Consider the following 57671-nt stretch of genomic DNA (forward strand, 5'->3'; position numbering starts at 1 on the left):
CACCGGCAAAACGGCGGCCACACCCGCCCGCCCGGCCAGGCTCTATTCCTTCAACCCCGGGGACCGGGTACGCCACCGCAAATGGGGCCAGGGGACGGTGGTTGGGGTGCGGGGGCAGGGTGAAAACACCGAACTGCAGGTGGAATTCCCCGACCTGGGCACCAGGGTCCTGCTGGCCCGTTATGCGCCGCTGGAACGGCTTTAGCCGTGTCTCAATAGCGGTCTTTACGGCAATACTAATAACGAGGGGATGATTCGTGCCCGGGTCTGATTTATACTCCGTTATGACGGAAGATAATATAACCCGTCTGTTGATTGTGGCCGTCCTGACAGCCATCATCCACCTGATCAATACGCTCATTTATTCCGTGCGCCTGGCCGGGGTGCGTACCCAGCGGCTGGCCACGGCCCTGTCCCTTTTTCAGGTTATCTTTCTTATTGCCAGCACGGCCAACCTGATTCAGGCCCCGTTGATGTCCACCATTGTGGAACACGCCATCAACACCGGTCTAAAACAGGCCGGTGTTGCCGACGTGCTGTCCAACCCCTTTTACCAGGAACTGCTGGAGCAACTGAAATGGCAGATCCGTTTGGTGATCCTGTCGGCCACCATGGGCACGGTGCTGGGGGGGCTGCTCATCCCCACCTTTGTCCGGGTCTTCACCCGGGGGATCATGCTCCTGGAGGACATCGGCTCGGTGCCCCGCATGTTTTTAAAACTGGCCCTGTCCCCCCGGCAGGTGGTTTCCATGACCCGGCAGGTTCGTCTGCCCGGGGTGGGCCGCTTCCGGGACACCCTGCGGGAGCCCCTGCGCATACCCCGTTTTTTCCTGCTGGCCAACATACTGATCACCGGCATCTGGACCACCGGGGTGCTCTCGGCGCTGTACGCCGGCGCGATGCTGCCCCAGTTCCGCTCCACGGCCACCCTCACTTCGGGCATTGTCAACGGGGTGGCGTCGGTGCTGGCCGCCACCGTGGTGGATCCCACCGCTGCCATGATCACCGACCAGGCCATGCGGGGAGTGCGCCCGGAAGAGGACGTAAAGCAGATGTCCGTCTACCTGGCCCTGACCAGGCTGTTGGGGACGATGCTGGCCCAGGTTTTCTTTATCCCGGGGGCGATTATCATCCGCTTTGTAGCCGAGCTGATTATATAATCCGCGGCGGGGGTGTGCTTCTTTGACTCAAGACAGGGAACAGGCCAGGCGCAGGGTGATTGAGCTGCGCCGGGAGATCGAACACCACAACTACCGTTATTATGTGCTGGACGACCCGGAAATTTCCGACGCCCGCTACGACGCACTGATGCGGGAACTGCTCCAGCTGGAAAAACAGTATCCGGAGCTGGTCACTCCCGACTCACCCACCCGGCGGGTGGGCGGGCAACCCCGGGAGGGGTTCGTCACCGTCCGCCACCGGGTGCCCATGCTCAGCCTGGCCAACGCCTTTGACGAGGGGGAACTGCGGGATTTCGACCGCCGGGTGCGCGCCGCCCTGCCCGGTGAAACAGTGGAATACGTGGTGGAGCTGAAAATAGACGGCCTGGCCGTTTCCCTGCGCTACGAAAACGGCCTTTTCGTCACCGGCGCCACCCGGGGAGACGGGGAAACAGGCGAGGACATCACCGCCAACCTGATCACCGTTCGGGCCGTGCCTTTGCGCCTGCAACGGGAAATACCGGTGCTGGAGGTGCGGGGGGAAGTCTACATGTCCAAGGAAGCCTTCCTGCGCCTGAACGAAGCCCGGGAAGAGGCCGGTGAACCCCTGTTTGCCAACCCGCGCAATGCGGCCGCCGGCAGCCTGCGCCAGCTGGATCCGTCCGTAACCGCCTCCCGCCAGCTGAGCATCTTTCTTTATGGCATCGGCGAAGCGGCAGGGATCACTTTCCAGACCCACTTCCAAACCCTGTCCGTCTTGCGGGAACTGGGTTTCCCCGTCAACCGTCACCACCGCCTCTTTAACCACATGGACGATGTGGTGCAATATTGCCGCCGGTGGCAGCAGGAAAGGTTCGATCTGCCCTATGCCATTGACGGCCTGGTGATCAAGGTAAATTCCCTGGAACAGCAGGACCGTCTGGGCGCCACCATGAAAAGCCCCCGCTGGGCCATTGCCTATAAATTTCCGGCCGAACAGGCCAGAACCAGGGTGGTGGACATTATCCTGCGGGTGGGGCGCACGGGAGTGCTCACCCCCACGGCCATTCTGGAACCGGTGCGCCTGGCCGGCACCACCGTCAGCCGGGCCACCCTGCATAACGAAGACATCATCCGGGAGCGGGACATCCGGGTGGGGGACCGGGTGATTGTACAGAAGGCCGGGGACATCATCCCGGAGGTGGTGGCCTCCCTGCCGGAAGAACGCACCGGCGAGGAAAAACCCTTTGCCATGCCCGCCCGCTGCCCCGAATGCGGCGCAGCGGTGAACCGGCCGCCGGGGGAGGCGGCCGCCCGCTGTACCAACATGGCCTGCCCGGCCCGGCTGCGGGAGGGGCTGATCCACTTTGCCTCCCGCAATGCCATGGACATTACCGGATTAGGACCGGCGGTCATCGGACAGTTGCTGCGGGCGGGCCTGGTGGCCGACCCGGCGGACCTTTATACCCTGCGCCACGACGACCTGGCCCGCCTGGAACGGCTGGGGGACAAATCGGCCCGCAACCTGCTGCAGGCCCTGGAAAAAAGCAAGGCCAACCCCCTGCACCGGCTGATCTTCGCCCTGGGCATCCGCCACGTGGGGGAAAGGGCCGCCCGCCTGCTGGCGGAACATTTCGGCACCATGGACGGGCTTTCCCGGGCCACCTACGATGAGCTGGTAACCATCCCGGAGATCGGCCCGCGCATTGCCGAAAGTGTGGTCACCTTCTTTGCCCAGGATGAAAACCGGCGGGTGCTGGAAAAGCTGGCCGCCGCCGGGGTGAATATGGGGCGGCGGGAAGCCGCTCCGGAGGGGGAGAAGCCCCTGGCCGGCAAGGTATTTGTCCTCACCGGCACCCTGGAACACTACACCCGCCAGCAGGCCCAGGAGATAATCCAGCGCCTGGGGGGCCGGGTCAGTTCCAGCGTGAGCAAAAAGACCGACTACGTGGTGGTGGGGGAGGATCCGGGCGGCAAATACGACAAAGCCCTGGCCCTGGGCGTCCCCATCCTGCGCGAAGAAGACTTCCGCCGGCTGGTGGGGGAAGTGAAATAAAAGGGGCAAAAGTTGCAAGGCTTGATCAGTAGCGCTATAATGTTGTCAGTTTTTGATCTGAAGGAAGGTGCTGGCATGATTACCATCAAGGATGTGGAACACGTGGCCCTGCTGGCCAGGCTGGAACTGAGCGACGAAGAAAAGAAAATGTACACCGGGCAGCTCAACGCCATCCTGGAATACGCCCGCATGCTCAACGAACTGGATACCGACCACATACCGCCCACTGCCCACGTGCTGCCTTTGAAAAACGTCTGGCGGGAAGACCAGGTGGGCAAACACATGCCCCCGGAAGAAGTGCTGGCCAACGCCCCGGACCGGGAGGGCCAGTTTTTCAAAGTACCGCGGATTGTGTAAGGAGGGGAATTTTTTGGATCTGCACTACCTGACCGCCCATGAACTGGGTGATCTGCTGCGTAAAAAAGAGATCAGCGCCGAAGAAATAACCCGCGCCGTCTTTAACCGCATCGACCGGGTGGAAGAAAGGGTAAAAGCTTACGTAACCCTGACCCGGGAGCAGGCCCTGGAGCAGGCCCGGGCCGTGGACAAAAAAATGGCCGCCGGGGAGGAACTCCCCCCCCTGGCCGGCATACCGGTGGCCATCAAGGACAACATGTGCACCCGGGGCGTGCGCACCACCTGCTCTTCGAAAATACTTTACAACTTCATCCCCCCGTACAACGCCACGGTGGTGGACAAGCTGCAGGCCGCCGGCACCGTCATGGTGGGCAAGACCAACCTGGACGAATTTGCCATGGGCTCCTCCACGGAAAACTCGGGTTTATTCACCACCGCCAACCCCTGGGACCTGGAGCGGGTACCGGGCGGCTCCAGCGGCGGCTCGGCGGCCGCCGTGGCCGCCGGGGAAGCGGTGGTGGCCCTGGGTTCGGACACAGGGGGTTCCATCCGCCAGCCGGCCGCCCTCTGCGGCGTGGTGGGCATGAAACCCACCTACGGCGCCGTCTCCCGTTACGGGCTGGTGGCCTTTGCCTCATCCCTGGACCAGATCGGCCCCTTTTCCCGGGACGTTACCGATTGCGCCCTGATGCTAAACGCCATCTGCGGCCACGACCCCCTGGATTCCACCTCGGCCCCGGGGGAGGTCCCCGACTACACCACCTTTTTAAGAGACGACGTCAGGGGCCTGAAGATGGGAGTGCCCGCGGAATACCTGGGCGAGGGTATTGATCCCGCCGTCAAAGAGATCATCCGGCAGGCCATAAACCTGCTGGCCTCCCTGGGGGCGGAAATTGAGGAGACCACCCTGCCCCACAGCCGTTACGCCCTGCCCACCTATTACCTGATCGCCCCGGCGGAGGCCAGCTCCAACCTGGCCCGCTACGACGGGGTGCGCTACGGCTACCGGGCCTTTGAGGCGGAAGATGTGGTGGACATGTTTATGAAAACCCGCAGCCAGGGGTTCGGCCCGGAGGTGAAAAGGCGCATCATGCTGGGCACCTACGCCCTGTCCGCCGGTTACTACGACGCCTACTACCTGAAGGCCCTGAAGGTGCGCACATTGATCAAGCAGGACTTTGACCGGGCCTTTGAGCGTTTTGACGTGCTCCTGGCCCCCACGTCCCCGTCGCCGGCCTTCAAGCGGGGGGAAAAAACAGACGACCCGCTGCAGATGTATATGTCCGACATCTGCACCCTGGCCGTGAACCTGGCCGGCATCCCGGGCCTGTCCATTCCGGCCGGCTTTGTGGAGGGGCTGCCCGTGGGCCTGCAGTTGATGGGCAAGCCCTTCGGGGAGGGCACCCTGTTACAGGTGGCCTACACCTTTGAACAGCACACCGACCATCACCGGCGCCGGCCGTCTTTAGAAGGGGGTGAGCAATAGTGGCTGCATACGAAACCATCATCGGCCTGGAAGTGCATGTGGAATTAAAAACCAGAACCAAGATCTTCTGCCCCTCATCAACAGAATTCGGCGGCGACCCCAACTCCCACGTCTGCCCGGTCTGCCTGGGATTGCCCGGTGTACTGCCCGTGCTCAATAAAAAGGTGCTGGAATACGCCATCCGGGCTGCCCTGGCTTTAAATTGTGAGATCGCGGAATACTCCAAGTTCGACCGGAAAAATTATTACTACCCCGATCTACCGAAAAACTACCAGATATCCCAGTACGACCTGCCCCTGGCCAGAAACGGCCACCTGGACATTGAAGTGGACGGCCGGACCAAACGCATCGGCATCACCCGGGTACACATGGAAGAAGACGCGGGCAAGCTGGTGCACCAGGGCACCATCGCCACCACGCCCTATTCCCTGGTGGACTACAACCGTACCGGCGTACCCCTGATTGAAATAGTCTCCGAACCGGATATGCGCTCCCCGGAGGAGGCCCGGGCCTACCTGGAAAAGCTCAAAGCCATCATCCAGTACACCGGCGTCTCCGACTGCAGGATGGAAGAGGGTTCCCTGCGCTGCGACGCCAACGTTTCGGTACGTCCCGCCGGAAGCACGGCATTCGGCACCAAAACGGAAATCAAAAATATGAACTCCTTCAAGGCCCTGCAGCGGGCGCTGGCCTACGAGGTGGAGCGCCAGATTGCCGTGCTGGAGGAAGGGGGGCGGATCATCCAGGAAACCCGCACCTGGGATGAGAACAAGGGGGTCACCCTGTCCATGCGCAGCAAGGAGGAGGCCCACGACTACCGCTATTTCCCGGAGCCGGACCTGGTACCCCTGGTCATCGACCGGCGGTGGGTGGAGGAAATTAAAAAGAGCCTGCCGGAGCTGCCGGACCAGCGGCGCAACCGCTATATCAAGCGCTACGACCTGCCGCCCTACGACGCCTCGGTGCTCACCGCCTCCAGGGAGATGGCCGATTACTTCGAAGAATGCGTGGCCCTTTATCCCAACGCCAAGGCCGTGAGCAACTGGATGATGGGGGACCTCTCCCGCCTGCTGAATGCTCATAGTATGGAAATTACGGAATGCCGGATCTCACCCCGGCAATTTACCGGTATGCTAAAACTAATGGACAGGGGAACCATCAGCGGCAAAATAGCCAAAACCGTCTTTGAAGAAATGTTTGCCACCGGCAAGGACCCGGAGCAGATTGTTCAGGAAAAGGGCCTGGTGCAGATTACCGATGAGGGAGCCATTGCGGCCATAGTGGAGGAAGTGCTGGCCAACAATCCCGGGGTGGTGGAGGACTACCGCAAGGGCAAAGACAAGGCCCTGGGCTTTTTAGTAGGCCAGGTGATGAAGGCCACCCGGGGTAAGGCCAACCCGGAGCTGGTAAACCGGCTGCTCAAGGAGAGGCTTTAAAAGAAGTGAGAGGTGAGAGTTTGGATGTGAGATTAAGAAGGCTTTGGCAAAAGCCAAAGCCAACATTAATCTCACATCCCACTTCTCATATCCCACATCTCAAGGCGGGGGCACGGTCCGGCAACCCTATTTTATAACCACCGGTGTACTGTCATCAGGCGTAGAAAACGACTGCCAAACATTATGCCTTGACACTGGTATCCGCCACCGGCACCTTGGGCGGCCTGGTCACCAGGGCCATTACCGCAGCCACCAGCAACAGAACGGCGGAAATAAGGTAGGCATTGTTATATACCTTGTACAGGTCGGCCATCCGCCCGGCGATAATGGGACCAATGAGGGAACCGGCGCCCCAGGCGGTGAAGACCCACCCGTAGTTCACCCCGGCATGTTTCAACCCGAAGAAGTCATAGGTGGCCGACGGGAAGAGGGAAAGCAGGGAACCGTAGGCAATGCCGGTGAGAATGGCGCCGACCAGCAGGGCGCCCACCGACCGGTAGGAGGCGAACATGAACATATTGGCCGCTTGAATCAGGAATACCAGAAGCATGGTATTGGTGCGGCCCAGTTTGTCGGAGAGCCATCCGGCCAGGATCCGGCCGCCGGCGTTGGCCACGGCCAGCACGGCCACAAAGGCGAAACCCCACTTGATGCCGGCCTGAATTTCGGCAATCTTGGCCAGGTGACCGATAATCATCAAACCGGCCGACGCCGTAAAGGCATACATCAGCCACAGCAAATAAAACTGGGGCGTGGCCAGCATTTCCGTGGGGGAAAAGTCACGCTTGGAAGCAGCCGCAGCCGCCGCCCTGGTGGCCGGTGGCTGACCGCCCACGGGCTGGTAGCCGGAGGGAGGAAAGGACAGCACCTGGGCCAGGATTACAGTGGCAATAAGGAAAATGAGACCTTCTACATAGAAAGAGTGAATCACACCAAAGGACTTGATAAAGGCGTTGGTCATGGGAGCGATGTATACCGAGGCCAGACCGAAGCCGGCCACCACCAGCCCGGAAATCTGCCCCTTCATATGGGGTTTAAACCACTTGACGGCCGCCGGAGTGGGAGCGGCGTAACCAAAGCCCAGGCCGATACCAACGATTACCCCGAAGGTAATGGCCAGCACCTGGAAAGAGTTGCCGAAAAGACCCGACAGGATCAGACCGCCGCCGGCAAAGATGCCGCCAATGGTGGCCACCCAGCGGGGACCGATCTTATCCACCAGCCGCCCGGCCGGAACCATGGCAATGGCAAAGACCACACAGGCAATGGTATAGGGGATGGCCGAAGCAGTTTTACTCCAGCCCAGCTGGTTGATCAGAGCGGCGGCAAAAACGCTCCAGGTATACAAAACCCCCAGGCACAGGTTGATGCCCGTGCCGGCAAAGGTGACCGCCCAGGCCCGTCCCGCTCCAGGCTGATTGGGTAAAGACATTGAATGCACCTCCAGTCATAATAGTTAAGAATGATTGCACCAGCAACCTCCTATAACAGGCACCACCGGAAAAAATACCGTACCAGTAAACGAGTCCTGCAATTCTAAATATTCGGTCTCTTATGGATCCCGCTTTTGGTCAAACCCCCTTTCGCATCATTCCTGATACTATGTTTATTTTATAACTCATGCACAAAAGAAGATATGCTTTTCCCGGCAACAGGCAGATCAACCCACCAAACGGTCGCCCCTCCGGCAAAGGGGACCGGAGTCCCGGTTAAAACCCCTATTTTCAACCGGGGACCTTTTTTCGACCACTGGGGAACCGGTAGCAACGTTCCGGCGCCGGGCAAAGGGCCTGGCAGTACCGGAAGCAGGAAGTCATTATGTGCATAAGAAAAAGAAGGCTTTTCAGCTGACCGGTTTCATGGTATGATAAAAGCTGTACAATTTTCCCGTCGCATTATGCGAGCAAGCTTTCCATAATGAAATCCTAACCTAAGGGGTGAACCGGCAAATGACGGAACAAAAGACACAGGAGAAGGACCGCAAAATCATCATCGTGGATACCACGCTGCGGGACGGTGAGCAGACCGCGGGGGTGGTTTTCGCCAACCGGGAAAAGTTGCGTATTGCCAAATTTTTGGATGAACTGGGCGTTCACCAGATTGAAGCCGGCGTACCGGTAATGGGAGGGGACGAACAGGAAGCCATCAAGGCCATCTGCAAAGCAGGCCTGAAGGCCAGCATCATGGGCTGGAACCGTCCGGTAATCAAGGACATCGAAGCCTCCCTGGCCTGCGGAGTGGATGCCGTGGCCATTTCTATTTCCACCTCCGACATCCACATCAAATACAAGCTCCAGACCAGCCGGGAGTGGGTCCTGGAAAAGATGGTCCAGGCGGTGGAATTTGCCAAAAAGGAAGGCATGTACATTTCGGTGAACGCCGAAGACGCCTCCCGCAGCGACATGGATTTTCTGCTGCAGTTTGCCCGGGCGGCCAAGGAGGCCGGCGCCGACCGCCTGCGTTACTGCGATACCGTGGGCATTCTGGATCCCTTCAGCACCTATGAGCGCATCAAAACCATCCTGGAAAATGTAGATCTGGATATTGAAATGCACACCCATAACGATTTCGGCATGGCCACGGCCAACGCCCTGGCCGGGGTAAGGGCCGGCGCCAACCACGTGGGGGTAACCGTCATCGGCCTGGGCGAGCGGGCCGGCAACGCCGCCCTGGAAGAAGTGGTCATGGCCTTAAAGCATCTGGCCGGCATCGACCTGGGCTTTAAAACGGAAATGTTCCGGGAAGTGGCCGAATATGTGTCCCGGGCCTCCGGGCGGGAGCTGCCGGCGTGGAAGGCCATCGTGGGCTCCAATATGTTTGCCCACGAATCGGGCATCCATGCCGACGGGGCATTGAAAAACCCCAAAACCTACGAGGCCTTCCACCCGGAGGAAGTGGGCCTGGAGCGCCAGATCGTCATCGGCAAGCACTCCGGCACCGCCGCCTTGAAAGCCAAGTTCGCCGAATACGGCATTCATTTGAGCGAATTCCGCGCCCAGGAATTGCTGGCCAAGGTGCGTTCTTACTGCGTATCCTTGAAACGGCCGCTTTTCGATAAGGAGCTCATGTACATCTACGAAGATTATTTCGGAAAATAGGCAGTCATCCCAGGCGGGCCGCCCCGCGGCAACCGGCGGCTGCCCGGACGGGGCGGCCATAGAGCAGGCCTGCTGAATAACCCTTTGGTTTTAACAACTGTAAACAATCAGGAGGAAGCTGTGGTGGCACATAAAGTAACTCTCATCCCCGGCGACGGTGTGGGCCCGGAAATAGCCCTGGCCGCCCGCCGGGTCATCGACGCCAGCGGCGCACCCGTTGAATGGGAAGTGGTGGAGGCCGGGGAAGCCCTGATCCCCGCATACGGCACTCCCCTGCCTGAACCCGTGCTGGAATCCATCCGCCGGAACCGGGTGGCCCTGAAGGGTCCCATCACCACCCCCGTGGGCGGGGGTTTTCGCAGCGTGAACGTAACCCTGCGCCAGGAACTGAATCTCTTTGCCAATGTGCGCCCGGCCCGCACCCTGCCGGGGGTGGCCACCCGCTACCAGAACGTGGACCTGGTGGTGGTGCGGGAAAACACCGAAGATCTTTATGCGGGCATCGAGCACCGGGTAGGGCGGGACGCCGCCGAAAGCATCAAGATCATCACCCGGGAAGCCTCGGAGCGCATCGTACGCTTTGCCTTCGACCTGGCCCGTAAACAAAATCGCCGGAAGGTCACCGCCGTGCACAAGGCCAATATAATGAAACTCTCCGACGGCCTGTTTCTGGAATGCGCCCGGAAGGTGGCTGAAGAATACCCGGACATCGCCTTTGAAGATATGATCGTGGACGCCATGTGCATGAAGCTGGTCCAGAGCCCGGAAAATTACGATGTACTGGTGCTGCCCAACCTGTACGGGGACATTGTCAGCGATCTTTGCGCCGGGCTGGTGGGCGGCCTGGGCGTGGCCCCCGGCGCCAACATCGGCCTGGAAGCGGCGGTTTTTGAACCGGTCCACGGCAGCGCTCCCAAGCACGCCGGCAAAAACCGCATCAACCCCCTGGCCATGATCCTTTCGGGAATAATGATGCTGCAGCACCTGGGTGAGGAAGGGGCGGCCGGTCGCATCCAGGAAGCGGTGGTGACCGTCCTGCAGGAAGGGAAAGCATTGACCTACGACCTGGGCGGCAGCGCCGGTACCAGTGACATGGCCGACGCCATAATTGAAAAAATGAATTCGCTACCATAGGCAGGGTGCCGCCCGGCACTCACCGAAAAACCACTTTACCTCCCATTGTGCAGGTTTCAGTTGACAACCGGTTTTTAAGAAGTTCTTGCCTGTCAGTGAGCGCCGGGTCCAAAGGAAGGCGACCCGCGGAGCACCGGTAACCCATACGGTTTATCTCACCGGACCATCATTTTAAACCGATGGTCTTTTTTTTGCGCATAAAACAACTACGGGGGCATAATAATAAACCTGTGGCTCCGTTTCGCCCCGATGTCTTAAACAAAATGGAGGTGATGCTTTTGGCCCATCCCACAAATTTCGGCGAAGCGGAAGGAAGGATACAGTCCATGCACAGGGCCGATTTCCCCGGCGGAGTGGTGGTTGATCCCACCCCCATCACCGCCTACGACGAAATAACGGTATTTTACAATGGCCTGCTGGCCCGAAGGGGGGCCGAAGAAGTTTTCCTGCACATTGGTTTCGGCGATGCGCAAAAATGGCATAATGTGCAGGATCTGCGGATGTCCCGCACCGGGTGGGGATTTGTTAGAACCCTGGAAATGCCGGATGAAAGCCGCTTCAACTTCTGCTTCCGGGACAATGCCAATAACTGGGATAATAATAACGGGCTCAACTGGAGCTATGAGATCCATAACGGCCAAATGCGGATTTAATCATGAAGCGAAGGTAAATTACACTTATTCAAGATACAGTGGATGCGCATTTACCTTCCAGATCCCTACCGTCAAAGCCCGGTAGGGATTTCACTTTAATTTTTCCATGGAGGGGATTATGTTTGCGGGTAGTGATGCTGTCCTGGGAATATCCGCCCCGGTCCGTGGGCGGACTGGCCCAGCATGTTTATGACCTCACCACCGCGCAGGCGCAAATTGGGGAAGAAGTGCATGTGCTTACCTGCGGCCTGGACGGTATCCCGTCCTATGAAATGGTCAACGGGGTGCATGTACACCGGGTAAACGCCTACCATATTTCCGCCCCCGGCTTTGTCACCTGGGTGGCCCAGCTCAATATGGCCATGCTGGAGCGGGCCATTCCGCTCCTCAACGAACTGGGCAGCGTGCATATTCTCCATGCCCATGACTGGCTGGTGGCCTACGCCGCCCGGGTCATCAAACATGCCTACCGCCTGCCGCTTGTTGCCACCATTCACGCCACCGAATACGGCCGCAACCACGGTCTGCACAACGACCTGCAGCGTCATATAAGTGATATTGAGTGGTGGCTGACCTATGAGGCCTGGAGAGTCATCTGCTGCAGCCATTATATGAAAAACGAAGTGCGACACGTCTTCCAGGTTCCCGAAGATAAGATAGAAATCATTGTCAACGGCGTCAACCCGGCCAATTTTGCCGTACGCAGCATGCGGGTGTCCCGGGACCAGTACGCCGCTCCCGATGAACAGATTGTTTTTTACGTGGGGCGGCTGGTGCAGGAAAAGGGTGTTCAGGTGCTCCTGGATGCGGCCCCGGAAATTCTGGCCCGCCACCCCAAAACCAAGTTTGTCATTGCCGGCAAGGGACCTTTCGCCGAAGAGCTGCACCGGCGGGCGGCCGCCCTGGGCATAGCCCACCGGGTTTACTTTACGGGCTATATCGACGACGAGGTACGCAATTCCCTCTACAGCTGGGCCGATGTGGCCGTATTCCCCAGCCTGTATGAGCCCTTCGGCATCGTCGCCCTGGAGGGTATGGCCGCCAGGACACCGGTGGTGGTGGCCGATACGGGGGGCTTAAGTGAAATTGTGGAACACGGGGTGAACGGGCTGAAATTTTACCCCGGAAACAGCCATTCCCTGGCCGATATGGTGGTCTGGCTGTTAAAGGACCGTCAACTGGCCCAGAGCCTGCGCCAGCGAGCCTTCCGCCAGGTTCAGGAGCAATTCAACTGGCGGGATATCGCCCTGCACACCCGGCAGGTATACCAGGAGGTATGGCAGGCCTACCGCAGGGCAAACTGGTACGGCCCGGACGTGCGGATGAACGGTCTCTTCAACCGGGTGACCAAAATCTTTGCCCGGGCCTGACCGTTTCAATTACTATCATGCAAGGAGGGATTGAATGAAAGCGATCATTATGGCCGGTGGCGAGGGTTCCCGCCTGCGCCCTCTCACCTGCAACCGCCCCAAACCAATGGTACCGGTGGCCAACCGCCCCATGATGGCCCATATTGTGGAATTACTGAAACAGCACGGTTTTACCAGCGTGGCCGTAACATTGCAGTATATGCCCGACGCCATCCGGGACTATTTTGGCAGCGGTACCGGTTATGGAATGAACATGCATTACTTTGTGGAAGAAGCGCCCCTGGGTACGGCCGGCAGCGTAAAAAATGCCGCCGGTTTCCTGGACGAAACCTTCCTGGTGATCAGCGGCGACGCCCTGACCGACCTGGATTTGACCCGGGCCGTGGAGTTTCACCGCCGGCAGGAAGCCATGGCCACCCTGGTCCTGACCCGGGTGGAACGTCCCCTGGAATACGGCGTGGTCATTACCCGTCCCGACGGCCGGATCACTCAGTTTCTGGAAAAACCGGCCTGGGGTGAGGTTTTCAGCGACACGGTCAATACCGGTATCTACGTTCTGGAACCGGAAGTGCTGGAATACATTCCACCGGATCGCGCCTTTGACTTCAGCAAGGACCTTTTCCCCCTGCTTTTGCGGGAGAAAAAGCCCCTTTTCGGGGTAGTCCTGCCGGGTTACTGGTGCGATATCGGCAACCTGCAGCAGTACCTGCAGGCTCACCGGGACGTGCTCTCGGGCCGGGTGAAGGTAAACCTGCCGGGCCGGGAAATAGAGCCGGGGGTCCGGGTGGGTGAAGGAGTGGACATGGGCGCCGGCGCCCGCATTAGCGGTCCGGTGCTTATTGGGGACGGGTGTCATATCGGTCCCGGGGTGGAAATCGAACCCTACAGCGTTTTGGGGGAAGGCTGTCTGATCCAGGAGCGGGCCTCCATTAAACGCAGCGTCCTCTGGAACAACGTTTATCTGGGTGAGGGAGCGGCCCTGCGGGGAGCGGTGGTAGCCAGCCGGGTGCAGATACAGGCCGGCGCGGCGGTATACGAAGGAGCCGTCATCGGCAGCGATTCGGTGCTCAAGGAGCGGAGCATTATCAAACCCGACGTCAAACTGTGGCCCCATAAAATGGTGGAAAGCGGGGCCATCGTCCAGAACAGCCTGATCTGGGGCACCCGTTTGCCCAAAAAAATTTTCGGACTGGAAGGGATAACCGGACTGGTCAACGTGGAAATGACCCCGGAGTTCGCCTGCCGCGCCGGAGCAGCCTTTGCCTCGGCCATGGGCGGTCATGGTGTGCGTCTGGGGGTGAGCAGTGACAATTACCCCTCATCGGCCATGCTGAAAACGGCTTTAACCTGTGGGCTGCAGTCGGCCGGAGCGCAGGTGGTGGACCTGGGAACCGGAATCACCCCCATGCACCGCTTTGCCGTGCATAACCTGGGATTATCCGGCGGGGTGCATGTGCGCATCTCTCCCCGGCGCACCGGTCAGTCCACCCTGGTTTTCACCAACGGCAGGGGAGGGAATATTTCCCGCAGCGTGGAGCGCAAGGTGGAAAATCTGCTCATGCGGGAAGACTTCCACCGGGTGGATCCGTCCGCCATCCTGACCCCGGAATATATAACCGATCCGGTACCGGAATACATCGAAGCCCTGCTCAAGGAACTAAACCAGACCATAATGACCAGGGCCGGTTTCAACGTGGTGATTGCCTGCGACTGGCACAACCTGGACGCCTTCTGGCAGCCCCTGGCCAGCAGGTTGAACATCCGGATGGAAAGGCTTACGGCGGGCAATGACAGGGGGTATAGCCGCCCTGATGATCCCGAGATATTGAACAATTTGATCCGGCGGGTACAGGAACGGAATGCTTCGGCGGGAGCGCTGCTGGATCCCAATGGCGAGCGGTTGATACTGGTGGATGAACGGGGAAGGGTAATTCAGGACAACCTGCTGACCGCCCTCATCGCCCTGATTATCCTCCGGGCACAGGAAGGGCCGGTAGTGGTGCCGGTCACCGCCCCCCGGACCATCGAAGTCCTGGCTGAAAAATACCGGGGACGGGTGGTGCGTACCAAAACTTCCGTGCAGGACTTTGTGGAAAAGGTACTGGGACAGGACGAAACCCGGGGCAAAAACGGCGGTGGACGGGTATCCCAGTTTTTGTTGCATTTCGACGCTCTGGGTGCGTTGACCCGCATCCTGGAATTTGCCGCCCGGAACGGGCTCAGCCTGGCTTCCCTGGTGGATGAAATACCGGCTTTCTTCATGGATCAGCGGGATGTGCCGGTACCCTGGGAGGCTAAAGGACGGGTCATCCGGAAATTGATTGAAGAGCCGCCGGCGCCGGATCTGGAACTGCTGGACGGGGTGAAGGTTTTTCATCCCCAGGGATGGGCACTGGTTCTCCCTGATCCCGATGAGCCCCTGTGCCGGGTGTTCAGCGAAGGGGCTTCCATGGAAATAGCCCAATCCCTGACCGAGTTTTACATTGAAAAAATCAACGAAATCGCCGGGCTGGCGTAGCAATAAAAAACTCCCTGGAAGGGGAGTTTTTTTATAAGTAATTTTCTATACCGTCTTTTGCTTTTCCCGGCTCCGGTACCAGGTGTAGTCCATATGGGGGAAAATGTTGTTGGTGTTTTCCAGCCAGGACAGCCAGCCTTCGTCAATGCGCCGCCCCTTTATCTCATCGTAAAGGCGCAGGAAATTGAGTACGTGGTTTTTCGTACGCCGCACGGCGTAATCCACCATGGTACCGGTGCTCATGATAAAAGCCCAGTCGCTGCTCTGGGCCAGCAGCAGTTCCCTGGCCGCCTGGTTCAGCGCCCGGCGCAGGACACCATCGGTCACGGGGAAATGATCGGCCAGTTCCACCATGCGGGACGCAGCCAGATGCAGGTGGCGGTAGATCCAGTCGTTGGCCTGGCAGAGCCACACCTCGTTGTAGCCTTTGTCTCCCCAGCTGGAAGGGCAGGGCCGGGCCACCTGATTGCAGGGGAAACGCTGCAGGTAATCACCCGGGGCGATCAGTTCCACCGTCTTCTGATCAAAGTGAATCTTGCGTATGAGCATTTCCAGCCACAGGGGGCCTTCAAACCACCAGTGGCCGAAAAGCTCGGCGTCATAGGGGGCCACAATTATGGGCGGCCGGTCCATGTGCCGGTTTAAATATTTTATTTGCAATTCCCGGTTGAACATGAAATTGCCGGCATGAACGGCCGCCTTTTCCCGGGCCCAGGCCGGTACATAGGGCTCCTTGTGATTGGTTTGCCCGGTGATGCGGTAATACTTGATGCCCGTATGTACCCGAATGCCGTCGGGATGAATGTACGGCTTGATGTATTCGTAATCCAGGTCAAAACCAATGTCCCGGTAAAACTCCCGGTAGTCAAAGTCTCCGGGATAGCCCTCCCGGGCGCTCCATACCTGCCTGGACGACTCCACATCGCGGCCGAAAACGGCCACCCCGCTGGGGCAAAACAGGGGGGCGAACACCCCGTAACGGGGCCGGTGGGAAGCAAAAAGCACCCCGTGGGTATCGGTGAAGAAATAACGGATACCATACTCTTTTAAAATATCGTCAATCCCCGGGGCATAAGCACATTCCGGCAACCAGATGCCCCGGGGCGAAACGCCGAAATGCCGCCGGTATAAATCCACGGCCACGGCTATTTGCACCCGTACCGCCTCGGGATTTACCATCAACAGGGGCAGATAACCATGGGTGCCGGCACAGGTGATGATTTCCAGGCGGCCCAGGTCCTGAAAGCGCTTGAAACCCTGAACGATATTTCTCCGGTAAACCTGATGATAGGTACGGGCAATTTCCTGAAAAAGGTCCCGGTACAGCAGGGCCGTTTCGTGGAAAGGGGTGTGCCTGGTCCGCTCCACTTCTCTGCCGGCCAGCTCCATCAGGCGCTCCAGGTGCCGGGAATAACGTTCCTGAAGCAGGGGATCGGTCAGCATGGAGATCAGGGGCGGGGACAGGGAAACGGTTAAACGAAAAGGCACACCGTCGCTGACCAGGCGTTCAAAAACATGTAACAAAGGAATGTAGGTTTCGGTGATGGCTTCGTAAAGCCACCTTTCCTCCAGAAAGTGTTCGTGTTCCGGATGGCGTACAAAAGGCAAATGGGCATGTAATACTAAAGCCAGGTATCCACCGGTCACAGTTATCCCCCTCTGAATATTTTTATTAATGCATCTCAAACTCCCTTTCCGGCGGGCGGACAGGCGGGCCGAAACCGGGGGAACTGATGGAGACGGGTACCACTGCCATCCGCCCGGCCACCTCCCGGGCAATCATGGGCGAACTGACCCCATACTGGAACCGGTAGGAACGGTACAAATCTTCAATCCACATCCATTCTTCGTCCAGGCACTCGGAAAGGGTGGCCCGGGGGGTGGTCACCACATTGGAACGTAAAAGGGTGACAAAACGCCCGTCGGGAAAAACCCTCCCCAGATCCACACAAAAGGAACGGTTGGGCCGGCCCACGGGAATATGCCAGCTGTCCGCCGTCTCTTGAATCTGGATGTCCATGAAGCTGTTGGCGTTATAACCATTGAAATCCACACCGGTCACATCATAAACTCTTAATACGGGGCGGGTGGAAGCCCATGCCCTGGCACCAAAGGTGGAAGCAAACTCCTCCTGTCTGGTGGCGGTAATTTCCCAGTAGGCATAAAGCCAGTAGGGATCCCTGACCAGCAATACCAGGCGGTCAAGGCCGTAGTACCGGGGAAGATCCGGACCCGGCGATTCCGGCAGTTTGACGGGCGGCACGGGCGCGGCCAGTTCTTCGGCCATTTCTTCCCTGAAAAGGGAAGGGATCTCCTCTTTTGTGGCCACCGATTGCCGGGATGGTTTTCTGAATGGCCATAAAAAAATGGCCAGAAGCAGTATTGCCAAGGCGACCCCGACGACCACGGGAATTAATACGGTCATGGATGGCCCTCCTTAATGTAAACTGAAATTGCAGCTTATAATAAATCCTGGATTGATGTTATAATTTAATTGGGCGAGGGGCTTTTTTTATTATTGCCGCTGGACCGGGTTTTATGAACGAAAAATCAGGCCCTGTCTGGAATAAAATTGTTAAAATGCCAGAATAAAAAAACCGTTAGGGAGGTTTTCACATGTTTGTCAATCCCGCAGATCCGGTGTTAAAGGACCTGTTGAGCAACAGCCGGCGCATTGCCGTGGTGGGACTCTCCAACAAACCGGAAAGGGACAGTTACCGGGTGGCCGCCTACCTCAAGGAACAGGGTTATGAGATCATCCCGGTCAATCCCGCGATCCAGGAGGTTCTGGGGGAAAAGGCCTATCCGGATCTATCTTCCATACCCCATCCGGTGGATATCGTGGATGTTTTCCGCCGGCCGTCGGAAGTACCGGAAATAATTGAAGCGGCCCGGCAGCTCAATCCCCAACCGGTTATCTGGCTGCAACTGGGAGTGATACACCAGGAAGCAGCCGAACAAGCCCGGTCCCGGGGACTGACCGTGGTCATGGACCGCTGTCTGATGGTGGAGCACCGGCGGCTGCTGGAAGGAGATCGTTAGGTGTGCAAAAAAATTTTGCCGGCCGCACACCGGCAAAACCCTTTGCCTGCAGCACCGGGGACGGTTCCGGCGAAATTGCCGGAGGGCCGCCGGGTCCGGGAAATTCTGGAAATTTTAGACCGCACCTACCCCGATGCCCGCACGGCACTGCATTTTAACAACCCATTCCAGCTGCTGGTGGCGGCCATCCTTTCCGCCCAGACCACCGACCGGCAGGTAAACAGCATTACCGACCGGCTGTTCCGTCACTACCGCCGGCCGGAAGATTTCGCCCGGCTGAACCCGGAGGAGCTGGCCCGGGAAATCCAGGGCTGCGGGCTCTACCGTAATAAGAGTAAAAACATCATTGCCACCAGCCGCATTCTGGTGGAAAAATATAATTCCCGGGTGCCCGATAGGCTGGAAGAACTGGAAAGCCTCCCCGGAGTGGGCCGCAAAACGGCCAACGTGGTGCTCAATGTGGCCTTCGGGCGGCCTACCATTCCGGTGGATACCCACGTTTTCCGGGTCAGCCACCGGCTGGGTCTGGCCCGGAGCAAAACGCCCGAAAAAACAGAGGAAGAGCTGGTATCCCTCATCCCGGAAGAAAGACGCCGGGCCGCCCATCACCAGCTCATTGCCCACGGCCGGCAGGTTTGCACGGCCCGCAGCCCCCGCTGTCCCGCCTGTCCCCTGGCCCATTTATGCCCGGAGGGAAAATAAAGGAAAAGGGCTCCCCCCGACGCAGACGGGAGCCCCCATTCATCTGTGGGTTATGCAAATTGCCCTATCCACGGCTACCTTTCGATGCCGCCATTTTAAATACCTGGCATTTACCGGTTCCCCCAATCTTTGCAGCACCAAATACCGGACAGCAGGGAACAAATGCCCGAAGAACCATGAACTATTCGGTGAGCGCCGGGGTAACTGTTACTTAACCTTGCTGCTGCTGTACAACCGTTTGCACCGGTGCCGGCTTGATGATGGGACCGGGGAAGGGTACCACTTTACGGCCAAACTCGGTGTTTAAAATGATGGCCATGGCCGTGTAGAGACCAAACCAGCCGGCAATAAACAGCAGGGTGCCGGCCACGGGCTGCCAGGCTTTGGAAATAACCCCCATATCGGAAAGGGCCACCATAAACAGCGCCGGATCAAGGGCCACCACCACCGCCGTCAGGGTCAAAGGCGACTTGAAGTAAGCCGGTGTCCAGGTGGTCAAGGCAATGGCCAGGGCCAGCCAGGCCCAGCCGTCGATGCGGGCGTCGATCTTCCAGCCGTTGGTTGCGGCAAAAAACTTAAAGATGAGTTCCAGGCCGGTAACCAGCATGAAGAAGGCGGAGAAAAAGGTGAACACGTTGCCGCCGGTAGTGGCCCCTTCGTTTAATTCAATGAGGCCGACGGATAGCTGAACCACAAAACCGCCCAAAAGCCAGATGCCCAAAAGGGGCACCGCCCCGGCACTGACTTTACCCGTAAAAAGCGCATAAAAAGTGAAACAGGCCATGGCCAGGGCAACCAGCCCCGCCGGGCCGGGATTGGCCCACCCGTGTCCCTTTGCGGACATGCTCATTCCCCCTGTTTTTAAATTTTTTGCAGTTTCCCCAAATGCGTTGATCTAATTTTTATGCCCTTCCTTGATCACCACCCCCTTTTTATTTTTGAATTGCAAGAAAAGGGCCAATATTCTGTTTTGAGTTTCATTATTTACTTACGGGATTAACCGGCCAAAGGGCCCACCGGGGAGTTGTCAATCCGCCCGGGAAAAGATAAAATTAATCCTGAAATGTTCATATACAATACACTCCCCTTGAGCCGCCGCAACTGGCAAACGGTACAGGCACGCAACCGCCAGTGTCAATGAATGGCTAAGAAGTAATGTAAACAAGGCTAAACAGCCCCGAAGGAGCCAATCCGGCAATGCATATCGTCCTGGTGGAACCTGAAATACCCGCCAACACCGGTAACATCGCCCGCACCTGCGCCGCCACCCGCAGTATTCTCCACCTGGTGCGTCCTCTGGGCTTTTCCACCGATGACAAACACCTGAAAAGGGCCGGTCTGGATTACTGGCACCTGGTGGAAATTCATTACCACGACTCTTTTTCCCAGCTGCGGGAGCTTTATTCCGGGCACACTTTTTACTTTTTAAGCACCCGGGGGGAACAACTGTATACCAGTGTTAAATACCACCCTTCGGACTTTCTGGTCTTCGGCCGGGAAACCCGGGGACTGCCGGCCGAATTGCTGGCCGCCAACAAACCATACACCCTGCGCATCCCCATGGCCCGGGGGACCACCCGCTCCCTGAATCTGGCCAATTCCGTGGCCCTGGTATTGTACGAAGCCTTAAGACAGCAGGACTTTCCCGGGCTGGAGTAATGCCCGGCTTAACACAACCTTTTGTAAATTCTAAAAATAAGCAGGAATCCCCCGGTAAAAAGAGAATAATTTATATATGTTCAGAAGTGAAGACATTTTTTAGAAAGGAAACAACCCCATGAACCTGACCATGGACCAGTTGCAAGGTCGTCTGGAAGAAAACGGCTATATTTGCGAAGAGGAACTGGTGGTCACTCTGTACCTGGCTCTAAAATTAGGCCGCCCCCTGCTGGTGGAGGGGGCTCCCGGAGTGGGCAAAACGGAGGTGGCCAAATCCCTGGCCCGGGCTCTCAACACGGAATTGATCCGCCTGCAGTGCTATGAGGGCCTGGATGAAACCAGGGCGCTGTATGAATGGAACTACCAGCGACAGTTGTTGAAAATTCAAATTGCCCGGGGCAGTTGTGACGACGCCGCCCTGGAGAAGGACCTTTTCGACCTGGAATATCTTTTAGAAAGGCCCCTGTTAAAGGCCATCAGGGCCCACCGGCAGGTTGTCCTGCTGATTGACGAAGTGGATAAAACCGATCCGGAGTTCGAGGCCTTTTTATTTGAGCTGCTTTCGGACTTCCAGGTTTCCATACCTGAAGTGGGCACCTTGCAGGCCAGGCATATCCCCGCCGTGGTTCTGACCAGCAACGGCGAACGGGAGCTGTCCGACGGCTTAAAGCGCCGCTGCGTTTACCTCTATATCGATTATCCCTCCGTAGAAAAGGAAATGCGCATCCTGCAGGTGAAGGTGCCGGAAGCCAAAGAAGAGCTGGCCCGTCAGGTGGTCCGGGCGGTGCACTATATCCGCACCCACCTGGATTTGCAGAAAAAACCATCCATCGCCGAAACCCTGGATTGGGCCCGGGCACTGGTGGCCCTGCATACCGACGTCCTGACGCCCGAAGCCGTGGGACTAACCTTGAACCTGTTGCTGAAAAACCGGGAGGACCAGGCGGTTTTAAAACAGCAGGTGGGGCTGGCCGGCCTGGTCAGCCAAATAGCCGGAGGGGAAGGCGACCTCCCGCGGACGGCGTGCCAGTGCGCCCATTGCCACCATGGTTGATACCCGGGGCACGGCCCGGCACTCACCAGAATATTTTTTACTCCTGGTGCCGCAGGTTTGATTGATACCCATCTGTTCTATAAACCCGGTATGCCGGTGAGTGCCGGGTCCAAAGCGAACGGCGCTATACTTATCCCCCCAAAAAAGTGAGGTGGCCGGGATGCCCGTTGATCCCGTCACCCGGGCGGTACTCCACATGGAAGGGGAGGGCAGCAATTCCCTGCCCCGCAGTCTGGTGCGCTTCATCCACATCCTGCGCCATCTGGGTATGCGGATAAGCACGGCCGAAACCCTGGATGCCTGTCAGGCACTGCTTGAGGTTGACCTGCTGGACAGGGAACAGGTCCGGGCCGCCCTGGGTGCCCTGCTGGTGAAAAGCCGCGCCGAGCGGCAGATATTTACCATGGCCTTCGACCGTTTCTTTGTCCCGCCGGAAGAAAAAGATCGCCGGCGCCGGGAAAGGCGGCAGCTTCTGGACCGGGAGGAAGCCCGCCTGGAAGACGCCCGAAAAGAGCTGCAGGACGCCCTGGCACCATGGGGCACGGAAATAAACTTTACCGGGGAGGAAGTGCATACCTTTGCCGGCATGCCCCGGAAAGAACGGGAGCGCCTGCTGGAGCTGGTCCGGCAGATGCGGGGCAATCCGGTGAACAACCCGGGTGCGATGATTGGCCGCATCATGCAGTCGGCGCTCAACTACTGGCGCTACTACCTGCTGAAAACCCGGGGGGAAGAGGGGCGACGGGAGCTGGAAGCCGAGCTGACCGGTGAGGAAGACATGGATGACGTAATTGACGGCGTGGCCGCCGATTTTTACCGGCACCCGGAAGACCGTCTCCTCTACCAGGACATGCAGCAGATTGCCGATGAAAACCTGGAGAGGGCCACCCGCATTATCCAGCACCTGTCCGACCAGCTGGCTCACCGCCTCTCCCGCCGCTACCGTCAGAGCCGGAAAAGACAGGTGGTGGATATCCGCCGCACCATTCGTCGCAACATCCCCTGCGGGGGCACACCATTAAAACTATCTTACCGCTCCCGGCGCACCCACCGCCCGCGACTGGTGCTTGTCTGCGATGTCTCCGCCTCCATGGCCCGCTATGCCCGCTTTGTGCTGCAATTTATCTACGGCCTTTCCAGCGCGGTTCAGGATATCGAAAGCTTCGTGTTTTCCGAGGATCTGGAGCGGGTAACTCCCGGTTTTCGCCAGGGGCGGGGTTTTGTGCAGACCATGACCGATATGATCAACGCCAGCCGGCAGTGGGGCCGGACCACCAACCTGGGACGGGCGCTGTCCAGTTTGCGGCACAACCACCGGTCTTTGCTTACCGGTGATACCATTTTCATCATTGTCAGTGATACAAAAACCATTGCTCCCCGGGAAGCAGCCAGGGAACTGGAAGCCATACGCCGGCAGGTCAAAGATATCCTCTGGCTGAACACCGTACCCCGCCGGGAATGGGGTACCCTGCCCGGAGTAGCGGCTTTCGCCCCCCTGGCACAAATGTTCGAATGTCACACCCTTGCCCACCTGGAAGAGATATTTTGCCGTCAAATGCTCAAACACTCCCGGTAAGGCAGGATTTTGACCGGTTATCGTTGAATAGAATGAACTAAAAGCGGGTGACGGACAAAATTATCAAGAAGGGGGGTGTAAACATTGGCCCTGAACAAGTATCTGGTGGAAAACGCCGGTCTTTTGAGCGATTACCTGGACATTTTCAATTCCGTGCACAACATAGTCATTGCAGTGGATCACCAGGGACGCGTTATCGTTTTCAACCCCACGGCGGAAAGGGTTTTCAACTGCCGGGCGGAAAGGGCCATGGGCCGCCTGATCAGCGAAGTTATTCCGGGGACGGGCCTGTTAAAAGTACTGAAAACAGGGAAACCGCACATCGGACGCAAGTTTGTCCGGGGTAATACCCTCTATGTGGTCAACCGCACCCCCATTATCCGGAACAATGCCATTGTGGGAGCCATCGGTGTAGCCCAGGAAATTAGCGAACTGCAATATCTGGCAGCCGAGCTGGAAGAAGCCAGGGAAGTGAACGGTATTCTGGAAAGCATTTTCAACAGCAGCCGGGACGGATACATTGCCATCAACAACCGGGGAGAAATAATCATGCTCAATCAGACCATGGCCGACTTCCTGGAAACCACCCCGGACGACGCCATAGGGCGGCAAATTACGGAAGTGGTACCGGTCACTGAGCCGGACCTGATCCCCCGCACCGGCAAACTGCAGCAAGGAAAAGTGATACGGCTCCGGGGCAGGGAAACGCTGGTCATCCATTACCCCATACACAAACGGGGACAGGTTGTGGGTGCGGTAAGCAAGATAATATTTCAGGACATGGAACAGCTGGTGGCTCCGGCCGGGCAATGGCATTCCCTGCGACACAACCCGGACCGGGCGGAACAGGAACGCTCTTCAGGCGCCCGTTACACCCTGGACAACCTGATCGGCACCAGCCCGGCCATGGTTCAGTTAAAGGAAACCATTCGCCGGGTGGCTCAAGGACCTTCCACGGTGCTGCTCCATGGGGAAAGCGGCACGGGCAAGGAACTGGTGGCCCATGCCCTGCATACGTCATCCCCCCGCCGCCGGGGGCCCTTTGTCAAGGTAAACTGCGCGGCCGTTCCGGAAAACCTTTTGGAATCCGAGCTTTTTGGTTACCAGGAAGGAGCCTTTACCGGCGCCCGCAAGGGCGGACAAATGGGTAAGTTTGAACAAGCCCACGGAGGAACCATTTTTCTGGATGAAATTGGAGACATGCCGCTGCCCATGCAGGCCAAGCTCCTGCGGGTACTCCAGGAAAAGGAAATCGAGAGACTGGGGGACAGCCGGCCGCGGCCCCTGGATGTGCGCGTGGTGGCGGCCACCAACCGGGAGCTGGAAGAGCTGATCCGCCAGGGACGTTTCCGGGAGGATCTTTACTACCGGCTAAACGTTGTTTCCCTCTATCTACCACCCCTGCGAGAACGGCGGGGGGACCTCTGGGATCTGGTACGACACTTCATTCACAAATTCAACGCCGGGTTTGGCCTGAAAGTTCGTGATCTGTCTGCCGCTGCATGGAAAATAATGCAAAGTTATCACTGGCCCGGCAACGTCCGCGAACTGGAAAATGTGATTGAACGTGCTTTTAACCTGGTGGAGGATGACATTATTGAAACAAAACATTTACCCCCTTATTTACAAAAACTGGACCAGAAGGCGCTGAAAAACTGCCAGCAGCGCACTTTACCCGTACTGCTGGAAGAGGTGGAAAAGGAAGCCCTGATGGAAGCCCTGGCCGCAGCCGGGGGTAATAAAATGCAGGCGGCCAGGACCCTGGGCATTTCCCGGGCCTGGTTGTATAAAAAGATGAAACAGTACGGCATACAACTCTAGACCGACCGCCTGTTCCCGGGGTCCACCCGGACCTTAACGGAACTCCCATCCATCATTTTACCAGGGCGTATCCCTCCAACGGGTGCGCCCTTATGGCTGTTTTACGGGGCTGTCTCTTTGGAAACGGTAACCCTTATCAAACAATTAATTTATTATATAATAAATGGTTTTTGAATTAATCTTGACAGCGGTAAAAAAATATTTTACAATGAAATAGATACTTGTTATTATTACGGGAAGTGAAAGGTAATGAGCAAAAACTGCCGGATGACCAGGCAAAAAAAATTAATCCTGGAAATTCTGCGCCAGACCAATACCCATCCCACTGCAGACTGGATTTATGAACAGGCGCGCAAGCAAATTCCGGATATCAGCCTGGGCACCATATATCGCAACCTGGGCAACCTCAAACAGACGGGGGAAATCATGGAGCTCAACTATGGCAGCACGTTCAGCCGTTTCGATGGTAATCCCCGCAACCACTATCATTTTGTTTGTGATATCTGCGGCCGCATTTTCGATCTGGAGTTACCACTGCTGGATCACCTGGAAGAAGAGGTGTCCCGGTTGACGGGCATGGAGATAAACCGGCACCGTCTGGAGTTTTACGGCCAATGCCGGGACTGCCGGCACCAGAAGGAGGAAGCGGTGGAACGCAATCAGCCCCGGAATTCCCGGGTGAGCGGTAAACCGTCCTTTTAATGATGTTTCAGCGGAACTTTTCATAGGCCAGCTACTTGTTATCAACACTCTTTTACAGGGCCTGTTGGGTGGCCGGCTATTATAATCAGTTAAAGAAAGGGTGGCATCCCGGGGCCGCCCTTTAACTTTTTACGGCCTGCCGGAGCAACGGCAGGAATTTTTCTTTCTTACACGAATGAGGAAAATAAATAAGGTCTGAATGGCATTTATTTCCCCATACCCCAATCATCAGGAGTGTCTGTCCATGTTTGTTCACCTGCATGTTCATACGGAATACAGCCTTTTGGACGGAGCCGCCCGCATCAAGGAGGCGGTGGCTCAGGCAAAGGCCCTGGGCCAACCCGCCCTGGCCATTACCGACCACGGAGCCATGTTCGGCGTGGTGGACTTTTACAAGGCCTGTAAAAAAGAGGGGATCAAGCCCATTCTGGGCTGTGAAGTTTATGTAGCCCCCCGCACCATGCATGACCGGACGCCAAAGGTGGACGACCACCTCTACCACCTGGTCCTGCTGGCGGAAAACGAAAGGGGGTACCGCAACCTTTTACAACTGGTATCCCAGGCCTATACCGAAGGATTTTATTACAAACCCCGGGTGGACAGGGATTTGTTGTCCCGCCACAGCCAGGGATTGATCGCTTTAAGTGGATGCATAGCCGGTGAAGTGGCCGATCGCCTGCTGGCCGGTGAAAGGGAAAAGGCACAGGAAGCCGCTGCGGCTTACCGGGATATCTTCGGCCCGGAAAACTTTTTTCTGGAGCTGCAGGATCACGGCATGGCTGAACAACGCCGGGTAAACCAGGAACTGATCCAGCTCCACCGCAAGCTACACATACCCCTGGTGGTAACCAACGATGTGCATTACCTGAAAAAGGAACATGCCGCCATGCAGGACGTTCTGCTCTGCATCCAGATGGGCAAGAGTGTGGACGATCCCTCCCGGATGAAATTCCAGTCCCAGGAACTTTATTTAAAAAGTGAAGGGGAGATGGCCGGGATTTTTGGCGAATTAAAGGAGGCCATGGACAATACCGGCTTTATCGCCGAACGCTGCCAGGTGGATCTTTCCTTTGGCCGTCTTCACCTGCCCCATTACGAAGTGCCGCCCAACCACACGGCCGACAGCTACCTGGAAGAACTCTGCCGGGAGGGGGTGCGCAGGCGTTACGGCGAACCAGGCGAGGCAGTCCGGCAAAGGCTGGAGTATGAACTGAAAATCATCCGCCAGATGGGTTATTCCGCCTATTTTTTAATTGTATGGGATTTCATTCACTACGCCCGCCAGAACGGCATACCCGTGGGCCCCGGCCGGGGATCGGCCGCCGGCAGCCTGGTCTCTTACGTACTGGGGATAACCAACCTGGACCCCTTGAAATATGGCCTGCTCTTTGAACGTTTTCTCAACCCCGAACGGGTTTCCATGCCCGACGTGGATGTGGACCTGTGTTTCGAGCGGCGGGGGGAAGTGATCAACTACGTCACCCGGAAATACGGAGCCGACCACGTGGCACAGATTGCCACCTTTGGCACCATGGCCGCCCGGGCGGCCATCCGGGACGTGGGGCGGGCACTGAACATGTCCTACGGAGAAGTGGACCGGGTGGCCAAGCTGGTTCCTGCCGAACTGCATATCACCATTGAAAAGGCGCTGCAGGATTCCAGTGAGCTGAGGGAACTATACCAGGGGGATCCCCGGATAAAAAGGCTTATTGATACAGCCGCCCTGCTGGAAGGTATGCCCCGGCACGCCTCCACCCACGCCGCCGGGGTGGTCATCACCCGGGAACCCCTGACCCACTACCTGCCCCTGTACAAGACCGCCGACAGCCCTTTAACCACCCAGTTCGCCAAGGATCAGGTGGAAGAACTGGGGCTTTTAAAGATGGATCTCCTGGGGCTGCGTACCCTGACGGTCATTGCCGATACATTGAAATTAATCCGTCAGAACGGCGGACCGGATATAAACATAGACGAGATTCCCCTGGACGATCCCCAAACCTTTGCCCTTTTGTGCCGGGGGGAGGGCAGCGGTGTCTTTCAGCTGGAATCCAGCGGCATGCGGGCCATCTTGAAGGAATTGCGGCCGGAAGTCTTTGAGGACATTGTGGCCCTGGTGGCCCTTTACCGCCCCGGTCCCCTGGGCAGCGGCATGGTGGATGACTTCATTAAAAACAAGCATGGCGAAAAAAAGGTAACCTACCTGCATCCGAAGCTGGAACCCATTTTAAAAGACACCTACGGCGTAATCCTCTACCAGGAGCAGGTGATGCGCATTGCCAGCGATCTGGCCGGTTTTACCCTGGGCGAAGCGGATCTTTTGCGGCGGGCCATGGGCAAAAAGAAACCGGAGATCATCGCCGGCCTGCGCAACCAGTTCGTGGAAGGGGCGGTCAAAAACGGCGTGGAGGCAGGCGTTGCCGGTCAAATCTTCGATCTGATGGAATATTTCGCCGGTTATGGTTTCAACAAAAGTCACTCCGCCGCCTACGCCCTGGTGGCCTACCAGACGGCCTACCTGAAGGCAAACTATCCCGCGGAGTACATGGCCGCCCTGCTGACCTCCGTGCGGGACAACACGGACAAGGTGGCTGCCTATGTGGAGGAGTGCCGGCGCATGGGTTTGTCGGTGTTACCCCCCGATGTCAACGAAAGCCGGGAAAGTTTTACCGTGGTGGACGGTAAAATCCGTTTCGGCCTGGCCGCCATAAAGAATGTGGGTCTGGGTGCAGTGGAAGCCATCATCCGGTCCCGGGAAAAAAACGGCCCCTTTACTTCCTTTACCGATTTCTGCCGACGGCTGGATGCCCGGGTAATCAACCGGCGGGTGCTGGAGAATTTAATTAAAAGCGGCGCCCTGGATTCCCTGGGGCACCACCGGGCGCAGCTCATGGCGGCCATAGATTCCGGTCTGGCCCTGGCCCAGCAGTCCCAGAGGGAAAGAAGCAACGGCCAGCTGTCCCTGCTGGATGTGTGGGGAGACACCATGAGCGAGGAACTGACCCTGACCATGCCCCGCGTAAAGAAATTTTCCCGGTCCGAGATGCTCTCCCTGGAGAAGGAAGCCCTGGGACTGTATATCAGCGGCCATCCCCTGGAAGATTATCGTCAGGTGCTCCAGGAAGAAACCAGCGTCGCGGTGGCCGAGCTATCCGACGGGGAACAGGAGGGACCGGTAACCGTGGGCGGCATGCTCACCGGCTTAAAACGCATCGTCACCCGCCGGGGTGAACCCATGGCTTTTGGCACCCTGGAGGATCTCACCGGTAACATCGAGGTGGTGTTCTTCCCCCGGGTTTACCAGCAGTACGGCAAGTTCATCCAGCCCGACACCGTGCTTTTGATCCGGGGACATTTGAACAGGAATGATGAATCGATCAAGCTCATGGCCGAGGAAGTGGCTCCCTTAAACCGGAAAGCCGGGGGCAGTCTCTACCTGCAGTTCCGGGGAGCCACACCGGCCCTCCTCACCCGGGTACAGCAGGTGCTGCGCAGCCACCCGGGAAGCACGCCGGTTTACCTGTATTTCCCGGCGGAAAAGAAACTGGCCCGGACCTCCCGGGATTATTGGACTGATCTGTCTTCCGGCGTATTGCATCAACTGAACCAGCTTTTGGGTCCGGAAAATGTGAAACTGAAAGAAAATTAGTTCTCCAGGCAGGAAACTTGTCAAAAACGGGGGGGTATGCTATGATACAAAAGGCAATATTTACTAAACGGATTTCCCCGTAGCCCTTGCCGGCCCGGTGAAGAAAAAAAGGGGGGATGGGAATAATGAACGAAAAATGGGATATCTATGGTGATTACGTGACGGTAAAGGCCCTGGAGAACGGGGTAACCATTATCGGCCTGACCAGAGGCAAGGATACCCGCTTTCATCACTCGGAAAAGCTGGACAAGGGCGAAATTATGATCGCCCAGTTTACAGAACACACATCGGCCATCAAAATCCGCGGCAAAGTGGAATTGCTGACCAAACACGGTCGCATGCGTAATGATGACTGACGAATATTCCGGGAGATGCCCGGATAAAACTTTCCAACGGTAAAATTAAGGTCCTGTAAAGGCGGCAATCTGGTTAAGGGGGCTTACGGGGTGTGGACTGTGGTTTATATTGCACCAAGCAAGAAAGAAGCAGAGCGGATTAAAAATTTGCTCTCCAGCGAGGGTTTTCTGGTCAAACTGCGGGAACTGGGGCTCAATCAGTGCGGTCATCACTGTTCGGTGGAAATCCTGGTTCCGGAAGCGGAAGTGGACGAGGCACTGGAAGTAATTAATACTCTATAAACAAGGTGGCGTGATCCGGACTTGCTGGAAATTTTCAAAAGACAGCGCTATGCCGTACTGAAAGCCGGCAGCGGACAGCGGGAGACACCCGACGGCCTCTGGGTGAAGTGCCCCCGCTGCGCCGAAATCATTTTTGGCCGCGAGCTGGATAAACAGTTCAAGGTATGCGACAAATGCGGTTATCATTTTCGCCTTTCCGCCCCGGAAAGAATAAAAACCATTATTGACGAGGGCACCTTCGTGGAATGGGACGGGGACATGACACCGGTCAATCCCTTTGGTCTGCCCGAATACGAAAAAAAACTGGCCAGCGCCTGCCAGGACACCGGGTTGCCGGAGGCCGTAATCACCGGGGAAGGGGAACTGGCGGGGCACCGGGTGGTTCTGGCTGTCATGGACGCCCGGTTTATGATGGCCAGCATGGGCACGGTGGTGGGGGAAAAAATCACCCGGGCCATTGAAGGAGCCCGGGAAAAGCGCCTGCCACTTTTAATTTTTACGGCCTCGGGTGGGGCGCGTATGCAGGAGGGGGTGCTTTCGTTAATGCAGATGGCCAAAACCTGTGCCGCCCTGGCCCGATTCGCCGGTGAGGGGTTGTTGTACATATCAATCCTCACCGATCCCACCACCGGTGGGGTGAGCGCCAGCTTTGCCATGCTGGGGGATATTATTCTGGCCGAACCGGGGGCTTTAATTGGTTTTGCCGGCCCCCGGGTAATCGAGCAGACCATACGCCAGAAGCTGCCCGAGGGTTTCCAGAGGGCGGAGTTCCTGCGCCAGCATGGCTTCGTGGACAGGGTGGTCCCCCGCCCCCACCTTAAATCCACCCTGGCCCAAATCCTGGATCTGCACCGGAGCGAGGGATATGATTTACGAATTTGACCGGCCCATTGTGGAGCTGGAAGAAAAGATCGCGGAGTTACAGCGCTTTGCCGGGGAAAAGGGCATTGACCTGAGCAACGAGATTGCCAATCTGGAAAAAAGGGTCCGGGAACTAAAGGAAAGCATCTACGGCAACCTTTCCCCCTGGCAAAAGGTTCTCATTGCCCGGCACCCGGAACGCCCCAATACCCTGGATTACATCAACATGCTGTGCACCGATTTCCTGGAGTTTTACGGGGACAGATGTTTCGGGGACGATCCGGCGGTGGTGGGCGGCATTGCCCGCTTTCGCGGGCGGCCGGTAACCGTAATCGGCCACCTGAAGGGTCACGATACCAAAGAAAATTTGGCCCGTAATTTCGGCATGGCCCATCCCGAGGGATACCGCAAAGCCATGCGGCTGATGTACCAGGCGGAAAAATTCCACCGTCCGGTGCTGGCCTTCATCGACACTCCCGGCGCCTACCCGGGCATGGGGGCGGAAGAAAGGGGACAGGCCGAAGCCATCGCCCGTTCCATCCAGTCCATGTTGATCTTACGAACCCCGGTGATTGCCGTCATCCTGGGCGAAGGGGGGAGCGGCGGGGCGCTGGCCCTTGCCGCCGGCGACCGTATCCTGATGCAGGAGCATGCCGTTTTTTCGGTCATCTCACCGGAAGCCTATGCCTCCATTCTCTGGAAGGACGCCACCCGCTGCCGGGAAGCGGCCGGGGAGATGAAAATTACGGCCGGTGATCTTTATGAGCACCATCTCATAGACGCGATTATCCCCGAGCCCCTGGGCGGCGCCCACCGGGACCGGAAGGAAGCGGCCCGTCTGGTGGGGGAAGCCCTCAACCGGCACCTGGAGGAACTGGTGAAACTGCCTGTGGAACAGCTCCTGGAACGACGGTACCAGCGTTTCAGAAGTACCGGATCACAGTTGCAGGCAAAGTGACCGTTTTTTGCTGTTGAAACCATTCAGAACTCCGGTTATTTTCCCCGGGCGGGCAGTATACACGGATAAGGCGGTATCTTTGACATATTTAAACAATTCCCGCTCTACAGTTAACAATAAATCGGTAAAATTAACAGGAACCGGCCGGAAAACATACTTGAATCCACCTTCTGCATATTTAAACTTTGCCGGCACATATTTATACTGCAGGAAACACCGGCAGGAGGGGCAGCCTGTGCAAAGAATCGGCGTTTTAACCAGCGGCGGGGATTCCCCCGGCATGAATGCCGCCATCCGGGCCGTAGTGCGCAAGGCCATTTACCACGGCATGGAGGTAATCGGCATCAAAAGGGGATTCAACGGTTTCATCGAAGGGGACATGGAGCCCATGCACCTGGGATCGGTGGCCGACATCGTCCACCGGGGGGGCACCATCTTACATACCGCCCGCTCCGAAGCCTTTAAAACACCAGAAGGCCGGGCCAGAGCCTGGGAAAACGTGGACCGCTTCGGTTTACAGGGGTTGGTGGTCATCGGCGGCGACGGCTCCTTTCAGGGAGCCGGTCTTTTCCACCGGGAATACGGACTGCCGGTGGTGGGCATTCCGGGTACCATTGACAATGACATTGCCGGTACCGATTTTTCCATTGGATTTGATACCGCCGTGAACACAGCCGTGGACGCCATCAACCGGATCCGGGATACCGCCACATCCCATGAGCGTACCTTCATAGTGGAGGTCATGGGGCGGGATACCGGGTTTATCGCCATTGCTTCGGGTCTGGCCGGGGGAGCGGAATCCATTCTGATTCCCGAACAACCTTTCAGCCTAGATGATATCTGTGACAAGCTCTGCCGGGGCTACCGCCGGGGAAAGCTGCACAGCATCATAGTGGTGGCGGAAGGGGCGGCCAGCGGTCTGGAAATTGGTAAACAGATCAAGGAGCGCACCGGCTTTGATACCAAAGTAACCATCCTGGGTCACCTGCAGCGGGGCGGTACGCCCACGGCTTTTGACCGCATACTGGCCAGCCGCCTGGGTGCCCGGGCAGTGGAACTGCTCATGGCCGGACGGACCAGCAAAGTGGTCGGCCTGGTGGCCGGCGAGGTGGTGGAAAGCGACCTGCACCGGGTAATTGGTGAAAAAAAGAAAGTAGACCTGAACCTGTACCGTCTGGCCAGTATTCTGGCTATATAAAAGCCTGGAAAGGAGAGTCCCATGAGAAAAACCAAGATTATCTGTACCATCGGTCCGGCCTGTGAAAAGGTGGAAACCCTGATGGCCATGATGCGGGCCGGAATGAATGTGGCCCGGCTGAACTTTTCCCATGGCACCCATGAGGAACACGCCCGGCGCATTGCCGCCATCAGGGAAGCCGCCGGCCGGATCGGTAAAAATGTGGCCATCCTGCTGGATACAAAGGGACCGGAAATCCGCCTGGGCTACCTGGAAAAAGAACCGGTAACCCTGCAAGCGGGGCAGCGGGTGGTGCTAACCACGGAAAACATCAAGGGCACGGTGGAACGCCTGCCCATTACTTATGCCGGCCTGCCCCGGGATGTGGCCCCGGGAAACAGCATTCTCATTGCAGACGGCCGCATTGAACTGCGGGTGCTGGATGCCACCGATAAAGAGATTTTCTGCGAGGTGGTACACGGCGGAGAGTTGACCAGCCAGAAAGGGGTCAACCTGCCCGGGGTGCCCGTAAATCTGCCGGCCATCACCGAACAGGATGTGCGGGATATTCAGTTCGGAATCGACCAGGGGCTGGATTTTATAGCCGCCTCCTTTATCCGGAAAGGGGCGGATGTGCTGGCCATCCGCCGGATACTGGAAGAACGCGGGGCGGATATGGATATAATCGCCAAGATCGAAAGCCGTGAAGGACTGGACAACCTGGATGAAATTATCAAGGTGGCCAACGGCATAATGGTGGCCAGGGGAGACCTGGGGGTGGGCATACCGGTGGAGGAAGTGCCCCTGGTCCAGAAAACAATCATTCAAAAGTGCAACCAGGCCGGTAAACCGGTAATTACGGCCACCCAGATGCTGGAATCCATGATCAACAATCCCCGGCCCACCCGGGCGGAGGCCAGTGACGTGGCCAACGCCATCCTGGACGGCACCGATGCCATTATGCTTTCCGGTGAAACGGCAGCCGGGAATTACCCGGTGGAAGCAGTGGAAACCATGGCCCGTATTGCCCGGCGTACCGAGGAAGCCCTGCCTTACCGGGAAATCCTGGCCCGCAAAGGACGGTCCCTGGCCCGCACCGTTACCGACGCCATCAGCCACGCCACCTGCACCACCGCCCAGGATCTGGAAGCCGCGGCCATCATCACTTCCACGGAAACGGGACATACGGCCAAAATGGTCAGCAAATACCGTCCCAAAGCACCCATTATCGCCGTCACCCCCGAAGCCCGTGTGCTGCGTAAACTGGCCCTGGTATGGGGTGTACAGCCCCTTCTGGTGGGACACACCCATGATACGGACAGTATGATTGCTTCAGCCATTGAAGTTTCCCTTTCCGCGGACCTGATCAAACCGGGGGACCTGGTGGTTATTACGGCGGGGATACCGGCGGGTGTGCACGGTACCACCAACCTGTTGAAGGTACATACCGTGGGGGACATCCTGGCCAGGGGACAGGGCATCGGCGCCCGGGCCGTCAGCGGCCGGGTGCGCATCTGCCGCACAAGCAGGGACGCCCTGGAAAAAGTGGAGCCGGGGGACATCCTGGTTACCCCCGCCACCGACCGGGAGTATGTGCCGGCCATGGAAAAGGCGGCGGCACTGATCACCGAAGTGGGCGGCTTAACCTCCCACGGCGCCATTGTGGGACTGGAATTCGGCATACCGGTGGTTGTGGGCGTGGACGGAGCCACCTCCATCCTCACCGATGGGGAAACGGTGACGGTGGACGGCCAGCGGGGATTGATTTACCGGGGTACGGCCAGGGTTTTATAAAAGATTGCCTTTCGAAAATTACAGTACAACGTCTGAGGTGCCAGTGGCCGCCTTATAATGAAATTAACCCTTTCCGGGCATGTTAAGCCGGGGAAGGTGAAGCTGATAATGAAGGAATGGATCCTGCACTACCTGGGTACCCTGGGGGCGGGTGGAGTTTTCTTAGGCCTGATCATTGAGGCTCTGGGCTTCCCCTTTCCGGGAGGACTGATGATCTTGTTGTCCGGCATGCTCGTAAATCAGGGAAAGCTAAACTTTTTGCGCATACTGGGGGCGGCAGTGCTGGGCTTTAACCTGGGAGCGGTAATGGCCTATTTTATCGGCCGTTATGCCGGCGATTCCTTCATCCTGCGCTATGGCCGCTATCTGCGGGTTACACCGGCCCGGTTCGAACGAGCCCGTTCCTGGCTCTGCCATTCGGCGCCGGCCTTTATCATTCTGGGTCGTTTCGTCCCCATGGTCAGCAATCTCACCCCCTATATGGCCGGCATAAGTGGCCTGTCCCTGATCCGCTTCCTGGTCTACAATTCGATTTTTGTCATCAGCTGGGCCTCTTTAAACTTGGGCATCGGCATTCTTTTCGGGCATCATTGGGAAGAAATCTCGGCCATGGTCCAGTCCAGGCTGCCCCTGATGGCCGCCGGGGGCCTGGTTTTTTACCTGGTTTTTCTCTATTTGCGCCGCCAGCGCAAGGCTCCCCAGCAAACTTAAAGCCATCCTCCAAAATATTGCCCTCTGAAGGGAAATAATGTTTTTCGTCGAATAAATCAGGTGTGAAGACAGCAAAAGGAGTATGGCGTTTTGCGTAGAATCCCGGTACATCTGCTGCGCCCGGGTATGCGGGTGGCCCGTCCGGTGCATAACGGATCGGGCCAGGTTCTGCTCAATACGGGCGTTGTGCTGACCCAGCGCTTCATCGACCGGTTAAAATTAATGGGTGTTCCCGCGGTATACGTTGGAGATGATTTATTACCCGATCTGATTATTGACGACGTTATCTCCGAGGAGACCCGCACCCGGGCCATTGCCAAGGTAAAGACGCTGATGACCGCCCACGCCCGGCAACAGCCGGCCATGGGCAGGGCGCTGATTGGCGCCCGGGACATGTTCGGCACGGTCAACGATATTATTGACGAACTGCTTAAAAACCAGAAATTGATGGTCAACCTGGTGGATATTCGCCTGCTGGATGAATACACATTCGGCCATTCGGTCAACGTGTGTGTTCTGGCGGTGCTCACCGGCATCAGCCTGGGCTACAGCCGGACCGGATTGTTTCAACTGGGCATGAGCGCCCTGCTGCACGATATTGGTAAAACCCGCATCCCTTTGCACATTTTGAACAAACCGGGGCCCCTGACGGCTGAGGAATTCGAAATAATCAAAAGGCATTGCCAATACGGCCTGGATATTCTGAAGGGAGACCCCGATGCCAGCCCCCTGTGCCGGATTGTGGCCATGCAACACCATGAGCGGTACAACGGGCAGGGCTACCCCCGGGGATTGAAGGGGGTGGAAATTCACCAGTTCGCCGCCATCACCGGGCTGGTGGATATGTATGACGCCCTGACCGCCGACCGGGTTTACCGCCGGGCTTACCGCCGGGCTTACCCTCCCCACGAAGCCTTCGAGATGCTGGCGGGGTCAGGCAATTTTTTATTTGACTTTGAAGTGGTCCAGGCCTTTTTAGCCAATGTAGCCGCCTATCCCACGGGCAGCCTGGTGCGACTGTCCAGCGGCGAAATCGGGGTGGTGGTGGAAACCGTGCGGGGCTATTCCCTTTACCCCAGGGTACGTCTGTTGTTTTCCGCCGGCCGGGAGCCCCTGAGCGAACCCTATGAGGTGTGGCTGGCTGAACACCGGGATCTGACCATTATCGAAGTAATTGAGGATTACTGGGAGTTTTCTACGGAAATTACCCGGGAGGCCACCTGAAAGGGCCGGGAACCAGGCGGCCAGAGGCACCGTTTAAGGCAAAAAACTTTTTTCTCGGGCAGGAAGATGACTTGCGTCCGGCGAATAATTTTAGAAAATTCGCATGATAACAGGAGGTAACGGCATTATGATCCGGCGTACAGTTTACTACGAACCCCTGACCCCCCTTAGCTTTTTAAACCGCAGCGCTTTTGTTTACCGGGACAAGACGGCAGTGGTATATAAAGACAAGCGTTATACCTACGGCGAATTTTCCGGACGGATAAACAGGCTGGCCAATGCTTTGAAAAAAGCCGGCATTGAAAAGGGGGACAAGGTGGCCTTCCTGTGCCCCAATACCCCGCCCATGCTGGAAGCCCATTACGGGGTACCCATGCTGGGCGCCGTCCTGGTGTCCATTAACATCCGCCTGTCCCCCCGGGAAATAGCCTATATACTGAACCATTCGGACAGCAAGGCCCTGTTTGTGGACAATGAATTCGCCCACCTGATCACCCCCATCAAAGATGAAATCCCCAATGTCAAATTACTGGTAAATATATGTGACGTCAACGACAGCCGCCCCCTGGACGGCCCGGAATACGAAGAGTTCTTGGCCACGGGCTCTGCGGACCCCCTGCCCAATGTCATTGAAGATGAAATGGAAAACATCACCTTAAACTATACCAGCGGCACCACCGGCCTGCCCAAAGGGGTGATGTATCACCACCGGGGCGCCTATTTAAATGCTATCGGAGAGGTCCTGGAATTTAAAATGAATTCCGACTCGGTTTACCTGTGGACGTTGCCCATGTTCCACTGCAACGGCTGGTGCTTCACCTGGGGGGTCACCGCCGTGGGGGCCACCCACGTCTGCCTGCGTAAAGTGGTCCCCGAAGATATCTACCGCCTGATTGAAGAAGAGGGAGTGACCCATCTGTGTGCCGCCCCCACGGTACTGGTATCCATGGCCAATTACCCCGGGGCCAGGGACTGCCGGATGAAAGCCAAATTAAACATAATGACTGCAGGCGCACCACCGGCTCCCGCAGTTATCAAAAATATGGAGGAAATTGGAGCAGAGGTAACCCAGACCTATGGCCTGACGGAAGTATACGGACCCCACACCATTTGCGAATGGCAAAGGAAATGGGATGAACTGGACGACGATGAAAGGGCCAAAATCAAGGCCCGCCAGGGTGTGGCCTACATCACCTCCGAATTTGTGCGGGTGGTGGATCCGGTTACCATGGAGGATGTGCCGGCCGACGGTCAAACCATCGGCGAGATTGTCATGCGGGGCAATAACGTCATGCTGGGCTATTACAAGCAGCCGGAAGACACGGACCGGGCCTTCCGGGGAGGATGGTTCCACAGCGGGGACCTGGCGGTGATGCATCCCAACGGTTATATCGAAATCAAGGACCGCATGAAAGACATCATTATCAGCGGCGGGGAGAACATCTCCACCGTGGAGGTGGAAAATTGCATTTACGAGCACCCCGATGTTCTGGAGGTGGCGGTGATTGGCATCCCCGATCCCAAATGGGGCGAGGTGCCCAAGGCCTTTGTGGTACCCAGACCGGGATCCAGTTTAACTGCCGAGGACATTATCCAGTTTTGCCGGGAACGCATTGCCCGTTTCAAGGTCCCGAAAGCCATAGAATTCGGTGAATTACCCAAAACGTCCACCGGTAAGATCATGAAATACCGGTTGCGGGAAAAGGAATGGGAGGGATATGAAAAACGGGTTAATTAAGCCGGATAAGGCCTTCCGCCGGAAAAGGCCCCATTGGGCCTTTTCCTCCGCCCCGACCCGGGGATAGAGCCCTCTTTGTAATGAGAAGGGTCTTTTTTTACGTAATCTTAGCATCCCTTTCCATAAAAATTAACAATTATCGATTACAATAGGGGTTGTTAATATAAACAGGAAAGGGGTGATCCCGTTGATGCCAGGAACGGACAGAAACGACAGGGAAATTCAGCGCAACTCCAGGGGGCTCACCCAGCAGCAACAGTTTGCCCGTCCCATCATCCAGGTGGAAGTTTCCACCGGAAGGATAGTGGTGGACGGCATCAGAGATTTCTGGAACCGGGAAGTGGTTAAAACCCTGGACCGGTCCACGGAACGGCAATGGGGATAACCCCGGCTGCCCCACCGGATTTCCGTCCGGTGCGGTAAAACATCCAGTTGTACCTGCGGCCATTTACAGGATATAACCGTAAAAGTAAAAACGTTCTTGTTCTAAAAAAAGAGAGCCTGCCGGAAGGCTCTCTTTTTGTTCGTCCGGATGATTTTTTTGCTGCTTTCCTTCAGGCCGGTACCAGCTTTACGCGGCCCCAGGCGGCCATTTTATCCCGGCAGATGACCAGCGCTCCGGTGACCCCCGGAATTAAGGCGGCAAAACCGGCTGCCTTCTGTACATGGTCCGGATCCTTAACCAGATTGCCCGCCGCCGTGGCCACCGCATCGGCCAGGGCCGTGTCGGGCGATAATATGACCACCGCATCGGCCATACCGAAACTTAAAGAATGCCCCACCGTTCCCGAAGAGGTACAGATGCCCAGGGGAGTGTCTTCCGGCCTTATTTCCAGGGCCAGCCGGTGGGAAAAGGGGGAGTCGCCCGCGTATACGCCGATGCGCCGGATACAGGCGCTGCGTAAAAAAATATCCCCGCCATTTTCCACAATCACATCCCGGCTGAAGCGGGCCAGCGCCCGGCCCACCGCTTCGGCAATGGCCCCGGCCACGGCGGCCATGGGGCCCACCCCGGCCCGGCGGGCCGCCGCAGCCATTTTCCGGGCCAGGGGCGGGGCACCGGGTAAAGGGTCATAAGGATCGTGGGCCTTGAGGAAGGCCGGGTCCCTGCGGATGTATTCCTCCAGGGGAGCCCGGCAATCCCTGACCAGCTTTTCGGCCCGTTTCACCAGTTCGGGACTGAACCGTTCCCGGCGCACGCCGATGTCCAGATCCGTTTCTTTAACCACCACCTGAAAGTGCACCAGATCATCCTGGCGGTGGAGGCTGCGATAGGTGCGCTCCAATTATAATTTGACCTCCATGGCCCGCACCGGGCAGGCTTTGACACACAACTGGCAGACCACACAGTTGTCACTGTCAAAACGCACTTCCATACCCGGCCGCTTAATATACAGCGCCCCGGTGGGGCAAATGGCGGTACAGGCGCCGCACATGGTACAGCGGGATTCATTGCGCACCACTTCGTGGGTGAGGGCCTGAACCGCAACCCCCTGCTCCCGCAGGTAATTTATCCCCCGGTCATAGTTATCTCCCGTAATTTCCAGAACCATGATCCCCTCTTTTTGCGGGTTTACATTGGCTTTGACAATATTGATGATCAGGTCGTAATCCTTAACCAGGCGGTAGATTACGGGCTTGTCGGAGATCTCCGGGCCGAAGCGCAGCACAATTTTCCTGGGCGACATTTATCTTAACCCTCCTTTTTGATCTCCAGGCCTTTTCCAGTCAAGCCGTCGGCCGGAGAAGGCAGGAGTTGCACCGGTTCGGTGAGCAGGAACTGACCCTTTTGAATCCACCCTTTGAGAATGCCCGCAATCTCCCTGGCCCGGGTGTAGCTGGACAGGGGAGCGGTGGGCACCTCCTTGCCGTTGACGATAATCTTGCCCGATTTCAACTGGGCGTAGCTGACATAGCCCAGGTTGCCCGGTTTGCGATTGGGATAGGCCTCACCGTAATCCACAATGGGGGCGTATAGCTCCTCGTCGGTGGCAGCGGCATAACGGGCGATTTCTTCATTCAATATGGGAATGGGTATGCCGATACCCACGCTCAGGGTAGCCCCGTAGCCCAGGTAACTGGTGCCCATGAGCCAGCGGGGACTCATCTGCTTCAAGTCCCCGATTACCGCCAGGGTGCCCCCGGACGGCCCCAGTTCCCGGCCGCCGGCGTCGGTCTGAATGGCCGGGAAATGCTGGGTGCCGTGCCAGGCCACATAGCCGGTACCGCCGCCCAGGAAAATGCGGGTGCCGATGCCGATGGTCTTGAAGTGCGGGTCCTTAAGCAGGGGGCTCAGCTGACCGGAAGTGGAATAGTGGGCATTGCCCAGGTTGGGTTTGAGCATCCCCATGTAAGTATAGATGGTCCGGTTGGTCAGGTTCACGGCACAGTTGTAGTTCTGATAGGCGTTCCTTGGATTGAATAAAACGGCCTCGTTCAGATCGTTTATGGTAATGGTGGTTTCCAGCTCCCGCCTGGGATAGCAGTCGGTGCCGTAGGCAATGGCCCTCAACTTCACCGGCCTGCCGGCCACCAGGTCTTCGATGACATGGCCGCCGCCGTAGCGGAACTCCCCGGGCGGGTTGCTGTTCAGGGGATCGTCTTCCGGCAACTCGGTCGCCCCTATATAGGCATCCACCGCCGCGATACCCGCGTATGCCGGCACGTTATTGAGCCAGACCTTCTGCATCTTCATCCGGGGTGCCGGATGGCCGAAGTTCAAAAAAGCGCCGGAGGAGCACATGGGGGCAAAGGTGCCGGTGGTAACCACATCCACTTCCCGGGCCGCCCGGGAAAGCCCCTTTTCCTTGACCAGTGCGATCAACTCTTCGGCAGTGACCACCACCGCCTTGCCCGCCTTGATCCGGTCGTTGATTTCTTGATAGGTTTTGTCGCTCATTGGTTTCACCCTTTCTACGCCGATGCTCTCCTCCAGACGTCAAAGAAGGCCTCTTCCAAACAGAAGAGGCCTGCCCAAGCGTCATTCCTCTTATCTGTCAGAAGGTAAACTTCTGCAGGAATTGGCACCATTCCCCGCACGTTTACCTGCCCGCCGGCGGCCTGCGGGTGTAAACGTGCCAGGGCGGTTGCCGGGTTTCATCGGGCCAGTCCCTCCACCACTCTGGATAAGAGCACCCTGGTATTAATTTTTAAACTCGCTAGTTATTTTAACAGCTGATGCAGGAAATGTCAACGGCCAAATTCTCTGGAATATTTAACCGGTTAAACCTGAATCCATACGGAATATCCGCCATGTGCCGGGAAAGATATGCTTCCATGATATCCGGGACAAAAACAAAAACCCGCCCGGAGGCGGCCTGCGGCAATTCCCACGCCCCGCCCGGCGGCCGCGTTTCCCCTTGGGGTCGTCTGCCACCTGGCGTATGCGGGCGTGCAACCTGCCATGTTCAGTATATCATAAACCGGCTGGACGAAGCAAGCATGTTTACCGAAAATCAACAAATGTTCACGGGTCCTTAATAATTTGACAGGACGGACATAATCCGGCCTTATTACTTCCCGTTGCCCCGGTCATACGCGTTTGCTGCACGGTGAACTTAAAAGCGGCGTGCCCCGAGCGGGGCAGGTCGAATATATTTTGTACAACAAACCACTAGGGCCGCACGTAAACAATCAGCATTGTTATGCTGGCTAAACACCTTATGTCCTTATGTTTAAACAGTACCTTTACCGCCCCGCCTGCAGGGCCAATCTTTCCGTCAGCCGGTTTAAGGCACGTTTTTCAATGCGGGAAACGTAGGAACGGGAGATGCCCAGATAGCGGGCGATTTCCCGCTGGGTACGGCGGGCGCCGTCCTTCAAGCCAAAACGCAAAACCAGTACTTTGCGTTCCTGGGGCGGCAATTGCTGCAGGTGCTGCCAGAGGCAATCCTGCTCCAGGTGCCCGGCCACCGTCTCACTGACCACTTCGGGCTCGGTACCCAGGACGTCCATAAAGGTAATCTCATTGCCCTCTTTGTCCATACCGATGGGATCGTAAAGGGATAGCTCCACCCGCACCTTCTTCCGCGCCCTCAGGTGCATCAATATTTCATTTTCAATGCAGCGGGAGGCGTAGGTGGCCAACCGGGTGGCCTTTTCCGGATTGTAGGTGTCCACGGCCTTGATCAATCCGATGGTACCGATGGAAATGAGGTCGTCAAAATCTTCCCCGGAATGCTCGAATTTTTTAATGATGTGGGCCACCAGGCGCAGGTTGCGTTCAATGAGCACCCGTCTGGCCGACTCATCCCCGGCCATCATTTTTCCCAGATAAAAGGCTTCCTCCTCCTCGCTTAGTGGTTTGGGAAAACTGTTGCCGGCCACGTGGCAGATCAGGATCACCAGACCGTTAATGACCGACAGTACCGCCAGCGCCCACAGACCAGGCACCATGGTATCCCTCCCTTTGAAGAATGAACGATATATCCTATGGAAAAGGGGATGAAAAGGTGCCTGGCTAAAAAAATTTTTCGGACGGCCCAGGGGAAGACGCCCTACAGCATCACCGATAAAGACAAACTTTACAGCTTTGCCGGGCAGCTGAAGGTGGACACCATCGGCAGCCCGGAACAGGTAGCCGTCCGCCTGGCCGATTATGCATGAAAAAACCTCAGTGCCCCGCTCCGGAGCGGCGCCGGTACATGCGAATAAAGTTATGGCTTAATGGATAGGGACCCTGTTCAAATTTAGAACAGGGGAATGCAGGGCAGTCCCGGGAACAGTAATCAATTTCCCGGGTAATGGCGCAGGTCAACACCGGGCAGCGGAAGCCCAGCTCCTCCTGGAAGGTAATTTTGGCCCGGGCTTCAATGCTGTTGCCCGGACCGCAGGAGGAGCACCTGCCCCGGTGATATAGGCCGCAGGCATCGCAGGATAAACCGCAGGGACCGGTAGGCATAATAATTATCCCCTTTCGTTTCCCACCGAATTGGTCCGGTGGAACTTATACACCGGCAATTACCGGAACGGAAAGCACTACCTTGACATCTTAACTACCTTAGATGTCTTAAATGTATGGGGTAGTTGTAAGGACCGCAATTCTGACCACAATCCGACCCGGGGCGGCTGCTTTTCAGCCACCCCGGGCAGCTTAACCGGTGAGCTGCCGGGTAGATTGGTGATACATACTTTTCCTTGCTTTTCAGGTTCTCCAGCACCCCGACCCATTCCTGCCGGCGGCACAGAGGTCATTTTATGTCTTTGGGGTAAACTTTTACAGACCCTTGACATGGGGCCGCCGGTACGGTACAATAAAAGTGCAAAAAGTTAAATCGGGGCGTAGCTCAGTTTGGCTAGAGCGCTACCTTGGGGTGGTAGAGGTCGCACGTTCGAGTCGTGTCGCTCCGACCAGAAAAATCCCTGAAAGCCTTGAAAATCAAGGCTTTCTTTTTTTAAGAGAGAAAAGGCCATGCGCAGGGTTCCGTAGGGAACCCTTATTTCCTGCGGGATGACAACAGTACACCGGAATCACTGCTGGGAAGGCTTATCCTGTGCCTTTTCCAGACGCGGCAATGTGCGGTATAAGAATGTTCAGGGGAGACATAAAAAGAGACCTTTACACCCCTTATGGGTGCAAAGGTCCCGCCAAGCCCGTTTAAGGCCGGTAGAGCCAGGCACAAGGCCAGTATGTTGACTCTACCAAATATGACTACTCCCCTCTGGCAACTGGCATTGTATCACGAAGGCCATCTTACGGCAAGTCCCATTCAGCGCAAAATCCGATCAACGAAATCTCACGGGTTTTCCCCGGTACATGATCAGGGGCTGGATTTCTCCCGCCGCCACGTCGGCCGCCACCACTTCACCGATGAAGAGGGTATGGTCGCCAGCAGTATGCCGGGACACCACCCGGCATTCCAGGTTGGCCACACAGCCGGCCAGGCGGGGAACCTTGATTATTTTTGCTGGCTCCGTTTTTAGATTGAGATGGGCGATCTTATCCACGTCCCGGCCCGAACGGGAACCGCAGAAGGTGGACACCTCCTGTTGTTCGGCGTTCAAGATGCTGACCATAAACTCGCCCGTCCGGGCAATCATGTCATGGGTAAACCGTCCCGGAGCAATGGAAACCATCACCAGCAGGGGATCATGGGAAACCTGGGATATCCAGGCTACAGTCATGACATTATGCTTATCATTTTCCTTTGCCCCCACCAGACATACCGGCCAGACCAGACTGCGTACGGCAGCAGTCAGGGATTCACTGTCCATGTTACCTCACCTCCCAGAATAGTATTCGCAAAAAATGATGCAATTCCTTCCTGAATACCAGTACGCTTTGATAATAAGTCAACAACTGGTATCTGACTTCCCCGTTAACTTTATTATTTCTGAAACCGGTTGCACAAATCCAGGTTCAAAGATTACACCCGGCCGGCAACCGGCGCATAATCTATGGCTGAAAGTATGAAATATCACCGGGGAGGGGCGGAGATGGTGAAGGATCCACAGTGGGAAACCAGGGTAAACCAGGAGCCGGTGCTGGTGGGAAGCGGCAGGATATTCACCGGTGAGGGCGATGTGGCGGCCGCCAGCGGCCGGCGGATTGGCGTATTTGCACCGGAAAACAATATCTACCGGCAGCAGGCGGTCATAGAATCCCCTGCTGCGGTTTTAAGCCTGGCGGTGGGATTGGGTAACCGCACCCCGGATCAGGTGGTCGCCGGCACCCCGGACCGGATACTGACCTGGTCCGCACAGAACGGTACCATTGTTCCCTTTTGGAGCACCGCCCCCGAAGCAGAAGCTCGTTTTGTTCACCTGGCCCTGGGGGATGTAAACGGGGATGGCCGGGCGGATATTGTGGCGGCCGCCGCGGGAACCGGCGCCTTTTACGTCTACGAGCAGCCGGCGGAACCGTCGGCAGGGATGACCATGCAGTTGCTCACCATCCGGCTGGTACCCGGGACACCTCATAAGGTTGCCGTGGTGGAAAGGGCCGGTGCATTACCCCTGATTGCAGTGGCCTATCAGGAAGAAGGCCGGTGGGGGATAGGGACCTTTTATTATACGGAAAGGGGCTTCGAAGCCGGACCGGAGCTCACCGGCCTGCCCGCCGGGATGACGGCCATGACGGCGGGCAGATTTACAGGAGCCCCCGGGCAGGATCTGGCCTGGGGCGGGGATGACGGCCGGGTAAGAATTTTAACTGTGAATGAAACCATATCCACTGTTTTGACCACTGAAAGGCTCGGCGGAACCATCACCGCCCTGACCGCCGGGACCTGGGCCGGGCAGGAGGTAATGGGTGCGGGAACCCCCGAAGGACAGGTTTTTTTCTACCGCGCGCCGGTTATTTCCCCTTCACCGGACCGGGTTTTATCAACAGGCGCCGTCAACGACCTGACCCTGACCCCCGGCGGGCGCCTGGCCGTGGGCACCCGGGACGGCCGGGTGCAGGTGTTCTGGATGCCCCTGGCTTCTTCCGGATTTCCCTACCTGGTACAACCGGGAGATACCCTGTGGGCACTGGCCCAGCGTTATCATACCACGGTGGCTGCAATCGCCGGAATCAATGGATTGGTTCAGCCGGACCGCATCTATCCCGGGGAGATACTAATTATTCCCCAGGCATAATTTTTCTGTCCCGGGGCAAAGAATATTAGTGCTCTTGTAATCCAACAATGGAGGCGACGTCTATGCGCGTAGAAGTGGATCAGGATCTCTGCATCAGCTGTGGTACCTGCGTGGATACCTGCCCGGAGGTGTTTGGATGGAACGATGATGAAAAGGCCCAATCCCTTGTAGGCGAGGTGCCGTCGGAACTGGAGGATCAGGCCCGGGAGGCTGTGGAAAGCTGTCCCACCAATGCCATTTCGGAACAATAACCGCTCAGTTTCAATTCAGGGAGGAATACGGGTGGGCCCCAAAAAGGAAAAGATCAGCATCAACGCCAATCCCGCCGGCAGGCTGGAAGTGGCCGAATTTTTCCAGCGGATGGCCAGGCAGGCCAGAAAACCAGACCCCCCGGGGGGTCCCGAAAGGCACGGTCAGTAACCGTGCCTTTTTCTCTCTCCCGGGGAAAGTGAACAGCCGCTGCCGGGCGATGGCACACTGAACCGGGGGAAAGCTGTTGGAATATGCTAATGGTATATATTGTAATTACACGGCGGAATATCCGGATGACAAGGGCCCGGGGGCATACTGCCTGTTCCCGGAATACCGGGAAATGTCCTAAAACCAAATATAAAAAATTTTATTTGACATCCGGAAAACTTATGCTACAATTGAATTTGATTGGAATTGGCCAATCCTGACAAATGTCGAGGTTGTCAGGCTTGTTTGATTCCAATACTTTTTAATTCAAAAAGGGGGAAGATAACTGAAATGAAACATCTGGGCCGCCATGTCTTGGCTGAAATTTATGGTTGCGAATTTGACATTCTCAACGACATCGAAAAGGTCGAAGAAATCATGGTCAACGCAGCACTGGAAGCAGGCGCCGAAGTAAGGGAATGCGTCTTCCATAAATTCAGCCCACAGGGGGTCAGCGGCGTAGTGGTTATCTCCGAGTCCCACCTGGCCATCCACACCTGGCCGGAACTGGGTTATGCGGCGGTGGACGTTTTTACCTGTGGTGAGAAGGTTGATCCATGGGATGCATGCAACTACCTGACCAGCCATTTTTGTGCCAGGCACATGACGGCCAGGGAAACCAAACGGGGGATCCTGCCCACGGCTGACGAGCAGGTAGCTGTCAATCTTTAGGAGGGATTTTTATTAGTACCCGGTTAACAAAAGGTTAGTGAGCCTTGCGATCTGGTAAAGATTGCAGGGCTCACTGCATTTTCAGGCATTTTTTTGCCCCCGGGAGGAAATTTTTTTGCTGCAACGAACTAATAATAAGTTAAGCTTAATCTGGGAGGTTTAAAATGTTAAACCGGGTACTTTCATGCATACAACTGGAATTACAGCAAACACATAACATCTTATTCAAATCTTTTCAAATAAAAGCCGGTCACTTGAGCTCTTTTGCCCGTGTGGTACCCGACCATTTTCACGAACTGATCCGCCCGGCCATGGTGCTCCTATCGGCCCGTCTCTTTGGTCCGTTAAACACCCCGGTAATTGCCCTGGCGGCAGTGATCCAGTTTATCTATCTGGCCTCCCGGGTGCATCAAAATGTCAGCGAAGCCGACGGCCCGGCCACGGGAGATCCCAGGGACGGCTACCAGTTCCCCGTACTGGTGGGGGATTATCTTTACGGCCGGTTTTTCACCTCCCTGTGTGATTACGGCCTAGTTTGCTACCTGGAATCCCTCTCCCGGGTCATTTGTGAAATGAATGAAGGGGGAATCCTGCGGCTGCAAAACCGCCACCAGAATAACCCGGATCTGGTGCATAAAATAGTTTATAAAGAAACGGCGGCCCTTATGGGCACCGGCTGCGGCCTGGCGGCCCGCCTGGCCGGCGCTCCGGAGCAGGAGCAGCAAAAACTGACCCGCTACGGGGTAAATCTGGGCATGGCCCTTGGCCTGCAGGAATACCCGGATTTGAGAAGGGATATCAACGCTCACCTGGATAAAGCGTCCGCCACCCTGACCCAGCTGCCCCCGGGGGAAGCCAGGGAGGCCTTGAAGCTGCTTACGCAACACCTGCGTCACCCGGAAGCCGCCCTGGAGCTGCAGGTCGTATAATACGAACCGGGAGCATTAACCTGTTTTACCGGGTTCATAAAAGGAGTTAAGCCGACAGTGGTTAAAATTCCCCCGGCTTATAAAAACAAAGAAGAATATGTGCATGCCATCTTTTCATCTATTGCCCACCGTTATGATTTATTAAATACAGTCTTGAGCTTCAACCGGGATAAATACTGGCGGCGCTTTGCCGTCGGCCAGACGGGGTTAAAAGCCGGCGGGTACGGCCTGGATGTGTGCTGCGGCACGGGAATGCTGGCTATAGAACTGGCCCGGGCCGCCGGCCCGGAGGGCAGGGTGGTGGGCGTGGATTTCTGCCGGAATATGCTGGAACGGGCCAGGGAGAATATAGGCAGGACCCCTTATGGGGACCGGATCCAGCTGGTGGAGGGCAACGCCGTCAATTTACCCTTTGCCGATAATACCTTCGACTGCGCCACCATTGGTTTTGCCCTGCGCAATGTGCCCGACATCCGCCGGACCATTCAGGAAATGGCCCGGGTGGTCCGGCCCGGCGGCCGGGTGGTTTCCCTGGAGCTGTCCAAACCCGGCGCCCCGCTGTTTAAACAGCTTTATTACCTGTATTTCGACCACCTGGTGCCTTTGCTGGGCCGGCTGGGCATTGGCTTCGACGGACCCTACAGCTACCTGCCCAACTCTTTAAAGGATTTTCCCCACCAGCGGGAGATCCGGGACTTGTTTGCCGCCGTGGGCCTGGCCGGCGCCCGGTATTACGAACTGACTGGCGGAATTGTGACCGTACACGTGGGTACCGTGGTTTAATGGGGGTTGTTGGATTGGCCTACCGGGATCTACGCTCTTTTCTGGCCGCACTGGAAAAACGGGGATGGCTGAAAAGAATATCCACCCCGGTGGATGTGCATCTGGAGATTACCGAAATCACCGACCGGGTATGCAAAGCGGGGGGGCCGGCCCTTTTCTTTGAAAATGTCACCGGCTACCGGATGCCGGTGGTAACCAACCTTTTCGGCTCCCGGGAGCGGATGTGCCTGGCCCTGGAAGTGGAGGACCTGGATCGGATTGGGGAAGAATTAATCCGTATCCTGCAGCCGGAAGAACTGCCCCTCACCTTTCTGGACAAGCTCAAGGCCATACCCAAACTGGCCCGGCTATCCTCCTTTATTCCCAAAACAGTGAAGTCCGGCCCCTGCAAGGAAGTGATCATCAGGGACAACCCCTCCCTGGAAGAGCTGCCCGTGTTGAAATGCTGGCCGGAGGACGGGGGGCCTTTTATCACCCTGCCCCTGGTTTTCACCAGGGATCCCCGCAGCGGGCGGCGCAATGTGGGCATGTACCGCATGCAGGTTTACGACCACCGGACTACGGGAATGCACTGGCACATCCACAAGGACGGCGCGGAGCACTGGCGCAACCACCGGGACTCCCTGCCTGTGGCCGTGGCCATCGGGGCCGACCCGGCCGTTATTTATGCGGCCACCGCTCCCCTGCCGCCGGGTATAGACGAAATGCTTTTTGCCGGTTTCCTGCGCAAGGAGCCGGTGGAGCTGGTGCGCTGTGAAACGGTGGACCTGGAGGTGCCGGCCCATGCGGAAATTATCCTGGAAGGATACGTCAACGCCGGTGAGGTTCGCCTGGAAGGTCCCTTTGGTGACCACACCGGGTATTATTCCCTGTCCGACTATTATCCCGTTTTTCACCTGACCTGTATCACCCGGCGCAAAGATCCCGTTTATTCGGCCACCATTGTGGGCAGGCCGCCCATGGAGGACGCCTGGCTGGGCAAGGCCACCGAGCGCATCTTTTTACCCCTGATCCGGCTGCAGTTGCCGGAAATTGTGGATATGAACATGCCCTTCGAGGGCGTCTTCCACAACTGCGTCATAGTGTCCATCCGCAAGCGTTATCCCGGCCAGGCCAGAAAGGTGATGTGCGCCCTCTGGGGCATGGGTTTAATGGCCCTGGCCAAGCTGATCATTGTGGTGGATGAGGGTGTGGATGTACAAAACCTGTCGGAAGTCATGTGGCGGGTATTCAACAATGTGGACCCCCGGCGGGATACCATGATTGTGGACGGCCCCCTGGACGCCCTGGACCATTCCTCGCCGCTGCCCCATTACGGCAGCAAGATGGGCATTGACGCCACCAAAAAGGGCCCGGCGGAAGGGCACCCCCGGGAATGGCCGGCAGATATTGAAATGAGCCCGGAGATCAAAGAACTGGTGGATAGAAAGTGGGAGGAATATGGCCTTAAGGGTTGTTTATAAAACCAGGGTTTTCCTGGAAATGATCAAATTCGAGCACACCCTGTTTGCCCTGCCCTTTGCCTATGTGGGTGCCCTGCTGGTACAAAAGCAAATTCCCTCCGCCCACAACCTGATCTGGATTACCCTGGCCATGGTGGGGGCACGGACGGCAGCCATGTCCCTCAACCGGTTGATTGACCGGCATATTGACGCCCTCAACCCCCGTACCGCGGGCCGGGCCCTGCCCCGGGGGCTGCTTTCGGTTACGGAGGTATGGCTTTATGTGCTTTTATCCTTTACCCTCTTGCTAGTGTCCGCCTGCCAGTTGAGCCCGCTGGCCTTCAAGCTCTTTCCGGTGGCGGTGGCCGTGCTGTCCTTTTATTCCTATACCAAGCGGTTTACCTGGACCTGCCATCTCTTCCTGGGGCTGGCTTTAAGCCTGGCTCCCCTGGGGGCCTGGATAGCCATCGCCAACCGCTTTGACCTGGCCCCGGTCCTCATTGCCTCAGGGGTTCTGTTCTGGGTGGCCGGCTTTGACATCATTTACGCCTGCGACGACTATGATTTCGACCGCCGTTATAATATCCATTCCATTCCGGCCCGCTTCGGGCTGGAACGGGCGCTGGCCATCTCTTCCCTGTTTCATATCATCGCCCCGGCGTTTTTCTTTAGCGTTGCCTTTATCCTGCAGCTGGGCCTGTTTTACCTGCTGGGAGTGCTTGTCGCCGTAATCCTTCTATGCAAGCAGCATGCCCTGGTTTCACCCCGGGACCTCTCCCGGGCCGGCGTGGCCTTTTTTAACCTGAACGGCACCCTGAGTGTGATCATGTTCGTATTCACCCTGCTGGATGTACTCTTTCCCATACGCCTGTTTTAACCGGGCCGGTCAAATACAACAACAAAGGGGAGAAGGAAAAATGTCAGGATTTTTTGCCAGCGGTGAATTGGAGGATATTGCAGAAAAAGTGGAAGCAGGGGAGCGCCTGGATTTCACAGACGGCGTGCGCCTGTTTGCATCGGGGGATCTGTTGACCATCGGGCGGCTGGCCGATCTGGTGCGCCGGCGCAAAAATAAAGACCGGGTATATTTTATTGTGAACCGGCACATCAACCATACCAACATCTGCCTTAACCGCTGCCCCCTGTGTGCCTTCGGCCGGGACAAGGACAGTCCGGGAGCCTATGTGCTCTCCCTGGACGAAATAGAAAAGCGGGCTTATGAAAGCCGGGGCCGGGGGATCTCCGAAATTCATATTGTAGGCGGCCTGCACCAGGACCTGGAAATGGACTATTACCTGGAAATGCTGCGGCGGGTGCGCCGGGCCTTACCCGGTGTGGTTATCCAGGCCTTTACGGCCGTGGAAGTGGATCACCTGGCCCGCACCAGCGGACTTTCCCTGGAAGAAACTTTAAAAGCCCTGATGGAGGCCGGACTGGATTCCCTGCCCGGCGGGGGGGCGGAAATCTTTTCCCCGCGGGTAAGGGAGAAGATCTGCCCGCGCAAAATCAGCGGCGAACGGTGGCTGCAGGTACACGAGACGGCCCACCGCCTGGGTATGCGTACCAACGCCACCATGCTTTACGGCCATATCGAAACCATGGAAGAACGGGTGGATCACCTGCTCCGGCTGCGGGCACTGCAGGACCGCACCGGCGGATTCCTGGCCTTCATCCCCCTGGCCTTCCACCCGCAAAACACCGCCCTGGAGCCCCTGGGGCTGGCCGGTACCACCGGATATGACGACCTGAAGGTGCTGGCCGTGGCCCGCCTGTTGCTGGACAACTTTGACCATATCAAGGCTTTCTGGATCATGATCGGTCCCAAGCTGGCCCAGGTTTCCCTGTCCTTCGGCGTGGACGACCTGGACGGCACGGTGGTGGAGGAAAAAATCGCCCACGACGCCGGCGCCCAGACGGGGCAGCATTTGGCCAGGGAAGAGCTGGTGAACATGATCCGGGCGGCGGGCCGCCGGCCGGTGGAGCGGGATACCCTGTACAATGTGCTCTGGGAGGGTTAAAAGTGGCCGCCATACGCCTGGGACAGGTGGAGTACCTGAACTGCCTGCCGGTTTACCACGCCCTGGAGGAGGGGCTCATTCCCTTTGACGGGGAACTGGTCAAGGGGCCGCCCACCAGCTTGAACCGCCTGTTTCTGGAAGGGAATCTGCATATAACCCCCGCCTCATCCATTGAATACGCCCGCCACCCCGACCGGTGCATTATCCTGCCCCGGCTGTCCATTGCGGCCGACGGGCGGGTGGCCAGTATACTCTTATTCAGCCACCTGCCGGTGACGGAACTGGAGGGGAGAAAGGTCCTGGTGACCACTTCCTCGGCCACCTCGGTGGTACTGCTGCGGGTACTCTTTGAGCACTACTACCACGTGGAGGTGGAGTTCTGCCCGGCCCCGCCGGACCTGACCACCATGATGGCCATGGGGGACGGCGCCCTGCTGATTGGCGACGATGCCATGCAGGCCCACCAGCAGGTTATCCAGCAGGGCCTGCCCCTGCTGGTCACCGATCTGGGCCAGGCCTGGAAGGATTTCACCGGGGAGAAGATGGTCTACGCCCTGTGGCTCATCCGGCGTGACTTTGCCGAAGCTCACCCGGAAGAAACCACCGCCCTGGCCGAACTGCTCTTCCAGGCCCGGCAGGTGGGCATGGCCGATCTACCGGCTTTGATTCAAAAGGCCCGCCGGCGCACCGGCCTGCCCCTGCCCGTGCTGGAAGATTACTTTACCATCATTCGCCATGACTTCGATGAGAGCTACCGCCGGGGATTGCTCACCTTTTATGATTACGCCTATAAAAGCGGCATCATCGAGGAGCGGGTCAGGCTTGATATCTGGGGTGAGAAATAGTGGGCAAAATAAAAGCAATACTGGAAAAGGCCGCGGCGGGGGAAAGGCTGTCCCTGCAGGAAGGAACGGCGCTCCTGAAGGAAGCCGATCTCCTGGACCTGGGCAGGGCTTCCGACCTGGTCCGCCGCCGCCTGCACCCGGAGAACCGGGTTACTTTTATTATTGACCGGAACATCAACTATACCAATATCTGTGCATGCGGCTGCCGCTTCTGTGCCTTTTACCGCCGGCCGGGTGATGGTGACGCCTACGTGCTGGACCGGGAAACCCTTTTCCAGAAGATCGAGGAAACCATAGGGGCGGGGGGTACGGAACTGCTCATCCAGGGGGGGCTGCACCCGGAACTGGGACTGGATTACTACCTGGACATGCTCCGCTCCATTAAGGAACGATATAATATTCACATCCATTCCTTTTCCCCGCCGGAAATTGTGCATATGGCCCGGAAGGCGCACCTGTCCGTCAAAGAGGTGCTGGCCTCTTTAAAAGAAGCCGGGCTGGATTCCCTGCCCGGCGGCGGGGCGGAGATACTGGTCAACCGGGTGCGCCGGATCATCAGCCCCCGCAAGATCTCCTGGGAAGAGTGGATGGAGGTCATGTCCACGGCCCACCGGCTGGGCATGCGGACCACAGCCACCATGATGTTCGGCCATGTGGAAACGCCGGAGGAAAGGGTGCTGCACATGGTACGGGTGCGGGAACTGCAGGACCGCACCGGGGGTTTCACGGCCTTTATCCCCTGGAGCTTCCAGCCCAAAAACACCGCCCTGGGAGGGGAGGCGGCCACCGGGGTGGATTACCTGCGCACCCTGGCCGTCTCCCGCCTGATGCTGGATAACGTGCCCAACCTGCAGGCCTCCTGGGTGACCCAGGGAGCCAAACTGGCCCAGGTGGCCCTCTTTTTCGGCGCCAATGATTTCGGCAGCACCATGCTGGAGGAGAATGTGGTGCGGGCGGCCGGGGTAACCTACCGGGTACCCCTGGCGGAAATAATGCGCTGTATCCGGGAGGCCGGCTTCACCCCGGCCCAGCGGGATACGCTCTACCGGATAATCCGGGAGTATTAGCCGGGCGGAATAACATCCTCCCGGAGTGCGGAAATAGTCCCGCAACCTTGCATTTTTCCCGGTGCCTGCCCTATAATGGTGAAGATATTACCTGTCGGAGGCAAAAATGGTGGCTCAGGATAAAACGAACTTGCTGCGCCAGCTGCCGTCGGTGGACGAGATTTTACGTGCCCCCCGGACGGCAGAGCTGCTGGAGGAATATCCCCGGCCACTGGTGGTGGAAGCCGTCCGGGAAGGGCTGGACCGCTGGCGGCGGGCCATTTTAAATAACGAAATATCCGGCGAGATACGGCGGGAAGAAATATTGCCCCGGCTGGCCGCAGACATAGGCCGCCTGGTCCACCACCGGGCCAGGCGTAATTTGCGCCGGGTGATCAACGCCACCGGGGTGGTCCTGCATACCAACCTGGGGCGGGCCGTTTTGAGCCCGTCTGCCCGGGAGGCGGTCCAGATGGTGGCCGCCGGATACTCCAACCTGGAGCTGAACCTGGACAGCGGCAAACGGGGTTCCCGCTACGCCCCCCTGGAAGGACTGCTCGCCCGGCTTACCGGGGCCGAGGCGGCCATAGTGGTGAACAACAATGCCGCCGCCGTCCTGCTGGCCTTGAGTACCCTGGCCCGGGAGCGGGAAGTGATTGTCTCCCGGGGCCAGCTGGTGGAAATCGGCGGATCTTTCCGCATTCCCGAAGTCATGGCCCAGAGCGGGGCCAAACTGGTGGAGGTGGGAGCCACCAACAAGACTTATCCCGACGACTTTCGCCGGGTGATCAATCAGGAAACGGCCCTTCTTTTGCATGTCCATGCCAGCAACTACCGGATCATTGGTTTTACCCGGGAAATTACCATTGCCGAACTGGTAGCCCTGGGTAAAGAGTATAATTTACCGGTAATGAGCGACCTGGGCAGCGGTTTCCTGGTGGACCTGTCCGGCTGCGGCCTGCCGCCGGAACCAACGGTGCAGGAAGTGGTGGCTGCCGGTCCCGATGTGGTCACCTTTTCCGGGGACAAGCTCCTGGGCGGTCCCCAGGCCGGCATCATTGTAGGCCGCCGCCAGTACATTGAAAAAATGAAGAAAAACCCCCTGACCCGGGCCATCCGCATAGATAAAATGACGGTGGCCGCCCTGGAAGCCACCCTGCGGGCCTATCTGGAGCCGGAAAAGGCCATGGTGGAGATCCCTACTTTATACATGCTCACGACCCCCTTGGAGAAACTGGAGGAAGAAGCGCGGGCGCTGGCGGAAGAATTACAAAAGATGGCCGGATCCCTGGCACAAATTGCCGTGGAAAGAACCGTTTCCCGGGTGGGCGGTGGAGCCATGCCCACGGCGGATTTGCCTTCCCTGGCCGTTACCGTATGGCCCTGCCAGATGAACAGCGAAGAACTGGCCGCCAGGCTCCGTTCCAGTGAGCCGGCCGTCATGGGCCGGGTGCAGGAAGACCGGCTGGTACTGGACGTGCGCACCGTTTTACCCGGGGAAAGGGGGATGCTGGCCCGGGTGGTGGCGGCAGCACTGGATCCAGAAAGAAAGGGGGCGGAGTAATGGACAACCTGATCATCGGAACCGCCGGCCATGTGGATCACGGCAAAACCATGCTGGTCAAGGCCCTCACCGGTGTAGACACGGACCGCTTAAAAGAAGAAAAGGAACGGGGCATTTCCATTGAACTGGGCTTTGCCCCCCTGACCCTGCCCGGCGGCCGGCGGGCGGGCATTGTGGACGTACCCGGCCATGAACGGTTTATCAAGAATATGCTGGCCGGGGTGGGGGGCATCGACCTGGTCCTCCTGGTTATTGCCGCCGATGAAGGGGTAATGCCCCAGACAAAGGAGCATATGGACATCATCAACCTGCTGCAGGTAGAGCGGGGCGTGGTGGTATTGACCAAGATCGACCTGGTGGATGAGGAGTGGCTGGCCCTGGTCAGGGAGGAAGTGGCCGGGTTCCTAAAAGGCACCACCCTGGAAGGGGCCCCGGTGGTGGAAGTATCCACCATAACCGGTCAGGGTCTGGATGAACTGGTACGGACCATCGACCGGGTGGCCGCGGAAGTGCGTCCCAAACCGGCCACCGGACAGGTAAGGCTGCCGGTGGACCGGGTATTCTCCGTCACCGGCTTTGGCACCGTGGCCACCGGCACCCTCTGGAGCGGGGTGATGAAAACCGGGGATCTTCTGGACATAATGCCCGCTGGTATCAGCACCAGAATCCGTTCCCTGCAGGTACACGGCGCCAGGGTGGAGGAGGCCCGGGCCGGCCAGAGGGTGGCCGTAAACCTGACCGGGGTGGAGGTGGAGGATGTGCCCCGGGGCAGTGTGCTGGCCGCCCCGGGGAGCCTGCTCCCGTCCCACCGCCTGGATGTGCGCCTCCTTTTAATTCCGGAGACCAGACCATTAAAACACCGGGCACGGGTGCGCCTGCACCTGGGCACAGCGGAAATTCTGGCCCGGGTAGTTCTTTTAGACCGGGATGAGCTCTCTCCCGGAGAAAAAACCCTGGCGCAGCTGGAACTGGAAGAACCGGCGGTGGCTGCCCGGGGCGACCGGTTTGTCATCCGTTCCTATTCCCCCATGCATACCATCGGCGGGGGCAGTGTCATCGACCCGGTGGCGCGGAAGCACCGGCGGATGCGGGAGGAAGTGATTAGAAGCCTTTTGACCCGGGAAAAGGGCACACCCGAAGAACTGCTCTTCCAGCAACTGGACAGCCGTCCCGCCCTGTTTACCGCCGCCGAACTGGCCCGGGCCGCCGGCTTAAGCGAAGATGAGGCGGGAAAAGCCCTTTCCTCCCTGTCCGCCGGGGGCAAAATGCGGGAGATTCCCGCGGAAAAACAATCCTATTTTGTTTCCCGCCGGGTATACGGGGAATGGGGGGAAGCCGTCCGCCAGTTGCTGCAGGATTACCACCGGGAATTCCCCTTGCGTGAGGGCTTTCCCAAAGAAGAGCTACGTTCCCGCAAATTTCCCCAGCTGAACAGCAAACAGTTGCAATTTATCCTGGCGGCCATGGAAAAAGACGGCCTGGTCAGGGTACACGCCCAGGACGTTTCCCTGCCGGACTTCTCCCCCCGGCCCGGTCCGGCACAGGAAAGACAGGTGAACGGGCTGCTGCAGCTGTACCGGGAAAGCGGTTACCAGCCTCCGTCCTGGAGTGAGGCCTGCCGGCAGGTGGGGCTAACTGGCCCACAGGCAGGGGAGATCCTGCAGTACCTGCTACGACAGGGGGCGCTGATAAGGGTTTCCGATGAGATTTTATTCCACCCCGTGCCCCTGCAGGATCTCCGTAAATCACTGGTGGATTTCCTCCAGGAGAGGGAAGGGATCAGTG

Annotated in this window: 53 protein-coding genes, 1 tRNA gene and 1 riboswitch (1 of these 55 running past the window's edge); of the genes, 44 read left to right on the forward strand and 10 right to left on the reverse strand. The window is 57.6% G+C overall.

All coding sequences use genetic code 11. The features are described 5' to 3' along the window. The 6 genes from GFC01_RS07045 to gatB form a co-directional block, all read left to right on the forward strand. Positions 1-205: DUF3553 domain-containing protein (locus GFC01_RS07045; RefSeq protein ID WP_152945933.1), on the forward strand; the 205-nt coding region annotated here is incomplete at its 5' end. A 94-nt stretch (positions 206-299) separates the two neighbouring features. Then, entirely contained in the window at positions 300-1160 is an 861-nt protein-coding gene (locus tag GFC01_RS07050) for a lipid II flippase Amj family protein (RefSeq protein ID WP_341473818.1), read from the forward strand. Positions 1161-1182: 22 nt separating this feature from the next. Beyond that, a complete protein-coding gene (ligA, locus tag GFC01_RS07055; RefSeq protein ID WP_152945934.1) occupies positions 1183-3195 on the forward strand; it encodes an NAD-dependent DNA ligase LigA in 2013 nt (670 codons plus the stop codon). A gap of 75 nt (positions 3196-3270) precedes the next feature. Continuing rightward, on the forward strand, positions 3271-3552 hold the full coding sequence (gene gatC, locus GFC01_RS07060; protein ID WP_152945935.1) for an Asp-tRNA(Asn)/Glu-tRNA(Gln) amidotransferase subunit GatC: 282 nt from the start codon (positions 3271-3273) through the stop codon (positions 3550-3552). Between the two features lie 13 nt (positions 3553-3565). Then, positions 3566-5038: an Asp-tRNA(Asn)/Glu-tRNA(Gln) amidotransferase subunit GatA gene (gatA, locus tag GFC01_RS07065; RefSeq protein ID WP_152945936.1), complete on the forward strand. Its 1473-nt coding sequence runs from the start codon at positions 3566-3568 to the stop codon at positions 5036-5038. Beyond that, positions 5038-6474, forward strand: coding sequence for an Asp-tRNA(Asn)/Glu-tRNA(Gln) amidotransferase subunit GatB (gene gatB / locus GFC01_RS07070; protein ID WP_341473810.1), 1437 nt, complete (start codon positions 5038-5040; stop codon positions 6472-6474). Before gatA ends, gatB begins: the two co-directional genes overlap by 1 nt. A 181-nt stretch (positions 6475-6655) precedes the next feature. Here the strand turns inward: gatB and GFC01_RS07075 are convergent, their stop codons facing one another. Next, positions 6656-7906, reverse strand: coding sequence for an L-lactate MFS transporter (locus tag GFC01_RS07075; protein ID WP_152945937.1), 1251 nt, complete (start codon positions 7904-7906; stop codon positions 6656-6658). Between the two features lie 517 nt (positions 7907-8423). Between GFC01_RS07075 and nifV the strand changes: the two genes are divergently transcribed. From nifV to GFC01_RS07100, 5 genes are all read left to right on the forward strand, one after another. Then, positions 8424-9572, forward strand: coding sequence for a homocitrate synthase (nifV, locus tag GFC01_RS07080; RefSeq protein WP_152945938.1), 1149 nt, complete (start codon positions 8424-8426; stop codon positions 9570-9572). A 123-nt stretch (positions 9573-9695) separates the two neighbouring features. Then, on the forward strand, positions 9696-10706 hold the full coding sequence (locus GFC01_RS07085; protein ID WP_341473811.1) for an isocitrate dehydrogenase (NAD(+)): 1011 nt from the start codon (positions 9696-9698) through the stop codon (positions 10704-10706). A 278-nt stretch (positions 10707-10984) separates the two neighbouring features. Next, positions 10985-11359 carry a carbohydrate-binding protein gene (locus tag GFC01_RS07090; RefSeq protein ID WP_152945940.1) on the forward strand — a complete coding sequence of 125 codons (375 nt, stop codon included), beginning with the start codon at positions 10985-10987 and terminating at the stop codon, positions 11357-11359. Between the two features lie 131 nt (positions 11360-11490). Beyond that, on the forward strand, positions 11491-12729 hold the full coding sequence (locus tag GFC01_RS07095) for a glycosyltransferase family 4 protein (RefSeq protein ID WP_423244372.1): 1239 nt from the start codon (positions 11491-11493) through the stop codon (positions 12727-12729). 34 nt (positions 12730-12763) lie between these two features. After that, on the forward strand, positions 12764-15247 hold the full coding sequence (locus tag GFC01_RS07100) for a mannose-1-phosphate guanyltransferase (RefSeq protein WP_152945941.1): 2484 nt from the start codon (positions 12764-12766) through the stop codon (positions 15245-15247). 45 nt (positions 15248-15292) lie between these two features. On the opposite strand, the gene GFC01_RS07105 is transcribed toward GFC01_RS07100, so the two are convergent. Next, positions 15293-16894, reverse strand: a complete 1602-nt coding sequence (locus GFC01_RS07105) for a glycoside hydrolase family 57 protein (protein ID WP_341473812.1) — start codon at positions 16892-16894, stop codon at positions 15293-15295. A 25-nt stretch (positions 16895-16919) separates the two neighbouring features. Beyond that, a complete protein-coding gene (locus tag GFC01_RS07110; protein ID WP_152945943.1) occupies positions 16920-17672 on the reverse strand; it encodes a DUF4912 domain-containing protein in 753 nt (250 codons plus the stop codon). Between the two features lie 191 nt (positions 17673-17863). Here GFC01_RS07110 and GFC01_RS07115 point away from each other — a divergent pair, with 191 nt between their 5' ends. Both GFC01_RS07115 and nth read left to right on the forward strand, forming a co-directional pair. Continuing rightward, on the forward strand, positions 17864-18289 hold the full coding sequence (locus GFC01_RS07115) for a CoA-binding protein (protein WP_152945944.1): 426 nt from the start codon (positions 17864-17866) through the stop codon (positions 18287-18289). 42 nt (positions 18290-18331) lie between these two features. Beyond that, a complete protein-coding gene (nth, locus tag GFC01_RS07120; RefSeq protein WP_423244373.1) occupies positions 18332-18991 on the forward strand; it encodes an endonuclease III in 660 nt (219 codons plus the stop codon). Positions 18992-19202: 211 nt separating this feature from the next. Here the strand turns inward: nth and GFC01_RS07125 are convergent, their stop codons facing one another. Further along, a complete protein-coding gene (locus GFC01_RS07125) occupies positions 19203-19835 on the reverse strand; it encodes an acetate uptake transporter family protein (protein ID WP_152945945.1) in 633 nt (210 codons plus the stop codon). Positions 19836-20188: 353 nt separating this feature from the next. Between GFC01_RS07125 and trmL the strand changes: the two genes are divergently transcribed. The 16 genes from trmL to GFC01_RS07205 all read left to right on the forward strand — a co-directional run bounded on the left by trmL (position 20189) and on the right by GFC01_RS07205 (position 38935). After that, complete coding sequence (gene trmL / locus GFC01_RS07130) at positions 20189-20650, forward strand: tRNA (uridine(34)/cytosine(34)/5-carboxymethylaminomethyluridine(34)-2'-O)-methyltransferase TrmL (protein ID WP_152945946.1); 462 nt, start codon at positions 20189-20191, stop codon at positions 20648-20650. A 118-nt stretch (positions 20651-20768) separates the two neighbouring features. Continuing rightward, positions 20769-21704 (forward strand): AAA family ATPase, encoded by a 936-nt coding sequence (locus tag GFC01_RS07135; protein WP_152945947.1) that lies wholly within the window; start codon positions 20769-20771, stop codon positions 21702-21704. Positions 21705-21864: 160 nt separating this feature from the next. Continuing rightward, on the forward strand, positions 21865-23280 hold the full coding sequence (locus tag GFC01_RS07140) for a vWA domain-containing protein (RefSeq protein WP_152945948.1): 1416 nt from the start codon (positions 21865-21867) through the stop codon (positions 23278-23280). 84 nt (positions 23281-23364) lie between these two features. Further along, positions 23365-25101 carry a sigma 54-interacting transcriptional regulator gene (locus GFC01_RS07145; protein ID WP_152945949.1) on the forward strand — a complete coding sequence of 579 codons (1737 nt, stop codon included), beginning with the start codon at positions 23365-23367 and terminating at the stop codon, positions 25099-25101. Positions 25102-25350: 249 nt separating this feature from the next. Continuing rightward, positions 25351-25803, forward strand: coding sequence for a Fur family transcriptional regulator (locus GFC01_RS07150; RefSeq protein ID WP_152945950.1), 453 nt, complete (start codon positions 25351-25353; stop codon positions 25801-25803). Between the two features lie 244 nt (positions 25804-26047). Next, complete coding sequence (locus tag GFC01_RS07155) at positions 26048-29449, forward strand: DNA polymerase III subunit alpha (RefSeq protein ID WP_152945951.1); 3402 nt, start codon at positions 26048-26050, stop codon at positions 29447-29449. 125 nt (positions 29450-29574) lie between these two features. Beyond that, a complete protein-coding gene (gene mtrB, locus GFC01_RS07160) occupies positions 29575-29805 on the forward strand; it encodes a trp RNA-binding attenuation protein MtrB (protein ID WP_152945952.1) in 231 nt (76 codons plus the stop codon). A 90-nt stretch (positions 29806-29895) separates the two neighbouring features. Further along, positions 29896-30087, forward strand: a complete 192-nt coding sequence (locus GFC01_RS07165; protein WP_341473813.1) for a putative signal transducing protein — start codon at positions 29896-29898, stop codon at positions 30085-30087. A 21-nt stretch (positions 30088-30108) separates the two neighbouring features. Beyond that, on the forward strand, positions 30109-30969 hold the full coding sequence (accD, locus tag GFC01_RS07170) for an acetyl-CoA carboxylase, carboxyltransferase subunit beta (protein ID WP_152945954.1): 861 nt from the start codon (positions 30109-30111) through the stop codon (positions 30967-30969). Continuing rightward, the gene (locus GFC01_RS07175; protein ID WP_152945955.1) at positions 30953-31906 is read left to right on the forward strand and encodes an acetyl-CoA carboxylase carboxyltransferase subunit alpha; all 954 of its coding nucleotides are present in this window, start codon (positions 30953-30955) and stop codon (positions 31904-31906) included. The genes accD and GFC01_RS07175 overlap by 17 nt, the downstream gene beginning before the upstream one ends. Positions 31907-32141: 235 nt before the next feature. Continuing rightward, the gene (gene pfkA, locus GFC01_RS07180; RefSeq protein ID WP_341473814.1) at positions 32142-33104 is read left to right on the forward strand and encodes a 6-phosphofructokinase; all 963 of its coding nucleotides are present in this window, start codon (positions 32142-32144) and stop codon (positions 33102-33104) included. Positions 33105-33125: 21 nt separating this feature from the next. Beyond that, positions 33126-34877 carry a pyruvate kinase gene (gene pyk, locus GFC01_RS07185; protein WP_152945956.1) on the forward strand — a complete coding sequence of 584 codons (1752 nt, stop codon included), beginning with the start codon at positions 33126-33128 and terminating at the stop codon, positions 34875-34877. Positions 34878-34985: 108 nt separating this feature from the next. Then, a complete protein-coding gene (locus GFC01_RS07190; protein WP_152945957.1) occupies positions 34986-35588 on the forward strand; it encodes a DedA family protein in 603 nt (200 codons plus the stop codon). A gap of 90 nt (positions 35589-35678) precedes the next feature. Next, on the forward strand, positions 35679-36812 hold the full coding sequence (locus tag GFC01_RS07195; protein WP_152945958.1) for an HD-GYP domain-containing protein: 1134 nt from the start codon (positions 35679-35681) through the stop codon (positions 36810-36812). A 127-nt stretch (positions 36813-36939) separates the two neighbouring features. Further along, positions 36940-38550: an acyl--CoA ligase family protein gene (locus tag GFC01_RS07200; RefSeq protein WP_152945959.1), complete on the forward strand. Its 1611-nt coding sequence runs from the start codon at positions 36940-36942 to the stop codon at positions 38548-38550. 187 nt (positions 38551-38737) lie between these two features. After that, the gene (locus GFC01_RS07205) at positions 38738-38935 is read left to right on the forward strand and encodes a hypothetical protein (protein ID WP_194174857.1); all 198 of its coding nucleotides are present in this window, start codon (positions 38738-38740) and stop codon (positions 38933-38935) included. Positions 38936-39104: 169 nt separating this feature from the next. On the opposite strand, the gene GFC01_RS07210 is transcribed toward GFC01_RS07205, so the two are convergent. The 4 genes from GFC01_RS07210 to sigK all read right to left on the reverse strand — a co-directional run bounded on the left by GFC01_RS07210 (position 39105) and on the right by sigK (position 42945). Further along, positions 39105-39836: a UPF0280 family protein gene (locus GFC01_RS07210; protein ID WP_152945961.1), complete on the reverse strand. Its 732-nt coding sequence runs from the start codon at positions 39834-39836 to the stop codon at positions 39105-39107. Beyond that, complete coding sequence (locus tag GFC01_RS07215; RefSeq protein WP_152945962.1) at positions 39837-40238, reverse strand: NIL domain-containing protein; 402 nt, start codon at positions 40236-40238, stop codon at positions 39837-39839. Between the two features lie 5 nt (positions 40239-40243). Then, the gene (locus GFC01_RS07220) at positions 40244-41449 is read right to left on the reverse strand and encodes a homocysteine biosynthesis protein (protein WP_152945963.1); all 1206 of its coding nucleotides are present in this window, start codon (positions 41447-41449) and stop codon (positions 40244-40246) included. Between the two features lie 87 nt (positions 41450-41536). Then, a riboswitch (SAM riboswitch) is annotated at positions 41537-41682 on the reverse strand. Between the two features lie 555 nt (positions 41683-42237). Further along, complete coding sequence (sigK, locus tag GFC01_RS07225) at positions 42238-42945, reverse strand: RNA polymerase sporulation sigma factor SigK (protein WP_152945964.1); 708 nt, start codon at positions 42943-42945, stop codon at positions 42238-42240. Positions 42946-42993: 48 nt separating this feature from the next. Between sigK and GFC01_RS07230 the strand changes: the two genes are divergently transcribed. Beyond that, positions 42994-43155 (forward strand): hypothetical protein, encoded by a 162-nt coding sequence (locus GFC01_RS07230; RefSeq protein WP_152945965.1) that lies wholly within the window; start codon positions 42994-42996, stop codon positions 43153-43155. Between the two features lie 7 nt (positions 43156-43162). On the opposite strand, the gene GFC01_RS07235 is transcribed toward GFC01_RS07230, so the two are convergent. Continuing rightward, positions 43163-43450: a DUF3795 domain-containing protein gene (locus GFC01_RS07235; protein ID WP_152945966.1), complete on the reverse strand. Its 288-nt coding sequence runs from the start codon at positions 43448-43450 to the stop codon at positions 43163-43165. A 374-nt stretch (positions 43451-43824) separates the two neighbouring features. On the opposite strand from GFC01_RS07235, the gene GFC01_RS07240 reads away from it, so the two are divergent. Continuing rightward, positions 43825-43902: transfer RNA gene (locus tag GFC01_RS07240), tRNA-Pro, on the forward strand. 372 nt (positions 43903-44274) lie between these two features. Here the strand turns inward: GFC01_RS07240 and GFC01_RS07245 are convergent. Then, a complete protein-coding gene (locus GFC01_RS07245) occupies positions 44275-44763 on the reverse strand; it encodes a flavin reductase family protein (RefSeq protein WP_152945967.1) in 489 nt (162 codons plus the stop codon). Between the two features lie 222 nt (positions 44764-44985). Between GFC01_RS07245 and GFC01_RS07250 the strand changes: the two genes are divergently transcribed. From GFC01_RS07250 to selB, 13 genes are all read left to right on the forward strand, one after another. Beyond that, positions 44986-46128: a LysM peptidoglycan-binding domain-containing protein gene (locus tag GFC01_RS07250; protein WP_194174858.1), complete on the forward strand. Its 1143-nt coding sequence runs from the start codon at positions 44986-44988 to the stop codon at positions 46126-46128. Positions 46129-46190: 62 nt separating this feature from the next. Beyond that, positions 46191-46379 (forward strand): ferredoxin, encoded by a 189-nt coding sequence (locus tag GFC01_RS07255; protein ID WP_152945969.1) that lies wholly within the window; start codon positions 46191-46193, stop codon positions 46377-46379. Positions 46380-46410: 31 nt separating this feature from the next. Continuing rightward, positions 46411-46548, forward strand: coding sequence for a hypothetical protein (locus GFC01_RS07260; protein WP_152945970.1), 138 nt, complete (start codon positions 46411-46413; stop codon positions 46546-46548). Between the two features lie 330 nt (positions 46549-46878). Beyond that, positions 46879-47259 (forward strand): adenosylmethionine decarboxylase, encoded by a 381-nt coding sequence (speD, locus tag GFC01_RS07265; protein WP_152945971.1) that lies wholly within the window; start codon positions 46879-46881, stop codon positions 47257-47259. 164 nt (positions 47260-47423) lie between these two features. Next, the gene (locus GFC01_RS07270; protein WP_152945972.1) at positions 47424-48188 is read left to right on the forward strand and encodes a polyprenyl synthetase family protein; all 765 of its coding nucleotides are present in this window, start codon (positions 47424-47426) and stop codon (positions 48186-48188) included. A 57-nt stretch (positions 48189-48245) separates the two neighbouring features. After that, on the forward strand, positions 48246-48971 hold the full coding sequence (locus GFC01_RS07275) for a demethylmenaquinone methyltransferase (RefSeq protein WP_341473815.1): 726 nt from the start codon (positions 48246-48248) through the stop codon (positions 48969-48971). Between the two features lie 14 nt (positions 48972-48985). Further along, the gene (locus tag GFC01_RS07280; RefSeq protein ID WP_152945973.1) at positions 48986-50434 is read left to right on the forward strand and encodes a menaquinone biosynthesis decarboxylase; all 1449 of its coding nucleotides are present in this window, start codon (positions 48986-48988) and stop codon (positions 50432-50434) included. Beyond that, positions 50412-51290: a UbiA-like polyprenyltransferase gene (locus tag GFC01_RS07285; protein WP_152945974.1), complete on the forward strand. Its 879-nt coding sequence runs from the start codon at positions 50412-50414 to the stop codon at positions 51288-51290. The genes GFC01_RS07280 and GFC01_RS07285 overlap by 23 nt, the downstream gene beginning before the upstream one ends. A 40-nt stretch (positions 51291-51330) precedes the next feature. After that, positions 51331-52431: an aminofutalosine synthase MqnE gene (mqnE, locus tag GFC01_RS07290; protein WP_152945975.1), complete on the forward strand. Its 1101-nt coding sequence runs from the start codon at positions 51331-51333 to the stop codon at positions 52429-52431. Between the two features lie 2 nt (positions 52432-52433). After that, positions 52434-53276: a menaquinone biosynthetic enzyme MqnA/MqnD family protein gene (locus GFC01_RS07295; RefSeq protein ID WP_341473816.1), complete on the forward strand. Its 843-nt coding sequence runs from the start codon at positions 52434-52436 to the stop codon at positions 53274-53276. Then, positions 53276-54343, forward strand: a complete 1068-nt coding sequence (mqnC, locus tag GFC01_RS07300) for a cyclic dehypoxanthinyl futalosine synthase (protein WP_341473817.1) — start codon at positions 53276-53278, stop codon at positions 54341-54343. The genes GFC01_RS07295 and mqnC overlap by 1 nt, the downstream gene beginning before the upstream one ends. 106 nt (positions 54344-54449) lie before the next feature. Further along, positions 54450-55886: an L-seryl-tRNA(Sec) selenium transferase gene (gene selA, locus GFC01_RS07305; RefSeq protein WP_152945977.1), complete on the forward strand. Its 1437-nt coding sequence runs from the start codon at positions 54450-54452 to the stop codon at positions 55884-55886. Beyond that, positions 55886-57671, forward strand: partial view of a selenocysteine-specific translation elongation factor gene (selB, locus tag GFC01_RS07310; protein WP_152945978.1) — the 5' portion only. The gene runs 143 nt beyond the window's last position; the window shows 1786 of its 1929 coding nt (coding positions 1-1786); it begins with the start codon at positions 55886-55888; its stop codon lies beyond the right edge, outside the window. The genes selA and selB overlap by 1 nt, the downstream gene beginning before the upstream one ends.

Origin of the sequence: Desulfofundulus thermobenzoicus (genome assembly GCF_009428905.1) — a bacterium.
Classification (GTDB): domain Bacteria; phylum Bacillota; class Desulfotomaculia; order Desulfotomaculales; family Desulfovirgulaceae; genus Desulfofundulus_A; species Desulfofundulus_A thermobenzoicus.

What these genes read in the sequence shown, in the direction of transcription:
- gatC (WP_152945935.1), top strand. Translation starts at nt 3,271, where the DNA reads ATGATTACCATCAAGGATGTGGAACACGTGGCCCTGCTGGCCAGGCTG.
- GFC01_RS07075 (WP_152945937.1), bottom strand. Translation starts at nt 7,906, where the DNA reads ATGTCTTTACCCAATCAGCCTGGAGCGGGACGGGCCTGGGCGGTCACC.
- nifV (WP_152945938.1), top strand. Translation starts at nt 8,424, where the DNA reads ATGACGGAACAAAAGACACAGGAGAAGGACCGCAAAATCATCATCGTG.
- GFC01_RS07100 (WP_152945941.1), top strand. Translation starts at nt 12,764, where the DNA reads ATGAAAGCGATCATTATGGCCGGTGGCGAGGGTTCCCGCCTGCGCCCT.
- GFC01_RS07110 (WP_152945943.1), bottom strand. Translation starts at nt 17,672, where the DNA reads ATGACCGTATTAATTCCCGTGGTCGTCGGGGTCGCCTTGGCAATACTG.
- GFC01_RS07115 (WP_152945944.1), top strand. Translation starts at nt 17,864, where the DNA reads ATGTTTGTCAATCCCGCAGATCCGGTGTTAAAGGACCTGTTGAGCAAC.
- GFC01_RS07125 (WP_152945945.1), bottom strand. Translation starts at nt 19,835, where the DNA reads ATGTCCGCAAAGGGACACGGGTGGGCCAATCCCGGCCCGGCGGGGCTG.
- trmL (WP_152945946.1), top strand. Translation starts at nt 20,189, where the DNA reads ATGCATATCGTCCTGGTGGAACCTGAAATACCCGCCAACACCGGTAAC.
- GFC01_RS07135 (WP_152945947.1), top strand. Translation starts at nt 20,769, where the DNA reads ATGAACCTGACCATGGACCAGTTGCAAGGTCGTCTGGAAGAAAACGGC.
- GFC01_RS07140 (WP_152945948.1), top strand. Translation starts at nt 21,865, where the DNA reads ATGCCCGTTGATCCCGTCACCCGGGCGGTACTCCACATGGAAGGGGAG.
- GFC01_RS07150 (WP_152945950.1), top strand. Translation starts at nt 25,351, where the DNA reads ATGAGCAAAAACTGCCGGATGACCAGGCAAAAAAAATTAATCCTGGAA.
- GFC01_RS07155 (WP_152945951.1), top strand. Translation starts at nt 26,048, where the DNA reads ATGTTTGTTCACCTGCATGTTCATACGGAATACAGCCTTTTGGACGGA.
- mtrB (WP_152945952.1), top strand. Translation starts at nt 29,575, where the DNA reads ATGAACGAAAAATGGGATATCTATGGTGATTACGTGACGGTAAAGGCC.
- GFC01_RS07175 (WP_152945955.1), top strand. Translation starts at nt 30,953, where the DNA reads ATGATTTACGAATTTGACCGGCCCATTGTGGAGCTGGAAGAAAAGATC.
- pyk (WP_152945956.1), top strand. Translation starts at nt 33,126, where the DNA reads ATGAGAAAAACCAAGATTATCTGTACCATCGGTCCGGCCTGTGAAAAG.
- GFC01_RS07190 (WP_152945957.1), top strand. Translation starts at nt 34,986, where the DNA reads ATGAAGGAATGGATCCTGCACTACCTGGGTACCCTGGGGGCGGGTGGA.
- GFC01_RS07200 (WP_152945959.1), top strand. Translation starts at nt 36,940, where the DNA reads ATGATCCGGCGTACAGTTTACTACGAACCCCTGACCCCCCTTAGCTTT.
- GFC01_RS07215 (WP_152945962.1), bottom strand. Translation starts at nt 40,238, where the DNA reads ATGTCGCCCAGGAAAATTGTGCTGCGCTTCGGCCCGGAGATCTCCGAC.
- GFC01_RS07220 (WP_152945963.1), bottom strand. Translation starts at nt 41,449, where the DNA reads ATGAGCGACAAAACCTATCAAGAAATCAACGACCGGATCAAGGCGGGC.
- sigK (WP_152945964.1), bottom strand. Translation starts at nt 42,945, where the DNA reads ATGGTGCCTGGTCTGTGGGCGCTGGCGGTACTGTCGGTCATTAACGGT.
- GFC01_RS07230 (WP_152945965.1), top strand. Translation starts at nt 42,994, where the DNA reads ATGAAAAGGTGCCTGGCTAAAAAAATTTTTCGGACGGCCCAGGGGAAG.
- GFC01_RS07235 (WP_152945966.1), bottom strand. Translation starts at nt 43,450, where the DNA reads ATGCCTACCGGTCCCTGCGGTTTATCCTGCGATGCCTGCGGCCTATAT.
- GFC01_RS07245 (WP_152945967.1), bottom strand. Translation starts at nt 44,763, where the DNA reads ATGGACAGTGAATCCCTGACTGCTGCCGTACGCAGTCTGGTCTGGCCG.
- GFC01_RS07250 (WP_194174858.1), top strand. Translation starts at nt 44,986, where the DNA reads ATGGTGAAGGATCCACAGTGGGAAACCAGGGTAAACCAGGAGCCGGTG.
- GFC01_RS07255 (WP_152945969.1), top strand. Translation starts at nt 46,191, where the DNA reads ATGCGCGTAGAAGTGGATCAGGATCTCTGCATCAGCTGTGGTACCTGC.
- speD (WP_152945971.1), top strand. Translation starts at nt 46,879, where the DNA reads ATGAAACATCTGGGCCGCCATGTCTTGGCTGAAATTTATGGTTGCGAA.
- GFC01_RS07270 (WP_152945972.1), top strand. Translation starts at nt 47,424, where the DNA reads ATGTTAAACCGGGTACTTTCATGCATACAACTGGAATTACAGCAAACA.
- GFC01_RS07285 (WP_152945974.1), top strand. Translation starts at nt 50,412, where the DNA reads ATGGCCTTAAGGGTTGTTTATAAAACCAGGGTTTTCCTGGAAATGATC.
- mqnE (WP_152945975.1), top strand. Translation starts at nt 51,331, where the DNA reads ATGTCAGGATTTTTTGCCAGCGGTGAATTGGAGGATATTGCAGAAAAA.
- selA (WP_152945977.1), top strand. Translation starts at nt 54,450, where the DNA reads ATGGTGGCTCAGGATAAAACGAACTTGCTGCGCCAGCTGCCGTCGGTG.